38 protein-coding genes and 4 pseudogenes are annotated in these 49164 nt (G+C 70.0%); 22 read left to right on the top strand and 20 right to left on the bottom strand.

All coding sequences use genetic code 11. The features are described from left to right. Positions 1-223: 223 nt before the first annotated feature. The 4 genes and pseudogenes from AB0E07_RS37135 to AB0E07_RS37120 form a co-directional block, all read left to right on the top strand. Complete coding sequence (locus tag AB0E07_RS37135; protein ID WP_362262054.1) at positions 224-1327, top strand: protein kinase family protein; 1104 nt, start codon at positions 224-226, stop codon at positions 1325-1327. Positions 1328-1878: 551 nt separating this feature from the next. Continuing rightward, entirely contained in the window at positions 1879-2790 is a 912-nt protein-coding gene (locus AB0E07_RS37130; RefSeq protein ID WP_362262051.1) for a DUF6192 family protein, read from the top strand. Between the two features lie 2 nt (positions 2791-2792). Beyond that, positions 2793-3203, top strand: coding sequence for a RacP protein (locus AB0E07_RS37125; protein WP_362262048.1), 411 nt, complete (start codon positions 2793-2795; stop codon positions 3201-3203). Positions 3204-3278: 75 nt separating this feature from the next. Beyond that, positions 3279-4088: pseudogene (locus AB0E07_RS37120) on the top strand (IS5 family transposase); the annotation flags it as partial. A gap of 205 nt (positions 4089-4293) precedes the next feature. Here the strand turns inward: AB0E07_RS37120 and AB0E07_RS37115 are convergent. From AB0E07_RS37115 to AB0E07_RS37085, 7 genes are all read right to left on the bottom strand, one after another. Next, complete coding sequence (locus tag AB0E07_RS37115) at positions 4294-5463, bottom strand: PP2C family protein-serine/threonine phosphatase (protein ID WP_362262045.1); 1170 nt, start codon at positions 5461-5463, stop codon at positions 4294-4296. Between the two features lie 181 nt (positions 5464-5644). After that, on the bottom strand, positions 5645-6919 hold the full coding sequence (locus tag AB0E07_RS37110) for a TIGR02679 family protein (protein ID WP_362262042.1): 1275 nt from the start codon (positions 6917-6919) through the stop codon (positions 5645-5647). Further along, a complete protein-coding gene (locus AB0E07_RS37105) occupies positions 6916-11163 on the bottom strand; it encodes a TIGR02680 family protein (protein ID WP_362262040.1) in 4248 nt (1415 codons plus the stop codon). The genes AB0E07_RS37110 and AB0E07_RS37105 overlap by 4 nt, the downstream gene beginning before the upstream one ends. Continuing rightward, positions 11160-12485, bottom strand: coding sequence for a TIGR02678 family protein (locus tag AB0E07_RS37100; RefSeq protein WP_362262037.1), 1326 nt, complete (start codon positions 12483-12485; stop codon positions 11160-11162). The genes AB0E07_RS37105 and AB0E07_RS37100 overlap by 4 nt, the downstream gene beginning before the upstream one ends. Then, positions 12482-14122: a TIGR02677 family protein gene (locus AB0E07_RS37095; protein ID WP_362262034.1), complete on the bottom strand. Its 1641-nt coding sequence runs from the start codon at positions 14120-14122 to the stop codon at positions 12482-12484. Before AB0E07_RS37095 ends, AB0E07_RS37100 begins: the two co-directional genes overlap by 4 nt. A 154-nt stretch (positions 14123-14276) precedes the next feature. Continuing rightward, positions 14277-15074 carry a thioesterase family protein gene (locus AB0E07_RS37090; protein ID WP_362262031.1) on the bottom strand — a complete coding sequence of 266 codons (798 nt, stop codon included), beginning with the start codon at positions 15072-15074 and terminating at the stop codon, positions 14277-14279. Positions 15075-15212: 138 nt separating this feature from the next. Beyond that, positions 15213-15791: a TetR family transcriptional regulator gene (locus AB0E07_RS37085; RefSeq protein ID WP_362262028.1), complete on the bottom strand. Its 579-nt coding sequence runs from the start codon at positions 15789-15791 to the stop codon at positions 15213-15215. Between the two features lie 350 nt (positions 15792-16141). Between AB0E07_RS37085 and AB0E07_RS37080 the strand changes: the two genes are divergently transcribed. From AB0E07_RS37080 to AB0E07_RS37050, 7 genes are all read left to right on the top strand, one after another. Beyond that, positions 16142-17602, top strand: a complete 1461-nt coding sequence (locus tag AB0E07_RS37080; protein ID WP_362262025.1) for an MFS transporter — start codon at positions 16142-16144, stop codon at positions 17600-17602. A gap of 194 nt (positions 17603-17796) precedes the next feature. Then, positions 17797-18759 (top strand): polyphosphate kinase 2, encoded by a 963-nt coding sequence (ppk2, locus tag AB0E07_RS37075; RefSeq protein WP_362262022.1) that lies wholly within the window; start codon positions 17797-17799, stop codon positions 18757-18759. Positions 18760-19325: 566 nt separating this feature from the next. Beyond that, positions 19326-20582: a hypothetical protein gene (locus AB0E07_RS37070; protein ID WP_362262019.1), complete on the top strand. Its 1257-nt coding sequence runs from the start codon at positions 19326-19328 to the stop codon at positions 20580-20582. A 266-nt stretch (positions 20583-20848) separates the two neighbouring features. Next, positions 20849-21142, top strand: coding sequence for a hypothetical protein (locus AB0E07_RS37065; RefSeq protein ID WP_362262017.1), 294 nt, complete (start codon positions 20849-20851; stop codon positions 21140-21142). A 52-nt stretch (positions 21143-21194) separates the two neighbouring features. After that, a complete protein-coding gene (locus AB0E07_RS37060; protein WP_362262057.1) occupies positions 21195-21968 on the top strand; it encodes a DUF4158 domain-containing protein in 774 nt (257 codons plus the stop codon). Positions 21969-21982: 14 nt separating this feature from the next. Then, positions 21983-22669, top strand: coding sequence for a hypothetical protein (locus AB0E07_RS37055; protein WP_362262015.1), 687 nt, complete (start codon positions 21983-21985; stop codon positions 22667-22669). Positions 22670-22827: 158 nt separating this feature from the next. Continuing rightward, complete coding sequence (locus AB0E07_RS37050) at positions 22828-23340, top strand: hypothetical protein (RefSeq protein WP_362262012.1); 513 nt, start codon at positions 22828-22830, stop codon at positions 23338-23340. 188 nt (positions 23341-23528) lie between these two features. On the opposite strand, the gene AB0E07_RS37045 is transcribed toward AB0E07_RS37050, so the two are convergent. Further along, the gene (locus tag AB0E07_RS37045; protein ID WP_362262010.1) at positions 23529-24059 is read right to left on the bottom strand and encodes a hypothetical protein; all 531 of its coding nucleotides are present in this window, start codon (positions 24057-24059) and stop codon (positions 23529-23531) included. 230 nt (positions 24060-24289) lie between these two features. After that, positions 24290-24823 carry a hypothetical protein gene (locus tag AB0E07_RS37040; protein WP_362262007.1) on the bottom strand — a complete coding sequence of 178 codons (534 nt, stop codon included), beginning with the start codon at positions 24821-24823 and terminating at the stop codon, positions 24290-24292. Between the two features lie 171 nt (positions 24824-24994). On the opposite strand from AB0E07_RS37040, the gene AB0E07_RS37035 reads away from it, so the two are divergent. Further along, the gene (locus tag AB0E07_RS37035; protein ID WP_362262005.1) at positions 24995-25204 is read left to right on the top strand and encodes a Tn3 family transposase; all 210 of its coding nucleotides are present in this window, start codon (positions 24995-24997) and stop codon (positions 25202-25204) included. A 242-nt stretch (positions 25205-25446) separates the two neighbouring features. Here the strand turns inward: AB0E07_RS37035 and tgmC are convergent, their stop codons facing one another. From tgmC to tgmA, 3 genes are read right to left on the bottom strand one after another with little or no spacing between them, the layout of a single operon-like run. After that, a complete protein-coding gene (tgmC, locus tag AB0E07_RS37030) occupies positions 25447-26640 on the bottom strand; it encodes an ATP-grasp peptide maturase system methyltransferase (protein WP_362262003.1) in 1194 nt (397 codons plus the stop codon). Next, entirely contained in the window at positions 26640-27617 is a 978-nt protein-coding gene (gene tgmB, locus AB0E07_RS37025; protein ID WP_362262000.1) for an ATP-grasp ribosomal peptide maturase, read from the bottom strand. Before tgmB ends, tgmC begins: the two co-directional genes overlap by 1 nt. Positions 27618-27621: 4 nt before the next feature. Continuing rightward, positions 27622-27888, bottom strand: coding sequence for a putative ATP-grasp-modified RiPP (tgmA, locus tag AB0E07_RS37020; protein WP_362261997.1), 267 nt, complete (start codon positions 27886-27888; stop codon positions 27622-27624). Between the two features lie 157 nt (positions 27889-28045). On the opposite strand from tgmA, the gene AB0E07_RS37015 reads away from it, so the two are divergent. From AB0E07_RS37015 to AB0E07_RS37005, 3 genes and pseudogenes are all read left to right on the top strand, one after another. Further along, positions 28046-29410: a Tat pathway signal protein gene (locus AB0E07_RS37015; RefSeq protein WP_362261995.1), complete on the top strand. Its 1365-nt coding sequence runs from the start codon at positions 28046-28048 to the stop codon at positions 29408-29410. A 13-nt stretch (positions 29411-29423) separates the two neighbouring features. Next, complete coding sequence (locus tag AB0E07_RS37010) at positions 29424-29714, top strand: DUF6087 family protein (protein WP_362261992.1); 291 nt, start codon at positions 29424-29426, stop codon at positions 29712-29714. 80 nt (positions 29715-29794) lie between these two features. Next, positions 29795-30069, top strand: a pseudogene (locus AB0E07_RS37005) (PadR family transcriptional regulator). Between the two features lie 10 nt (positions 30070-30079). Here AB0E07_RS37005 and AB0E07_RS37000 read toward each other — a convergent pair. Both AB0E07_RS37000 and AB0E07_RS36995 read right to left on the bottom strand, forming a co-directional pair. Further along, positions 30080-30322, bottom strand: a complete 243-nt coding sequence (locus tag AB0E07_RS37000; protein ID WP_362262060.1) for a hypothetical protein — start codon at positions 30320-30322, stop codon at positions 30080-30082. A 24-nt stretch (positions 30323-30346) separates the two neighbouring features. Beyond that, positions 30347-30424, bottom strand: a pseudogene (locus tag AB0E07_RS36995) (hypothetical protein); the annotation flags it as partial. On the opposite strand from AB0E07_RS36995, the gene AB0E07_RS36990 reads away from it, so the two are divergent. Then, complete coding sequence (locus AB0E07_RS36990) at positions 30419-31147, top strand: recombinase family protein (RefSeq protein WP_362261990.1); 729 nt, start codon at positions 30419-30421, stop codon at positions 31145-31147. The pseudogene AB0E07_RS36995 and the gene AB0E07_RS36990 sit on opposite strands and share 6 nt — an antisense overlap. A 174-nt stretch (positions 31148-31321) precedes the next feature. On the opposite strand, the gene AB0E07_RS36985 is transcribed toward AB0E07_RS36990, so the two are convergent. Next, positions 31322-32191, bottom strand: a complete 870-nt coding sequence (locus AB0E07_RS36985) for an alpha/beta hydrolase (RefSeq protein WP_362261987.1) — start codon at positions 32189-32191, stop codon at positions 31322-31324. Between the two features lie 284 nt (positions 32192-32475). On the opposite strand from AB0E07_RS36985, the gene AB0E07_RS36980 reads away from it, so the two are divergent. Next, entirely contained in the window at positions 32476-33708 is a 1233-nt protein-coding gene (locus tag AB0E07_RS36980) for an alpha/beta fold hydrolase (protein ID WP_362261984.1), read from the top strand. A gap of 290 nt (positions 33709-33998) precedes the next feature. Further along, positions 33999-34460 (top strand): hypothetical protein, encoded by a 462-nt coding sequence (locus tag AB0E07_RS36975; protein ID WP_362261981.1) that lies wholly within the window; start codon positions 33999-34001, stop codon positions 34458-34460. A 137-nt stretch (positions 34461-34597) separates the two neighbouring features. On the opposite strand, the gene AB0E07_RS36970 is transcribed toward AB0E07_RS36975, so the two are convergent. The 5 genes from AB0E07_RS36970 to AB0E07_RS36950 all read right to left on the bottom strand — a co-directional run bounded on the left by AB0E07_RS36970 (position 34598) and on the right by AB0E07_RS36950 (position 40946). Continuing rightward, positions 34598-35011 (bottom strand): hypothetical protein, encoded by a 414-nt coding sequence (locus AB0E07_RS36970; RefSeq protein ID WP_362261978.1) that lies wholly within the window; start codon positions 35009-35011, stop codon positions 34598-34600. A gap of 79 nt (positions 35012-35090) precedes the next feature. Next, positions 35091-35477: a hypothetical protein gene (locus tag AB0E07_RS36965; protein ID WP_362261975.1), complete on the bottom strand. Its 387-nt coding sequence runs from the start codon at positions 35475-35477 to the stop codon at positions 35091-35093. Positions 35478-35880: 403 nt separating this feature from the next. Next, on the bottom strand, positions 35881-37104 hold the full coding sequence (locus AB0E07_RS36960; protein ID WP_362261972.1) for an alpha/beta fold hydrolase: 1224 nt from the start codon (positions 37102-37104) through the stop codon (positions 35881-35883). Between the two features lie 22 nt (positions 37105-37126). Continuing rightward, positions 37127-38725, bottom strand: coding sequence for an AMP-binding protein (locus AB0E07_RS36955; protein ID WP_362261969.1), 1599 nt, complete (start codon positions 38723-38725; stop codon positions 37127-37129). 1162 nt (positions 38726-39887) lie between these two features. Beyond that, complete coding sequence (locus AB0E07_RS36950) at positions 39888-40946, bottom strand: helix-turn-helix domain-containing protein (protein ID WP_362261966.1); 1059 nt, start codon at positions 40944-40946, stop codon at positions 39888-39890. Positions 40947-41167: 221 nt separating this feature from the next. Here AB0E07_RS36950 and AB0E07_RS36945 point away from each other — a divergent pair, with 221 nt between their 5' ends. From AB0E07_RS36945 to AB0E07_RS36930, 4 genes and pseudogenes are all read left to right on the top strand, one after another. Continuing rightward, positions 41168-41572 (top strand): hypothetical protein, encoded by a 405-nt coding sequence (locus tag AB0E07_RS36945; RefSeq protein WP_362261963.1) that lies wholly within the window; start codon positions 41168-41170, stop codon positions 41570-41572. Positions 41573-41645: 73 nt separating this feature from the next. After that, complete coding sequence (locus tag AB0E07_RS36940) at positions 41646-43712, top strand: flotillin family protein (RefSeq protein ID WP_362261960.1); 2067 nt, start codon at positions 41646-41648, stop codon at positions 43710-43712. Between the two features lie 76 nt (positions 43713-43788). Further along, a complete protein-coding gene (locus AB0E07_RS36935) occupies positions 43789-48654 on the top strand; it encodes a DNA repair ATPase (protein WP_362261957.1) in 4866 nt (1621 codons plus the stop codon). A gap of 346 nt (positions 48655-49000) precedes the next feature. After that, positions 49001-49164, top strand: a pseudogene (locus AB0E07_RS36930) (D-alanine glycine permease); the annotation flags it as partial.

Raw genomic sequence — 49164 nt, 5'->3', positions numbered from 1 at the left:
ATCGGCGGCCCGCCACCCGCTACGACGTGGGCAAGACCGTGAAACGACCCGAGAGCATCATCGAACGAAACCGACTCAGACCATAAAGAACAAGCTCAGTGCCTGTTCCTGAGCCGGTCATGACAGTGCTGTAACTGGAACTGCTTGTCATCGACGTTCACGTACAGTGCTTGGACGGACGGTGGGCACTCGCGTACGTGACGGAAACGAGGTCGGCATTCCGATGCACGCAGCGGTCGAAGGCCCTGGCATGTCGGACCAGGCGCGTCTGGCCGTCCACAGCGCTGTCTCCACGTCCCTCGCCCTGCGAAGTGATCGCCAGCTGGGCGAGCTTGTGGACGCTGCCGTGCCACTTGGCTCCGGCATCGGCGGAAGGTCCGCGCTGCTGGAGGTCGGCGGGAAGCCGGTCTTCGTGAAGCGGGTGCCGCTCACGGACACGGAGCTCCTTCCGCGACACGCGCGCTCCACCGCCAACCTGTTCGGGCTTCCCACCTTCTGTCAGTACGGCGTCGGGCCGGGCCCTCTCGGGCCCAGCTTCGGGGCGTGGCGGGAGCTCGCCGTCCACACCATGACGACGAACTGGGTTCTCACGAGGCAGTACCAGGGGTTTCCGTTGCTGTACCACTGGCGGGTGCTGCCAGAATCGTCCCCGCTTTCCGGGGAACTGCCTGACGTGGAGCCGGCTGTGCAGTACTGGGGAGGCGGTCCGGAAGTTCGCCGCCGTATCGAGGCCCTGCAGCAGTCCTCTGCGAGCCTGGTGCTCTTCCTGGAGTACATCCCTCAGACGCTCCATGACTGGTTCCTCGACCAGGTACGGGCTGGCGATGAGTCCGTCGGCAGTGCGTGCTCCCTGGTGGAAGGCGAGCTGGAGGCCGGCACTTCCTTCATGAGCGCTCGCGGGCTGCTGCACTTCGATGCCCACTTTCACAACATCCTGACCGACGGCCGACGCCTGTACTTCACCGACTACGGCCTCTCCCTCTCCTCCCAGTTCGATCTGTCACCGTCCGAGACCGGCTTCTTCGAGCGGCACAGGGCCTACGATCGCTGCTACACGCGCAGTTGGCTGGTGAACTGGCTGATCACGCATCTCTACGGACACACGTACAAGCGGGAGGAACGCTGCGCACTCATCCGGGCATGCGCGGAAGGAGAGGATCTGCTGGGTGGGCCGCAAGCGGCCAGGGCGATCCTCTCCCGCCATGCACCGCTCGCCGTAGTCATGACGGACTTCTACGGCAAGGTCCAGGATGAGAGCAGGCAGACCCCGTACCCGTCGGAGGCGCTCCGCCAGGCCCTCGATGCGGACGGGCCACGTCGCAGCTGAGCAGGAACTCAGCGCTGGGGCTCCCGGAGGCTGTTCTCGCTTCGTACGGTGGCTGCATGGACAGCAACGGGGCGCCCCGGCTGAAGCTGACCGTGATCACGGATGACGCTTGCGGGCCGCGGTTGTGCCGGGGGTGCGGTGGTCCGCTGATGCCGTCGGCAAAGGCGACGGCGGTGTTCTGCGAGGACGCCTGCCGTTCGCGGCACTGGCGGCGGATGCGGCGGGCGAGGGCTCGGACCGAGGCGGTGACGGCCGGCGTGACGGCCTCGTGTCCGCAGTGCGGGGCAGTGTGGACGGTCGGTGTCGACCGCCCGGTCTCCGCGGTCTACTGCTCTCCCGCCTGCCGCAAATGGGCCTGGCACACGCGGCGCGCGCAGTCCGGCGGGGTGTGAGCCTGCGCGTTCGGCGCCGGTGGGGCTGCTTCGGGCGCCGGGGCTGTACGCCCTTCTCTGCCGGGCAAGGCGGTCGGATGGTGCGAAGTGACGCGTTTCCGGGGTGAGTTGACGGCATGCGAGGGTGTTGTCCCCGGGGCTCGTGGGGGTGGTGTCCGGATGACCGGGATGGTCGGCAGTGTGACCCGGCAGCGCTACGACGAGCTGGTCAGGCTGGGGCGGGACTGGGTCGAGACGATGAGCGGCGTCCAGTGGCAGCTCGGGGACGCCGGCCTGGAGATCGAGCCGATGCGCTCCTACGGAGGCGCGAACCCGTCGGGGAGCGAGGAGTTCTTCACGGTCAGCGAGGCGATACGGATGTTCGCCGAGGACGTCGGCCTGGCCTATTCGACGGTCCGGGACTACCGGTGGGTGGCCTCACGCTGGCCGAAGGAACACCGCCGGCTGGGCGTCTCCCACACCATCCACAAGATCCTCGCCTCCATCCCGGACGAGCAGGAACGGTTCGAGGCGGTCAACAACCCCCCGCCCAACCCACACGGCGGACCAGCGCGCTGGACGCACGACAGCGCGAAACGGATCGTCGGCTGGAAGGTCGACACCCCCGAGAGCGTCCAGGAGAAGGTGGACGCGATCCACGACCTGGCCGCCGACGACCAGGTCGCCGCGCGGGTGGCCACCGACTTCCTGCGCCGCCCCGCGGTCGCCTCGAAAGCGATGGCCGACGACACCGCCAGGCACGCAGTGAACGAGGCGCAGTTCGACCAGTTCCGCCAGCAGGTCCAGTACGGGCAGGAGGAAGCCGCCCCGCAGCTGGACCAGCTGCGCCGCATGGAACACAACACCCAGTTCATGGATTTGGTCGCGGCCTGCACGCAGTTCACCGTCACCGCCGGAAGGATCGTGCCCAACCTGCGCGGCGAGCCCTACGACGACGCCGAACGCGAGACGATCCTGCGGGGCCTTGCACGGGTGCGGGCGTCGGCGGACTGGATCGAGAACGCGGTCACCCGTGGCGAGGTCGACCTGGACGAGCAGCTCCAGAAGCTGCTGAAGGGCTCGGGCGAGTAGCGATGGGGCGGGGCGTTCCCGCTCACGTCCACGCCGAAGCCGTCCTGTCCGCCCTGCTGGAGGCCCGTCCCGCCGGTCTGACGATCGTCCAGCTGATGGCGGCCACCGAGCGCACCCGGGCGCAGGTCCACACCGGACTCGCTCACCTGCGCCAGGTCGCCGCCGCGAAGGGGCTCCCACCGGTGACCTGGGACAAGACGTGGGGCTACCGGATGCTGGAGGACGCGCCGGAAGTCTGGATCGGCTACGAGCGAGCGTTCTTCGAATCGGTCCACCACCGGGTGGAGCACTTCATCGCCGGAATCCTCCTGCCGCACCAGAAGAAGAAGCCCGACGACCCCTACATCCGCACGGTCATGGCGCAGATGGGCGCGATCGAGTCCACCCTGCACCTCCTCGCCAACCTGGAGTGAACCCCCGAGGAAGGCGACGGGCCGCGACCGCCCCACCGTTGGCTCCCCTTCAGGTAGCGGCCCGGCACTCCTGTCATGCCGCTGCCCCGCTACCACTACCCCTCTGACACCAGCGACCTCGAATGGGCCCTCCTGGAACGGCTCCTGCCCACCCCCGCCTGCCGGACCCTCAAGGGCGGGGCCCCGGAGAAGTGGCCCCGCCGCCACGTGGTCGACGCCATCCGCTACATCACCGACAACGGGGCGAAATGGCGCGCTCTGCCTGCCGACTTCGGCATCCCGTGGCGCACGGTGTTCGGATACTTCGCCCGCTGGGCGAAGGCCGGCGTCCTGCGGCACGTCCTCGATCAGCTGCGCCGGCGGTTGCGGCTTCGGCGACGGCGGTGTCCCTGGCCGGTCCGGGTGATCGTGGACTCCCAATCCGTCAAGGGCGCGGAGACCGTGTCGAAAGCGACACGAGGATACGACGCGAACAAACACATCAACGGGAGGAAGCGGCATCTCCTGGTTGATCAGGACGGCCTGCTCGTCGACCTGCTCGTCACACCGGCAGATGTCCAGGACCGGGACGCGGCCCGTGTCTTGCTGACCCGCCTCCACGCCGAGCACCCCGAGATCGTGCTGGTCTGGGCGGACAACGGCTACGGCGGAGACGAGTTCGCTACCTGGGCGCAGAACACCCTCGGCATCACCGTCAAAGTCGTCTCCCGGCCCAAGGACGCCAAGGGCTTCGTCCTGTTGCCCAAGCGCTGGGTGGTGGAACGGTCGAATTCGTGGACGCTGCGGGCCCGCCGCAACGCGCGGGACTACGAACGTCTCATGTCCCACGCCGAAGCACACGTCCAGTGGGCCTTCATCACCCTCATGACCCGCCGACTCACCCGACGAAACCGCCGGACCGAGGCGGTCCCAACTCCCCTCGCGGCAGCCGCCTGACGATCCCTCCGGCTGCCGTTCGGTTCGGCGTCCATCGACGCTCAACCGAACGGCTAACCCGATCACCACCCAGCTCCATGACACCTTGACCTGCGGAAAGAGGATGTGACACAGGCACTCAGGAGCAGGTCGTCACCGCGCGGGCGGGGCTTCGTCAGTCGGGCTGGCCGCGATTGCTGTGCCAGTCCAGTATCAGGACGGTGGCGTCGTCCTTGAGATTGCCGTGGCAGGCGTCGAGCACCGCGGCGGTCAGGGTCCGGACGGCTTCTCGCGGGTGCAGCGCGCGGGTGTCGTGGATGACGGAGGCCAGGTCGACGGATGCGGCTCCGCGTTCCAGCATTCCGTCGGTCAGCAGGACCAGCCGGTCTCCCGGTCTCAGCAGCAGTTCCTGGAGGCGGTAGGCCGTGGGAGCCGCCACACCGAAGGGCAGGTTGACGGCGAGTTCCACTTCCGCGACGGCGTTGTCGCGCAGCAGCAGGGGCCGGGGGTGTCCGGCGTTGACCAGGTCGCACAGCCCCGTTTCGAGGTCGACGCAGAGCAGCTGTCCGGTGGCCAGGCCGCGGCTGTGGCTCAGCAGGGCCTCGTGGGCGTGGCGCGCCTGTTCCAGGGCGTCACAGCCACCACGGCGCGCCTGCCGCAGCGCGCCGACCAGCAAGGTGGCCAACAGCGCGGAGTTCGTGTCGTGGCCCATCGCATCGGTGATCGACAGGTGCAGAGTGTCGCGGTCGAGGGTGTAGTCGTAGGTGTCGCCGCCGATGTCGTCAGCCGGGACCAGTCCGCCGGCCAGGGTGAACTGGGCCGCCTCGCAGCAGGAGGACGAGGGGAGCAGTTGGTGCTGGATCTCCGCCGCCAGGCTGGTCGGGGTGGTACGGCGTCCCTGGTGGTACAGATCGGTGAAGCGGCGGTCCGTCACGATGATGTAGGCCAGCGCGTGCGCCGCGTGGCGGACCTGACGCAGCACGGTGTCGTCTGCGGACTGGAGGCTCACCTCCAGGACGCCGACGCAGTCGCCGCGATTGGTGACGGGCGTGATGACGCGTCGTCCGCCTCGGCCATCGGGTTCCGCATGCTGGCGCTGGCTCCGCAGAACGCTGTCGTAGACGCTGCCCTGGAGCTCGATCGGCTCGCCCGGGTCGGCGGCCTTGTCGCCGGTCGCGGCGAGGCGTATGAGGCGCTGGCCGATGAGGTCGACGAACAGGAACGACACCGCCTCGGCACCGAACCGCTTCTGCAGGTCCTGCGCCACCACCTCGACGGACTCACCGGGCGGGGCCGCTTCCGCGGCGGCCAGCAACTCGCCCAGTTCCAGGTCTTCACCCTTCACGGCAACCTCCTGTCGGCTGCCGCACCTTCTTCCCCGAGTTCGTGCAACCTCACATATTCCGCATATTTGGCCTGGCCAGGGGAGTGGTTGAGGGACGGGCCCCGGTGCCGTGGGCCGTTCAGCATGATCCAGCGCGGAACCCCGGGTGTTCCCGCCCGGAGTGAGGCGTTCGGCGACGCCCCTACGTTTGACGTGCCAGGTCGTCCACCAGGAGGTCCAGCGTTGTCTCCTCGTGGAGGGCTACGCCCAGGGCTGTCATGGCAGGGGCGAGGTCCGGGTCCCAGTCCGCGCTGACCGGCGGTCCGTCGAGGGCCAGTTGAGGGATCCCCTCGGCCTGGCTGCGCGCGGCCAGGTGCTCGTAGTCCGCGGCTCCCATGCGCCATGGCGAGGCGTCGTAGCGGCGGATGACCCTGTTGGCCAGAGCGATTCCCGGCCAGTCGAAGTCGCCGTGGTAGGTGAAGCGGCAGTCTGTGGCGGCGAGGGCGTCGAGAAGTGTGAAGACCACGGTGGCGGCGCTGCCGGACGTGCACACGAGGGGCTGGACACAGGCCGCGTCCGCCGCGGCTTCCACCACGCGCGGATTCTCACAGATGTGGATGAGCGTTCGCGCGGGGAGACGCAGCCGCAGGGAGTGCAGGTCGCGCGGCGTGAGGTGCGTTTCGGCGTGATGCTTGGCCCGCTCCCGCAGAGCACGCTCCTGCCAGCCCTCGCCAACGGGGCGCAGTGCGTAGGCCAGCACCGTGCTGGAGACCTCGTCCGGTGTGACGGACACCAGCCGCCACAGTGCGCGTCGACCGGCCGCGTCGTCGGGGAACTCGGTGCCGTGGGCGAGGGCGACGCCGCGTTGGACGAGGCGGGCGAGCCAGGTGCCGTCGTCCAGGCCGTGCGCGGAGCCGGTCGTCATGGCGGCCAGTTCTCCTCGGCCGAGAGCGTTGCCGCTGCGGTGCGGACCGAGGAGAGAGCTGAGGACCTGGACCGCCTGCTGGAGTGTCCAGATGGCCGTGTCGGGCGTCACTCCTCGCGGAACTCCGGTTCGGCGCAGTAGGTCGTACCACTGCCGGGGCCATTCCTGGTCGGCGAGCGGGGAGGCGTCCAGTGACGAAGCGAGGGACGACCACACCTGTTCTCGCCGCGCCGCCGCGTCCGCGCGGACGGCACGGCGGTCGGTGAGTGGCCGGCCGAGTTCCTCCAGGGTGTCCCTGAGGCCGAGTCCGGCAGCTGAGGCGCGCAGTCGTGCGTCGAGTACGTCGAGCCTCACGGTCACGGCGGTGCCGGTGAGTGGTCTGCCCAGCAGGAGGGAGAGGTCGTTGCGTTCCTCGGTGCTGAGCGAGGCCAGCCGGAGCGAACCGGTGGCCTGTACACCGTTGCTCTCCAGGCGTGTACGCACGCCCTTCCACAGCCGCATGAGTCCGGGGCCCGTCAGCCATTCGCGCGTGGTGGAGGGCAGTCTGCTCACACGGACACCAGACGCCGGTGCCGGCCGTTCCAGGTGTAGTGCAGGGTGGCCACCCCTCGCACATGGGGGTCACGGAGACACTCGTAGATGTGCAGCGACGGCACCTCGGGCCAGTTGCCCATGAGCCGTTCGCTGGTGAGGACGAAGTCGAGATCGAGGTCGACGAGGATGCGGCCCAGCCGTCCATGGGTGGGTTCGTCGACCTTCGCGAAGGCGTCGTCCAGGAGGATCAGCCGCGGTGCGTGCGGTGCCGACTCGGCGAGGCCGGTGAAGTGGGCGGCAGCGGCGGCGAAGAGCACGAGGTAGGAGAGGACCCGTTGTTCGCCCTGGCTGAGACCGGTCCGGCCGGTCAGTTTCCTACGGCGGCCCGGGGCAGCGTCCTCGACCACGAAGGTGTGGAATCGGAACCAGTCGCGGTAGTCCAGCGCGGTCCGTAGATGGGCGGCGTAACCGGCTGAGGGATCGGCGCGGCGGGCGTCCTCGATCCGGCGTTGCAGGACTTCGCGGAGCTGCTCGGTCTCCTCGCGGGTTCGCAGGCTCGACGGACTGCGCAGCAGGTCCACGGCTGCCCGGACGTCCGCGTCGACGTCCTCGTCCAGCTTCCACAGCAGCGTGACACCGAGTCCGTGGGAGGTGCGCACGGTCTGCAGGGTGTCGTTGAGTGCCGTGACCAGGTTCGCCGCGGTGATGACCTGCACCGAGAGGTGATCGCCGAGTTCGCCGGTCAGGAACCGCTGGAACACCTCGCGTTCGCGTTCGGTGAGCCGTCCCCGGGCCTCCGCGGCCTGGACTGCGATGCGCTCGCCCACGGCCGCCACGTCGTGGGAGCCGTGGTCGTCGAGCAGTCGGCAGACCTTGATTCCGTCGCGTTCCTCCAGCTGGGCGTCGAATCCGCCGGCCAGTTGGTCGCGTAGCTCGGTGTGCCGGTTGAGCAGGGTGCTGTCCGACACCTCGTCCTTGGGACGGCCGAGTGCCTGCTCCACGGCCTCGGCGAGGGACCGCAGCGCGCGCAGACGGCTGCGGACGTCCTCGCTGGGATCGTCCGACAGGTACCCGGGCAGCGCGGACCGGTCGAGGCCGGCGCCGAGTACCACCTCGGGACGGCCGAGAGCACCGCGCAGAGCGCTGCCGGTGTCGATGACCACCGTCTCCTGTTCGGCGAGGGTCCCGCGCAGGCGCTTCTCGTCCTCTTCCGCGCGTACGCGCTGGTCGTGGAGGTCGTCGCGGGCGCTCTGCGCCGCCGGCAGGGCGCGGAGGGCGTTCGCGATGCGTTGTCTGGTGTCCCGCTCGCGGGTGAGGATCTCCTCCTCGGAGGACCCGATGGCCTGCTCGCGAGTCCGCAGGTCCTGCTGAGCGGTGCGCAGTCCGGTGAGGTGGACCTGGTAGCTCGCCTCTGCGGCCCGGCGATTCTCCCGGGCTCGTTCGTACCGTTCGGCATCCGCTTGATGCGCTCCGAGACGCTCGCCCGTGCCGTCGACCGCCCGGCGCAGATGCCCGACGCCGCTGAGCAGGGCAGCCAGTGCGGTGCGTACGCGGTCCAGGGCATCAGGGTCGCCCGGCAGGTCGTGGGCGGTTGCGGTGGCGTCCGCCTTCGCGCGCGCCGCTACCGCGAGAGCGCGGGCTTCCTCGGCCTGCCGGGCTGCCCGGGTCGCCTTGGCGGTCAGGTCACGCAGGGCCTTGTCCGCTGTTTCGTTCCTGCTCCAGGCGTTGGCGAGGTCCCGCGCCCGGGGGAAGTCCCGTTCGGCGAGGGTGAGGGCCCGACGCAGGGCGTCTGCTGCGGCGAGTTCTTCGCGGCCTTCGGCCAGCCGCTGTTCCGTGTGTGTGATGTGCTGCGCCAGTTCGGCGAGGGCGCGCCGCCGGGTCTCGGCGCGTACGGCGGCCCCCACGTACTCGGTGTCGCCCTTGTCGTGACGCCCGCTGAGCACGCCCAGTCGCCAACTGCCGTCGTAGTGGACCGCGGCATGAGCGGATGTTTCCGGTACGGGGGCGAGTGCGATGGTGGCGAGGAGATGGCTCACCTGCCCGGACGTGACCCCGCACCCCGGTTCAGGGGCCGGGCGCAGGGCCGAGGCGAGCGGTGGTCCGTCATCGTCGGACAGCGCGGGACCGGGCCGGAGGAGGGTGTCCCGGGTGCCGGGGTCGAGAAGGACGCCGTCCGCGCTGACCCACGCGTCCAGGATTCCGCTCGCCTCCAGCGCCCCTTCAAGACCGGCCCGGTCCGCCGGTGTCAGGCCGTCCGCGAAGTCCACGAGCCGGTAGAAGGGGGCTCCGCTGCCCGGTGTCCTCTCGGCGACGCGATGGGGCGGGGCGGGCGGCTCAGGGTCGGTACGTCGTTCCCAGTCCCGCTGCTGCTCTGTGAGACGGTCGAGTTCCTCGCCGAGTCGGCCGACGCTCAGCGCGAGTGCGTCCCGGCGTTCGGTGAGTTCCTCGCCGTACGGTTCGAGTGCGGCCTGCGCGGTTCGCCACGCCTGGCTGTCGATGTCGGGTGGCAGCGTGCGGTCGGCGAACGGCGCGTCGGTGGACGTCTCGTGGCCGACCGTGGCGCGAACGGCGTCCAGCGGCGGGCAGGCGGGCCCCAGCACGGTCCGCGTGCGCGCTGTCCACTCGGTGACACGGCCCGCGTAGACGCCGCTCGCTTCGGCGACGGTCCGGCGGCTGGCGTCGAGCCGTGCGGCGGCCTCCTCGGCCTCGCCCTCCAGCCGTTCCCTCTCGGTATCGGCCTGGGCCGCCGCGGTGCGGGCCTCGTGCGCCCGTGAGATGAGGCGGTTCACTTCGTGGATCATCCGTGCCCGGTTCTTCGCGACCGCCTCGGCGTTCTCCAGCTGGTGGTGCCAGGAGCGCAGTCCTTCCCGCGTGGTGACGGTGTCGGCGCGGGCCGCCGACCGGTGCTGTACGGTGTGTCGCTCCCCGTCCGGCGTCATCAACTCCGCCTCGGTGGACTGGGACAGGACGGTACGTGACAGGGCCACCGCCTCGCCGAGGTGACCGGTGGGCAGTCCGGCCCGCTCCGCCTGCGTCAGCGACTCCCGGTGTTCGGTGCCCAGTTCGGCCAGTCGGCCGCCGAGGTGTTCGACCCCTTCGGCCAGCCGTTCCGCCGCGCTCTCCTCCGTGTCGTGTGCGGCGCGCAAGGAGGTGAAGGCGGCCTCGGCGGCGGTGTGCAGGGCCTCCACTGTGCCGCGGCGTTCCGACAGTTCGTGCAGGCTGCGGTAGGCGTGGCTGGCGTGCAGGGCGGCCAGGTCGGTGCGGGCGGTCTGTTCCTCCTCGCGCAGGGTCTCCAGTCGGCCCTGCGACTCCTCCTCCTGTGTCCGCAGGTCGCTCGTCCGCTGTGCGGCGTCTCCGGCCGCCCGGCGCCTTTGCGTGAGGACACCCAGCTCGTGGCTGACTCGCTGTGCGCAGGTGCGCAGGACTCCGGCCAGGTAACCGCGGTAACTGGCCAGGAACGTGCGCAGCGCCGTGTCGGTGCGTTCCAGGCGGCCGAGTTCGTCCCGTACGGCGTCGAGGTCGTGGAGGTTGCGTGCCACCTTCTCGACCACGTCCTCGTCGAGTCCCGGCAGGGTCTCGCTGAGCAGGGAGGCCAGGCCCCCGTGCTCGATGCGGTCTCCCACAGTGGGGCGCCGAAGCCGGTGGAGGAGCTGGGTGAGGTTGCGGTAACGCGTCGCGTCGGTGATGCCGAACAGGTCCCGGGCCACCCGGGAGCGGTGCATGACCGCACGCTCGGTCGTGTTGTCGGAGCCGACGATGTCCTTGAGCCGGTCGACCGGCAAGGGCGTTCCGCCTTCGGCCAGGCGCAGGTCCGCACCGACCCGCAACGGGGTGACGAAGAACGTCGGCAGCGCCCTCTGCGTCGACTTCGAGGCACGGATGGCGGCACCGAGCGTCAGGAACCGGTGACCGCCGTTCTCGGCCGTGCTCTGGAACTCGACCCACAGATACCCGAGGCGGTTGGTCTGCTCGAACCCGTCCAGCATCAGCCAGGGGAGAGTGGTGCGGCCGGTGCCGGTCGCGTCCAGCGCCCGTGAGTCACCGTCCAGGAGATACGGGAGGAGCATCTCCAGGGCCTTGGACTTGCCCGCGCCGTTCTTGCCGCGCAGCAGCAGCCGTCCGTCACCGAACGAGAACTCCTGGGCGTCGTACTGCCAGACGTTCTGGATGCCGGCCCGGTGCAGCCGGAAACGGGTGCCGCCGGTGGTCGTCGCGGGGCCGGAACGCGGCAGCGGAACGAGGCCATGGGCGTCGCTGGTCATAGGGGCAGTTCCTCCTGCACAGCGTTTTCCTGACGGGTTTTCGCAGCAGGGCGCAGGGTCACGAGGGTGGCGTAGCGCGCCGCCGCTGCCAGCAGCACCCAGCCCTCGCCGCCGGGCCGTGCGCCGCGGACATCGGTCACCGTGCGCCCGTCCGGTGCCTCCTCGACGTACCCCTCCGGCAGCCCCGCGCCCTCGGCGCGCAGCCGGCCGGCGCGGGCCATCAGCCGCATGCGGACCAGTAGGTCCAGCACGGCCTCCCTCAAGGCGGGCGGGTCGTCGAGGTAGCCGCGCTGCCAGTTGCTGCGCTGCCCGTACTCGGCGATGAGCCCGGCGAGGATCTCATCCACCAGGCCGTCCGGGACGGCCACCCCGATGACGAGCGTCCCGCCGGTCGCCGGATGCCCCGGTTCGTGCGGCCGAAGCCGCTCCACGAGCCGTGCCACCAGCAGCAGCGCGGCCTGGGCGACGGTTCCGGTGCCCGGCAGATGCAGATCCGTCAGCTCCTCCTCGGGGTCCACCAGCGCCACGCCCTCGGCGCGGATCTCCATCTCCAGACCCAGGAGTTCGGAGAATGCCTGGGCTTCCCGGCGCTGCCGGGTGCGCAGCCAGTCGCGCTCGGCGTCGGTCAGCTCGTCGAGGTGGACGACAGGTGTCTCGACCAGCATCCGGCGTACATAGGTGCGCGGTCCGCCGAATCCCGGGTCGGCTGCCCGCCGTACCAGGTCGGCGCCGTCCCGGGACTGCGCGAGCGGGCCGGCGACGACCACGCGGGCCAGCTCACGGTCCACTGTGATCAGGGCTTCTCCGCCGGCCTCCTGCGCGATCGCGGCCACCTGTCCGTCGGTCTCGATGAGGACGCCCCACTCGACGAGCCGGCGCAGAGCCGCCACCAGGGTCCGCTTCCCGGCTGCCCGGCCCGGCTCCTCCAGCTCGATCCCCGCGTCGGCGGCAGCGGCCCTGATGTCGGCGACCAGGTGTGACAGCAGCACCTGCTCCGGCGCGGTCACCAGCACGGACAGTGCCAGTGCGAGACAGGCGTATGTGTGCGGGGCGAACGGCGTGCCGGTGGAGCGCTCCAGCCGGTGACCCGATCCCGGCCCGAGCCCCGCCTTGAACAGCCTGGCGAAGGAGCTGTCGACCAGCAGGCGGTAGCCGAGCACCTGCTGGAACCGTTTGCCCAGCCAGTCCGCGTGCCTGCGGATCAGCGGGAAGACGTCGGCGTGCGGGCCGTCCGATGCGACCAGGGGGTGGGCGAGCAGAAGGCGGGCTGCCGTGCGACGCTCGGCGGCCAAAGCCACGTCGTGCGTGGAGGGAAGGGTCACGACACGCTCACCTCCGCTTCGCCGTCGTCCGCGCCTTCGCCGTCGTCTGCGGCTGCGATACGGCGGATGTCCAGCTCCAGGTCGTCCAGCAGCAGGTCACCGTCGGCCGAGTACAGCACCGTCCGCGCGCCCGCCGTCCGGCGGACGGTGAGCCGGATGCCCAGTTCGGCGTCCTCGCTGTGCGCCGAGTCGAGGCCGAATCCCGCGGACCCCTCACCGCCCGCATCGGCGACTCTCCTGAGCTGCGCGTTTCCGAGTGCCGTGGCCAGCAGTTCCAAGAGCAGCCCGAGCGCTGCCGAGGTGAGCCGCACATCGGCGAACCGGCCCGACGCGCTGCGCAGTTCGTCCCCCGCCGCTGTCCTGGCCGCCGTCTGCCGCCGGGCGTCCTCCCGCAGCCGCTCCTTCTGCGCGGAGTGGTCCTCCACCGAGGAGGCTCGGCCCCGCTGGGCGCGGCTGCCTCTCTCGCGCAGGGCCACCGGCACCTCGACCACCGGACCGGTCCACCAGCTCGTGTAGGCGGGCACCACCTCGTCCGTGGCCGGGGGTATGCCCAGATGGCGGGCGCCGTACAGACCGAAGGCGGCGACGGCCATGTCGTGCGCGTCCTGCGGCGCGGCCTCCTCGAACCAGCGGGCCAGCCGCAGCAGATCGTTGCGCCGGGACATCTCCCCGGTGGCCGACCGCAGCATCCGCTTGGCGTTGGCGAGCAGCGACTGCAGCGCGCGCAGCGTGGCGTCCCGCAGCTGATCGACCTGACTGCCCTGGCCGTCGGTGTCACTGAACCAGCCGCGCAGGCCCTCCCAGTCCGCGAGTTCGCGGCCCCTGCTGCGCTGCACCCGTACGTCCACACGGGCCTCGCCCCGCGCCGAGAGCTCCGTGAGCCCCTGGGCGTGGGCGTCCAGCCGGTCCAGCAGGGCCGGAATGTGCGGCCACAGGGTGTCCAGCGCCTCCGAGATCCGAGGGGCGCGGAATGTCACGTCATCGGTGATCGCCTCGACGTAGTCCAGGAGCAGCTCCTTGAAGCCCTGGTACTCGGTGCTGTCGAGGTCGTAGCGGGAGAGCACCTGGCCGAGATAGGCGTAGAAGTCGCGTATGGAGTCCGCGAACTCGGTGAACTGCACGAACAGGGTGCTGATCCGTTCCAGTCCGTCCTGCGGTTCCATGCCGCCCGGCGCGGTCACGAGGCCGGCCAGCTCCCGCAGCCCGCGCTCGACCAGGGCCAGCAGTTCGTTGCTCACCTCTCGGGCGGCATCGGCCTCGGCCAGGACGCCGTCGGCATCCCGCTGGATGCGCTCGCCCACTTTCGACAACTGGTAGCGGGAGCGCGAGCGCTGGTACTCGCTGATGCTGGATGCCCTGACGGTGTGGCTGCTGCGCAGCAGGTTTCCCCACTGCACCAGCTTTTCCAGCCGGACCGTGAGTGTGTCGGCGTCGAGCCCCGCGCCGGAACCGCTGCTCTGGCGCAGCTTCGTCATGATGTCCGGGACGGCAAGGTCCGCCAGCAGCGTTCCGCAGAAGACCCGCATGATCGCTACGTGCTCCAGCCGCTCGGGCGCGCTGAGGTACGAGTACGCCTCCAGCCGCCGCCGCGCCTCCTCGTCGGCGCCCTGACCTGCATCGGCTGCTGATACCCCCATGCCGGTGAGGTTACGTGGCGCAGCCGGGCGCCGCCGGTGAGTGGCCGAAAATGCCACGGACGTGTGCCGGACCTGCCGTGGCCGGTACGACGGCCGCGCGGCCCGGACGCCGCGGTGCCTGGCCGAGGCTCTCAGCAACGGTTCGGTGCCGGTGTCAGGGGGTCGGTCGGCGGGGCTGGACGAGGAGGGGCTGGGTGGCGGTCCCGAGTGTCCCGGACAGGTCGCACAGGTCCGCGACCGTGGTCCCGATCCCGTCTCCGGACAGCGACGTGCGGGCGTCCAGCAGGACCCAGTCGCCGACCGGGTGCCGGTGCAGCGTCAGCTGCAGTGCCGTGGGAACGAACAGGAAGTGGTCGAGGTCGAGTTCGCTGGAGATGCCGTTCGCTGAGTCGGCCACGACCGCCAGCCGCTGCAACGGGCTGGCCCGCTCGCCCTCGATCACCGCGGCACGGACCCGGGTCCACACCGCGGCGGGTCCCGGTTGGCCGCTGTGACCGTGAACCGGGCGCCACTCGATCGCCTCGGGATAGTGCCAGTCGGGCGGAAGGCCGGGAAACAGCCGGTCAGGGCCGAGTGGAGGCAGGGCGGGCAACGGGACCGCGCGGTGCTCCACCCGCTTGTCCGCGTCCGTGTTCGTCGCCATCGACCAGCAGCGTGCTTCCGCGACGGCCCGTCCGCCGATGGTCAGCGTGGCCGCATCGAGCCGGACCCGGCGGCCCGGACGGAGTGTGCGGATCTCGACGTGCCCGGCCGTACGCGGGATCGCGCCGAAGAAGTCGATCTGAGCCGCCGTGATCCGGGCGCGGCCCGCCAGTGTCCTCTCGACCTCCCCGAGCAGCAGGGCCGCCGGTGGCCCCCCGTGCTGCAACGACTGGTCCCAAGGGCTCTGAGTGACCCGGCTCGGCTCGAACACCGACTGGCCGACCTGGCGGTAGAAAGGCTCATCCGTCACGCCCGCGACGATACCGAGTCACGCGCACGCCGCCGATGGGCGCCCTCAAGCCCGGGATCACCGCACCCCCGGTGAGGCGTGCCGCCGGCTTGGGATGGAGCGCGGCCGGAGTCCGATGCCTGAGGGTGTCGGAGGTGCTTACGGGGTGTGGGTGGGTGACTTCAGGATCGTCTGGATGGCCGGGGCGTAGGCGGTGACGATGTCCTCGGGTGGCATGGCGGCGACGACGGGGATGCGCAGGAGGTAGCGCGTCAGGGCGAGGCCGAGGAGCTGGGTGGAGATCAGGCCGACCTTCTCGGGGTCGGTCTTGAGTGCCGGGGCGACCTGGGCGGCGAAGATCTCCCGCATGCGCTCGGCCGCCTGCTCGTGGGTGACTGCCGAGCGGAGAAGCAGCAGCAGTCCGTCGCCCGCGGCGTTGTGCTCCCAGAGGTGCAGGAAGTGCCGGACGAGGAGTTCGGCGCGTTCCTCGGGCGGGGTGGCGGACAGGTCGGGGAGGTCCAGGTCGATGTCCAGGGCGGCGTCGAGGAGCCGGGCCTTGCTGCCGTAGTAGCGCATGACCATGGAGTGATCGATTCCGGCGTCGGCTGCGACGGCCCGGATGGTCGTGCCTTCGAACCCGTGGGTGGCGAAGTGCTGTCGGGCGGCGGCCAGGATCGCCGCGCGCGTCTGGTCCGAGCGGCGGGTGGCGGGGGCTTCTGCGGACTCCGGTGCTGCCATGCCAACAACTGTAGGCCACCACGCGTTGACTTTCCAGAAAGAGGCGAGCATGCTGGTCACCAAGCGGTTGCCAACAAGTGTTGGCATTTGCTCGGCCGTGACAGTCGGCGCCCCCGACTGCCACGGATCACGACCCACAACGAAAGCCGCACGCTCGTCGTGCGGATCGACCCCCGGGCCACGGGAACGGCGTGAGATCCACCCGGATCACCCGCCCGCGGTGAGCCCAGTTCGGCCGGAAAGGACGCCTCGACATGAATCGGCGCCTCAACACTCAAAGCCAGAAAGCCGTACGCCACGGCGCCGTGCTGGCTGTCACCTGTCTCGCACTGGCGACAGTCGTGTCGGCCATGGCATCGCTGAACGTCGCCGTCCCCGGCATCGCCCGGGAAACGCACGCCAGCCAGACCCAGCTGTCATGGATCATCGACTCCTACAGCCTGGTGTTCGCAGCCCTGCTGCTGCTCGCCGCGACGCTCGGGGACCGGTTCGGGCGGCGCAAGGCACTTCTCGGCGGCCTGGGACTGTTCACCGTCATCTCCGCGGCCGCGACGTTCTCCTCCGATCCGGGTGTCCTGATCGTTCTGCGCGCGGCACTCGGTGTGGGCGCAGCCTTCGTCATGCCGGCCACCCTGTCGACGATCACCAGCACCTTCCCGAAGGAGCAGCGGACACGCGCGGTCAGTATCTGGTCCGCCGTCGCGGGAGCCAGCGCCGTACTGGGACTCCTCGCTTCCGGCGTCGTGCTGGAGGCGTGGTCCTGGCGCTCCGTGTTCTGGCTGAACGTGGTCATGGCCGTGCTCGCACTGATCGGGACCTACCTCTTCGTCCCGGAGTCGGCGGACCCGGACAAGCAGCGCGTCGACATCGTCGGCGCCACCCTCACGGTGCTGGGTCTGGGCGTCCTCGTCTACTCGATCATCGAGGCACCCGAGCACGGCTGGGGGAGCGCCCACACCCTGGCGGGGATCGGGATCGCGCTGGTGGTCCTGGCCGGGTTCGTGGCCTGGGAACTGCACCACCCCCGGCCCCTGCTGGACCCGCGACTGTTCCGCAACATGCCCTTCGCCGCCGGCTCCCTGTCGATCACGCTCCAGTTCTTCGCATTCTTCGGATTCATCTTCGTGATCATGCAGTACCTGCAACTGGTCCGCGGTGACAGCGCACTCGTCGCGGCGGTCAGCATCCTGCCCATGCCCGCCGCCATGATCCCCATGGCCCGCAACACCCCGCGCATCGCCGCCCGCGTCGGGATGCGCCGCCCCTGGATCGCCGGACTCATCGGCGTCGGCGTCGGCCTCGCGATCCTCGCCCAGGTCGACGCGGACAGCTCCTACTGGCTCATCCTGACGGGGCTCGTGCCCCTGGGCGCCGGCATGGGCCTGGCCATGACACCCGCCACGACCGCCATCACCGATGCCCTGCCCTCCCGGCTCCAGAACGTCGGCTCCGCAGTCAACGACCTCTCCCGCGAACTCGGAGGAGCCCTCGGCATCGCAGTCCTCGGCAGCGCCCTGAACGCCGGCTACCGCAACAACCTCGACCTCGAAGGACTCCCCGGCCCGGTCGCCGAAGCAGCCCACTCCTCCCTGGCAGCCGCGAACGTCGTCGGTGCCAAGACCGGCAACACCGCCCTCATCGAGCAGGCCCGGGACGCCTTCGCCTCCGGACTCCAACTCGCCCTGATCACAGGAGCCGCAGCCGCACTCCTCGCAGCGATCGCCGTCGCCGTCCTCCTGCGCCGCGCGCCGCGCAAGGAAACCGAGACCCCCGCACCAGACCCCGAGACCAAGGTGTCGCAAACCGCCTGAAAAACCACAGGCCCTCGCCGCGTACGGCCCGCCCCAGGCGGGCCGTACGCAACCGTACGCTCAAACGGCACCGATGGACTGCCCTCACCCGGCACTGACGCCACCGTCGCCCTCTGCGACGCGAAGGACCGTACGAGGACGGCGCTCGCCAAATCCCTCCCCATGATTCGATGCAGGTCGGGTATCTGCGCGCCATGAGTGCACCGGAATCGCCCGAAGCCGAGGACCTGCTCTCGGGTCTGAGCGTGGACGACAGCCGGCCGGAGCAGCCAGTCCTGCTGGATGCCTCCGGCGCGCCGATCCGTACCTGGCAGGAGAACTATCCCTACGACCGCAAGATCCGGCGACGGGAGTACGAGCGGGCAAAGCGGGTTCTGCAGATCGAGCTCCTCAAACTGCAGCGCTGGGTCCAGGCCACGGGAACGCGGCTGGTCGTGATCTGCGAGGGCCGGGACGCGGCCGGCAAGGGCGGCACGATCCAGCGGTTCACCGAGCGACTCAATCCCCGCGGGGCGCGGATCGTCGCTCTGGACAAGCCCACGGAGCGGGAGGCGGGGTCCTGGTACTTCCAGCGGTACGTCGCCCACCTACCCGCCCCGGGTGAGATCGTCTTCTTCGACCGGTCCTGGTACAACAGGGCCGGTGTGGAGAAGGTGATGGGATTCTGCACGCCGGAACAGTACGAACAGTTCCTCCACCAGTGCCCGGCATTCGAAATGATGCTGGTGGAGGACGGGATCCTGCTGGTGAAGTTCTGGTTCTCCGTCTCCCGCGCCGAGCAGCGCACCCGATTCGCGATCCGGCAGGTAGATCCGGTGCGGCAGTGGAAGCTGTCGCCCACGGACCTGGCTTCCCTGGACCTGTGGGACGCGTACACCACGGCGAAGGTCGAGATGTTCCGTGCCACCGACACAGAACGTGCGCCGTGGACGGTGGTCAAGAGCAACGACAAACGGCGCGGCCGACTGGAGGCGATGCGCAGCCTGCTGTGGCGCATCGACTACGACCGCAAGGACGAGGACGCGGTGGGCCGACCCGATCCTCTGATCGTGGGCGCCGCCGACACCCTCCTCGAACCCGGAGAGGAGGCTTCCCGCCTCTCACCCACCCCCCTTGCCGGACCGCCCGAGGGCCCCGGCCTGCACCCCGAGCAGTAGCGGGGGGCGCACAGGGTCCGTCCACCCCTGGCCACGGTCCGAACTGCGTTTCCCGCAAGGAGAGTTACCAGTGGGACGCTTCGAGGCCGGCAGGAGCGAAGTGCAACCCCAGCGCGGCCGAGCGCAGTTCTGGCTCGACGGGTCCGTCGTGCCGGCAGACCTCATCGGGGAGAGCGACCACCGGGCCCTCAACAACGGCTTCGTGCCTGCCGAACCGCCGTCGTACGGGGACCGCCGGTTGGTGGCGGGTTCTCCTTCGCCATCCTTGGTGGTGCCGGCGCCGCCACCTCGGCCGGGGCATCTGTGAACTGGCGTGAGGCGGCGGCGGTGCCCGGCCGTCGTGCCGGGTCTCCTGCCAAATCTCTGTGAAGACCGTTACGGACGCGCTGGGCCGGCACCGGTGATTTCACCGGTCCGCGCCGCCGGAAGCACCGCTTGAATCGAGATGGCCCGGCATGCACGCCGTCTCCGGCGTCGGTAGCACGGGCCGCACCCGTATCCGTGTGTTTGGCACAACGACGCGCCGCCACCGCTGCGGGCGGACTGCGCGGCCAGAAGGGATCAGCATGCCGTCGCCCCTCAACCGTCTGCGCCTGCTCGGTGCGGCCACCGCCGGCCTCATCGCCATCGGGGTCACCGGCGCACTTCCGGGCCCCGCCTCCGCCGCCGCTCAGGTGTACAGCGAAGACTTCTCGGCCGGGCTGGGGACGTTCACCTCCACCGGCTCCGTCAGCGCCGTCGCGGGGGTGGCGCGGCTGAGCGGTTCGCTGCTCACCGACCCGTCCCTCACGTCCGCTCCCATCGCCCTGTCCGGCTACAGCGGCATCTCCCTGTCGTACAGCCGCGCGGCGTCCGGGCTCGACCTCGGCGAGGCCTTTACGGTCGCCTACTCCGTCGACGGCGGCGCGTTCACCACCCTCGAAACCGCACGAACCGCCTCGGGCAGGGCATCGTTCCAGCTGCCGGCATCGGTCGACGGCCGCACCATCAGGATGCGCTTCTCGCTGGATGCCAGCAGCGCTCTGGAGACGCTGACCGTCGACGACGTCCTCGTCCAGGCGACGGGCGGTGGGGGCGGCGGACCGACCGATCCGCCGGGCGGAACGCTGCCTCCGGTGACCGATGTGACGGCGCCGGGGCCGTACGCGGTGACCATGGACACGACCGCCGGTCCCGGCAACGACGGGTGGCTCGTGTATCCGGCGAACGCAGGCCAGGACGGCGTGAACCACCCCGTGCTCGTCTGGGGTCCGGGCGCGGGTTCCGACCCGGCCGCCTACGAGGACATGCTGCGCCAGTGGGCCTCGCACGGGTTCGTCGTCTACAGCGAGGTCTCCTCCAGCAGCGGCGACTACATGGTTGACGCCCTGGACTGGATAGAGGACCAGAACGCGAGCCCGAGCAGTCCCCTGTACCAGGACATCGACACCTCTGAGGTGGCCTTCGGCGGCCATTCCCGCGGTTCGATCGGCACCTTCGACGTGGCGGACGAACCGCGGCTGGAGACCACGATCCACGTGGCAGGCGGCTCCTTCGACGGCAACGGGCCCGACAACCTCCGCAATCCCGCCCTCTACATCGGCGGAGACGACGACTTCGCGACCTCCAACGTCGAACGTGACTACACCAACACCGACGTCCCGGTGTGGTTCAACATCCTGAACGGCACCGACCACATCGCCGCCACGCGCAACGGCCAGCACATCATCACCGCCTGGCTGCGCTGGCACCTCGCGGACGAGGAGTTCCGCGGGACGCAGGACTTCCTGCGCTCCGGTTGTACCTTCTGCGGTCTCGGCGAGACGCGGTACAAGAACTGGTGAAATAGCGCCGAGAGTTGACGGAGGGTGGGCGGATGCGGACAGTGCCTAGCCTCCGTCGCGCTGCACCCTTCTGCCGGTGGCGTGGCGTGGCGTGGCGTAGGTCGGTCGAGGCCGGTTGGTAGTCGTGCAAGGGCACCAGGCGGCGCACGGCACGTACAGGGCGCCGGCTGTCCAGGACAACCGGCGCCAGGTCGTCGGACGTTGCCTCCTGCGAGAAGTCCCGCCGGGACTGATGGAGCGTAGCGATAGCGGGTACACGGCGACGCATGGCACCGAAGAAGGATCACTTGCAGCTCTGGCGGGCGGTACGACAGATGCGCCGCGTCCGAACCTTCTACGCGCTGGGCGTACTTCTCTGGGCGGCGACCGCCGCCTGGGGAGGATGGCAGAACCCGGGCGGCCGGCAGATGTGGGTACCCGTGCTCATGCTGCTGGTCTTCGCCGGCCTGCTGTGTGCGACGTCCTTGTGGCTGCGGCAGCACAGGACCGAGGACGCCGACCGGCCCGCCCATCACGCGGCTCCACGAAGGCCGGCCGTCCGTCGCCACGCGAGCGCCTGAACGCACCCCACCTCGTCGCCCTCGTCCGCGCCGGAGCCCGCTGTGAAGGGGTATCGCCGGGATTGAGCTGCATCTGTTCTTCTCGCCGACTCGCGATGAGCTTCAGTGGGCGGCGGACGCTACGGATGGTGATGAGCATCTGCTGGCCCTGCTGTTGATGCTGAAGTCGTACCAGCGCTTGGGCTGCTTCCCCGCTCTGGAGGACGTGCCGGAGCAGGTGGTGGAGTTTGTGCGGCGCCAGGTGGAGCTGCCGGAGGGCACGTTGCCGCTGTACCGGGCGGAGCGCACGGCCAAGCACCACCGAGGTCTCGTACGCAAGAGGGCCGGCGTGAAGTACGACCAGGGTGAGGCCCGGCGGATCGTCGAGTGGCCGATCCCCAAGGAGGCCGCGGCGAAGAACCGGCCCGCGGATCTCATTAACAACGCGCTGGAGAAGGTCGTGGAGGCCGGGCTGGAACTGCCCGGGTTCTCCATCTTGGACAAGATGGCCTCGAAGATCCGCACCGAGGTGAACGCCTCGATCCGCGAGGGCATCTACGACCGCATGAGCACCGCCCAACGGGCCGGACTGCTGCGGCTTCTGGAGGAACGCGACTCGGACGGCACGACGCTGTTCAGCCGGTTGAAGAAGCCCGCCAAGGGGCCGACCTGGTCGCGCTTCAAGAACCTGGCCAAGCGCCTGGACTGGCCGGACGAACTCGGCGACACCTCGGTGTGGATGGAGTCGGTCGCCACGGGGAAGATCACCGACTTTGCCGGGGAGGCGGACGCCTCGAAACTGCGGGACTACGCCCCCATCAAACAGATCGCGCTGATCGCGTCCTGACGCACAAGGCGTGGATGCGGGTCCGCGACGACCTGGCGACGATGTTCACCAAGCGCGTGGCCACGAAGATCAAGAGGGCCAAGGAGGAACTGGAGGCGATCCGGCTCGCCGAGCGGGAGATCGTCGAGGCCCTGATCAGGAACTACCGCACGGTGCTCAAGAACATCGACGACGGTGGCCCCGCCCATCAGGCGGTTCAGAAGGCCGCGGCCATGACCGCCGAAGTCCGTGAGGCTCTGGAGGGCCTGGACGACGAGGCGCCGGTGGACGAGGTCGCCCAGCGGCTGGGCGGCAAGCTCTCGCCGGCGGTCCTGGCGATGGCCAAGGCCCTGCTGGTGCAGGCCGGCGGGCTCGGCGCCGTCATCGAGGCGGTCGAGGATCTCGGCGGGTTCGACCGGCAGTACGAGCAGATCGAGAAGCTCTCCGCCCACCATGGCAACTTCTGGGAGGTGCTGCTGTACGGGCAGATCGGCCGGGACCGCGCGGTGATGTTCGACCTGGCCGAGAAGCTGGAGTTCACCGAGACGTCCGAGGACCGGCGGGTCTTGGACGCGCTCGCGCACGCGATGCGGCACCAGGGCGCCCGTGGCGAGTACATCACCGCCTTCGACGAGGAGGGCAGCACCTCCTGCAGATCGTCCCGTCCAAGACGGACACTGAGCGGCTGCTGCTGGTCAGCCCCGAGCTCACCGATGTCCTGAGCTCGATCATCTGCCGAGCCCGGGAGGCCACTGGCGCCGTTCCCCTGGTCCGCTCCTACGACCGCCGCGAATGTGCGTGGCAGGAGTCGGCCCCGCTGCTGTTCCAACGAGGCATCCACGGTGAGGACTGCGCGTTCACCGATGAAACCGTTCGCACCATGCTCGACGAGGCCCTCACCGACACGGGCCTGACCGACGTTAAGGGTGCCCCGCTTCGCTACACACCGTACGACTTCCGCCGGCTGTTCATCACCGATGCCATCCTCAACGGGCTGTCGCCGCACGTCGCCCAGGTGATCGCTGGCCACCAGGACGTCAATGTGACTCTCGGTTACAAGGCCGTCTACCCCGAAGAGGCGATCCAGGCGCACATGGCCTTCCTCGCCCGCCGCCGGTCTCTACGTCCGAGCGAGGAATACGGTGTCCCCACCGGCGACGAATGGCAGGAGTTCCTCGGCCACTTCGAGCGGCGCAAAGTCTCCATCGGAGCATGCGGCCGCGCGTTCGGCACCCCCTGTATCCACGAACACGCCTGCGTCCGCTGCCCGATGCTCTCTGGCCCGACCCCGCCCAGCGTGACCGGCTCGTCGAGATCCGCGACAACCTCCTCGCCCGCATCGCCGAGGCCGAACGCGAAGGATGGCTCGGCGAGATGGAAGGGCTGCAGGTGAGCCTTGCCGGAGCAGAGGAGAAGCTCACCCAACTCGACCGGCGCCCATCCCCTGTCGTCGTCGACCTCGGCGTTCCCGTGATCACCGCTCCCAGCGTTCCCCGCCAGCACCGGCCGGAGGAGAGAACATAGCCCTCGGGCTCCATCAATATATGACCGAGTCAGCAAGTTCAGGCCCGGCACTTCCGCTTACCGCGACAGGACGAGGATCACCGCGATCGGGCCGTAGGCAGATGCGAGGGCGCAGAGGAGCCGTCTCCATTCAAAGGACCAGTGCCGCCGGACCTGCCCCTTACTGTTGCCACCCTGCGTCCCGGACGCTTTGAGTTGGGCTTCTCGAAGCAGATGAAAGGCCCGTTGATGCGTCCTGTAGCCGGTGAAGGAACCCAGCAGTGAACTGCCGAAGGCGACCGAGCCCATCTCGCGCCCGTCTCTCAAGACAATGGTCAGGCCATCATGCACATTCACCTCATCGACATCGGTCCAGGCAACTGTTGCGGTCACGAGAAAGTTCGTGAAGGACACGTGATTGTCAGTACTTCGGATGGCCGAGTCCCATCCAAGCGCCCAGAAGAAGATCGAAGCTCCGGCGACCACGAACGCCGCCGTCGGCTCCTCGTCCCACGGACCTGCGATCAAAACCGCACAAACGTAGGACGCAATCGCTGCGGCTACAGGAAACCACACGTACACTGGCCGCCGAAACACTCTGGTCTGCATCCCCAACCGCCCTCCGGCAGCCGATCCTTTCCGCTGGCGACGGCTGGGGTCAAGGCCGCCGGCGGCGGCCGAGGACCAGCAGCACCGTATTATCGCCACCCCCACAAGCACTGCAAACAAATGCGCCGACTGCCCCGTTGCTGCCGGGGCGTGCCGTCAGGCGTGACAGCCGATGTCGGCACGAGTGACAAGCGATCAGCCGCAACCTGGAATCTTCGGACCTGCACCAGCTACGGAAATCTGAACCCAAAATCCGCCCGGCGCAACTCCCCTGCCGCAAAGACGAAATATGCGGCTCCAGCAAAGAGCATGCCTGGGATCGCGAGCATGGATCGCTGATCGCTCTCGAGGATGGCCTCGTACTGGCTGTGCGAGACCTCAATCGTGCCGCGCGCGTGGGGAGTCGTGTCGAAAACGAAGTACCGGCCATCCTTGACCTCTGGGGCCTGCCAGTTCCCCGCACCCGCCGTGCTGAAAAGCATCAGCACGACGCCCGAGATGACCAGAGTCCCAAGAACTGCCTGCACCCTGCCGGGCAAACATCGAAAGGCGAGCCATATCGAATGCCGGTCTGCCCCACTCAGGAACATGCGCACCAAGGCAGCTATAAAGATCGGGAAGAGAAGCACCACGATCGCCACCATCGGCCACTTCGAGCCTGCCAGCGGCAAGGTCCCCGGCAGCCACGTGAGCGCGGCAAGCAGTAGCAGCACGGTACTCAACCCTGCCGCGATCCCCCCGTGCAACTTGAAACTCCACTCCATACCCCAGAGCCTGCCACGTGCGCCGCTCCAACTCATTGCCGTGACTCGGCAGAGATGACTGCTCCCCGATGCAGGGTTCCGCTTCGAGCCAGCAGATGAGCTGCCTTCGGACCTGAGGTCCGACATCGGCCCCCAGCAAGGTCGGAAAGAAGGACCAAGTTCAGAGAAGCGGTGATCTTCCACAACGCCCTGGACATCGCCGAGATCGTGCGGCGGCTGCTGGAAGAGGGCTGGACGATCGAGCCGGAGGACTTGGCCCACATCTCGCCGTACCTGACCGAGCACATCAACCGGTTCGGCGAGTACAGCACGCACGAGCTCGGCATCCAGCCCGACGCGTACGACCCGAAGCTGGACGTCGACTTCACCCAGCTCCGCTAGCAGGACCTGAGCGCCGCCGGTCTCGGCCAAGCCGCCTGAGCCGGCGTCGGGCAGGGCAGCACCATGAGGGTCATGGACGAGACGCGCGAGCTCACCGAGGAGGAGGTGAACGACCTGCTCGACGGCGACGAGCGCGACGCCGGAGGGGAGGACGACGAGTACGAGTGGGTGCGGTGAACGTGCCAGGCGCCCGGGCGGGGGCCGTCACCCCCCGCCCGGGCGCCTGGAGCGTACGGGCCGTCTCAGGGCCTGGGCAGGGGCAGGCCGCGCATCTGCGGGTGCCGCAGGTGCTGCCCGCCGGCGTAGACGTGCAGAGAGAAGGTCTCCGGCCCCGGCCGGTCAGCCCCGTCGTAGGCGTCCAGGACCCGCTCGATCTGCTCCCACAACTTCACCGGCCCGCCTTCCCGGACCTGCCAACCGCCGTCGTACGGGGCGAGGGTGGCGGCGGAGCCGGTGACAGCGTCGACCAGGTGCACCACCTCGCCCACGGTGACCATCTGCGCGTCGGGCACGGCGCTCTGGGCGAGGAACCGCAAGTGGAACGCTTCCTCGGTGGCGGCGCTGATCCGCTCCGGGCTGTGCGGCGTCGTACGGGCCTTCTCGGGAAGGCCCGCGGCCCAGTGCGCGGGGTTACCGAACACCGGCGCCGCGTGCGTACGCGCGGACATGAACGACACCGTGCCGCCGAGCAGATGGCCCTCAGCGGTCCCGTCGGCACCGACCGTGAGCAGGACGCGGGCGTATCCGTAGAGCCAGCCCGACAGGGTGAGCAGGATCTTCCCGCCCGGCCGTACTTGCGCGAGCAGGGCTGGAGGCACCGCACGGAACGAGCAGGCGGCCACGATCCGGTCGAAGGACGCCTCGGGCCAGTACCCATACAGCCCGTCCGCGACCGCCAGGGTCGGTGTGTGGCCCAGGCCATACAGGGCGTCGGCGGCCTGGGCTAGGCGGTGGGGGTCGACCTCGATCGACGTGACGTCGGCGGAGCCGAGCCGTTCGCACGCGAGCGCGGTCGAGTAGCCGGTCCCTGTGCCGATCTCCAGCACCGTGTGTCCCTCGGAGACCTCGGCGTCCGCCCACATCCGTACGACCAAAGACGGCAGCGTGGACGACGAGGTCGGCGCCCCGCCGTGCCGCACGGCCGGGTTCTTCCAGTCCGGTTCCTCGCCGTCAAACTGGGTGATGAGCGTGGTGTCGGAGTACGCCGCGGCCAGCCACCGGCCGTAGTCGAGTTCGGCGGTCACCGGCTCCCACACCGTCAGGCCGTGGGCGTCGCGCTCGTCGGTGGGCAGGTAGAAGCCGGGCACGAACCGGTGCCTGGGGACCGCCTCGACCGCCTCCCGCCAGGCCGGATCGGCGAGCACGCCGTCCTCGGCGAGGGCCTTCGCCATCGTCTCGCGCAGGCGGACGGAGTCGGTCTCAAGGCCGGCGGGCATCACGTGGCCGCCTCCTTCCGGTTGAGGATGTCGGCGAACGCGGTCGTGATGGCCGGCGCGTCCGGGAGCCAGCCCCACTGGCCGTTCGGGTTGCACTCGATCGCCGTCCAGTGCTCCGGGGCGTGGCCGTCGCCGGTCAGGGCGAAGTCGAAGCAGCCGAAGACCAGGCCGAACGAGGACAGATAGCGGTGCAGGGCGGCCTCGATGGGGGCCGGGACGGTGATCGGGGCGTGGATCAGCTCGTCCCAGTTGCCCCGGCGCCAGTCCAAGGCGCCGTCCGGGGCGGCGATCTGCTGGGCGAACACCTTCTTCCCGACCACGGTCACTCGCACGTCGCCGGTCTTTTCGACCTCGGCCTGGAACAGGTGGGCGGTCACCGCGAGCGAGTCGTCGAGGGACTCCGAATCGATGCGCTGGGCCCAGATCGCTCCGGTGTGCCCGTCCTCGGAGCGGGGCAGGCCGCGGAACGTCTTGTAGATGACGCGCTCGTGGTCGGCGGTGAACTTCCGTGCCGCCTCGACGTCGTTGGTGACCAGAGTCGGCGGGATGTGAAGCCCGAGCTCGGTGAAGCGCTGGAGCTGTGCGGGCTTGAAGTCGGCGGCGGTCACCGCGGCCGGGTGGTTGACGTACAGCGCGCCGTGCAGGTGGTTCAGGACGCCGCCGAGCCCGTGCCTCGCCTCAGCGGCGGCGAACTCGCGCTGCTGCTGGGGCAGGTGCCCGTACCGCGCGGCGTACGGGGTGGGGCGGCGGTAGTACACCGCCGCCACCTCCCCGATCTCCACCTCCCGGCTCGCCGTACGCAGCCGCCCGCCCCACGCTGGGGCGTCCGCGCCGATGCGGAACCCGAAGGTCAGGGCGGGCCCGATGTCGGCGGGGTCGACGCGTACGACGGGTACCTCACGCTCGTTCAGCGCGGCGATGACCCAGTCCGCGGTGACGTCTTCCAGCGCGGTGACGACCAGGACGGTGGAGGCCATCAGCTCAGTCCGACTCGTAGTCGGTGGTGTGGTCGTCCTGGGTCTGCGGCTGCGGGTTCTGCCCGTCCCCGCCCCCGGACACGGACGCGGTGCCGGTCGTCCTGGACGTGCCGTGCTTGCCCATCTCCACGACCTGGCTGGCCGTGTCGGTGTAGCGGGCGGTCTGCGTGGACGCATCCAGCGTCACCGCCGCGTACGACGGCGGGCCGACCGGAAGCCGGTCAGTGACCAGCCGCATCGCCCACGGAGCCTCGGGTACAAGCGTCACCATTGCGAAGTCCCTTCCCCTGTACGTCACACGGCAGCCGGGTGGCTGTCGCCTGCACAGAATCCGCCCGGTGTGCGGCCCCTGGCCAGTATCGTAGATCTCGCGAACCGTGGCGGAAATGCCACGCTCCGTATAACCCGGCGGGGAGGGCGAGACGGCGATGGCCAACAGATCAGGCAACCCGCACCTGGCGCTGTGGATCGCGGCGACTGGCCTGTCCCAGGGCGAGATCGCCCGCCGCGTCACCGCCCTGGCGAACGTCCGAGGTCACCGGCAGGTCGCTCCGGACGCGACCCGCATCCGCCGGTGGATCGACGGGGAGGGGCCTCGCCCGCCGGTGCCCGCTCTCCTTGCAGAAGTGGTCTCCGAGGCGGCCGGGCAGCCGCTCACTCCCGGTGATCTCGGCCTGACGGGTACCGGTGTGGTGCTGGATAGCATCCAGCTCCCGCTGCTGACCGAAGCAGCCGCCCAGGCCCTGGCCGGATGGACGCAGATGGACTTCATAAACCGCCGCGACACCCTCAAGCTCGCCCTCGGCGCCCCGCTGATCCTCGCCGCCGAACGGATGCTCGGCGGCACAGCCCGCGCGCTGAACCACGACCGCAAGGGCTTCGACGCCGACACCGTCACCGCCCTCGAAGAGGTCACCGCCTTCTTCACCAGGGCCGACGCCTCCAAGGGCGGCGGCCTGTACCGCTCGGCGATCGTCGCCCAGCTCGACGAGGTCGCCCGCCGTATCCAGGACGGCGTCCCACCGAAGCTGAAGACGAGGGTGTTCGCGGCCACCGCCGACCTGGCGGCGCTCGCGGGATGGGTCAGCCATGACGCTGGCCGCTACGGCATCGCCCAACGCCTGTGGAGCTATGGCACGTACGCCGCCGGCGAGGCCGGGCAGCGCGACCGCGGAGTGGAGATCGTCACCCGCATGTCCCATCAGATGATCTACCTCGGGCACCCGACCGACGCCCTCGCCCTGCTCGGCCTCGCAGCCAAGAAGGCCGCGCTGCCCGCGACGAAGGCACTGGTCGCCTCACAGACCGGGCGGGTCCACGCCGCCCTCGGCGACGAGCGAGCAGCTGAGACGCACCTGGGCGCCGCCGACGAGCTCCTTGCCGACGGCCTCGGCGACGTACCGGAGTGGGTGGCGTACTTCGACGCGGCCGAGCACGCCGGGGCCCGCGCGGTCTCCGCCCGCGACCTCACCGGTCTCGACCGGGGCGGGCGGGCCGCGAGCGTCCACTTCGAGGACGCGCTGAAGCTGAGGAAGCCCGGCTTCGACCGCGTCCGCGTCATGGACCGCGTCGGCCTGGCCGCCGCCCTGCTCGATGAGGGCGAGGCCGAGCAGGGAGCCGCCGCGGCTCTCCAGGCGCTCGACGACGCCACCCGAGTCGACTCCACCCTCGTCGTGTCCCGGCTCAACACGCTGCTGGACGCCGCCCGCCCGTACAAGACCGCCGTCGTCGACGAGGTACACACGAGGGCGAAGGAACTCGCCGCCGCCCGCCCGACCACGATCGCGGCCTGAGAACATCGAGCGCATGGGCAAGCACCGCCGAGAAGGACCCCCGAACCAGCCGTCCCGCGCCGTACCGCGCGTGAACGCCGATGACCCGCTCGCGCCGTACGAGAAACGGCGTCGGCCGCCGATGGACATCTACCGACGCCACCGGCCGGTGCACGGCGGCGCCGGACACCTGCGGCCCGACGAGCCGCGGGTCCTGGAGGCGTGGGACGACTTCACCTACCAGGTGGTCGGCACCGCACCGAACCTCGCAGAAGCCCAGAACTGGGTTGCGAAGCTGGCTCTCGACGACGACCCTGCCGCGTGACACCGCTGGTCAAGCTCTCTGGGTGGGGCGCTTGGGCAACGTGTGCGCGAGCGCGTCGCCTGCCTGCCGCTGGGTGAGCGGTGCGGCTGCACATCCTGCATCACGCGGCCGAGGAGGAGATCCACGGCGCGTGGATGACCGAGGAACTGGCCTCCCACGGCTACCGGATCAGTCCCGGCACCCTGTACCCGACGCTGCACCGGCGGACGGCCTGCTGACCTCCGAGCAGCGGGTGGTCGACGGCCGTACCCGGCGCGTCTATAAGGCGACCGAGGCCGGAAAGAAGGCCCTGGCGGAGGACCGGCAGGCGCTGAAGGAGCTGGCTCGCGAGGTCCTGGGCGACGAAGCCCCGTAAGGCCGGCGGGTCAGCGGGCCGCCGCGCCGGCCGCAGCGGCCGGCGCGTGGGCGGTGCGGGCCAGGCGGGCGTCCAGCGAGAGGGCGCCTGCGCCGACGAGCAGCAGGAAGAGGCTGGCGCACAGCTGGGCGAGGTCGGTACGGGATTCGTGGGCGAGGTCCCACCAGCCGGACTTGCCCGCGAACAGCGGGGCGTCGCCCCACAGGATCGGCAGCTTGGTGATCAGCAGCGCGCCGAGCATGTTCACAATCATGGGGATGACGGCGGGCCGGGTAAGCAGCCCTGCCAGGATCAGCAGGTCGCAGGCGATCTCGAGGAAGCCGTCGAGGGGTGTGAGGAAGCCGGGGGCGTGGATGTCGGCCGCCTCGAACCGGCCGGTGCCCTGCGCGTCGGGGCGGAGGAACTTCAGGAGCAGCTCCGCGCCGAGCTCGAAGTCCGCGCCGCCGCCGACCGGGGCCCCGGCCGCGTGTGGGAGATGGGCCCGGCCATCGACGCCGCCGTGCCCGAGGCCACCACGAAGCCCGCGAGAGTGGGGTACGCCCGTTGCAGTACCGCCCAGCAAGAGCTCCAGAGCCAGCTCGAGGCCCTGGCGGAAGCCGGGTGCGACCCGGTCTTCTCCGAGAAGATCAGCACCCGCGTCAAGGTCCGGCCCGAGTTCGTCAAGGCTGTGCACTTCGCCCGCACCATCGCGAAGGCCGTCCCCCGCCAACGGGTGATCTTCACTGTCCATGAGATGAAGCGTCTGGGCTGCGGCGCCGCCGAGCTCCTGGCCGTCGCCGAGGTCCTGCGCCACCACGACATCCAGCTCGAACTCCTCACCGGCCCCCTCCAAGGGGTCTACGACCCGTCCGGGCACGGCGCCGCCCTCTTCGCGTTCTTCGCCGGCATGGCCGAGCCCGAGCGCGAATACATCCGGGAGAAGTCCCTCGAAGGCCAGGCGTCCGACCGCGAGCGCGGCCGGCACGGCGGACGCCCCAAGGTCGTCGACGACGACATGGCCGCATACGCCCGCAGTCTGCGGGCCAACGGTGTGCCCGTCCCCGAGATCGCCCGCAAGCTCGTCATCACCTCGGGCTAGAACCAGGGCAAGCGCCCCTCGGTCGCCACCGTCTACCGCATCCTTGCCGAGGCGGAAGGGGAGAGCTGAACAGCCATCAGGGCTTCAAGATCAACTCATTGCCCCTTTGCCCCGTATCTCGGCGATACCCCTTGAACGCGGGCAGGTCACCGAACGCCCCGACCCGCGCGCAGCCTAGTGCGGATCCTCCGCGAGGAAGGCGCTGATCTGTGAGGAGATCTTCGGGTAGTCGCTGCCGAACCAGATGAAGTGCGAGTCTGCCTCGCTGGCCAGCAACCGGGCCCGTGGGATTTCGCCGGCCAATGCTCTTGCGTGGGCGAACGGCACGGCGCCGTCCTTGGCCGTGCCGACCACCAGCGTGGGCTGGGAGACGTCCGCGGCGTCTGCGGTCCCCTGAGCGAGGAACCGCAGGTCGTTCGTGAAGCCCGCGCCCGACCGCATACGAGCGAGCAGCTCCAGGACCGTCTGCCTCGTATCGCTGTCGAGGGCGCTGACGACCGCGCGAGCAGGCCGTGTGCTCAAGTCGCGCATCAGGGACCAAAGGGCGACGCCTGGTAGGGCGCGCGTCAGGGCGTGCATCAGCGCCCAGGTCACGGCCTCGATCCGGGGGTGGAACAGGAGCCCGCCCAACAGCCTGCTTCGCCGGTCGGGCCAAGGCAGCGGTCCGACCGCGCTTTCCAGGATCACTCGTCGCACAAGATCCGGATGACGGGTGGCCACCGCGGCCGCTGCCGGGCCTCCGGCCGAGATGCCGACCACGGCTTCAAGGCGGTCGATGTCAAGCTCACCGCACAATTCCGTGACGGCGTCAGCGAACGCGGCCGGTGAGGGTCCGGTCGTCAAGGGTGTCCGGCCGTAGCCCGGCCGGGACGGGGCCAGCACTCGGAAACCCGCCTCCCCGAACACCTCCTCACCGAGGGGCAGTCCGGCGCGCATGTGGCCGCCATGCAGGACGAGAACGACCGGCCCGTCGCCTTCCGAGAGCCAATATTCCATCAACCCGCTGTCCAGCCGCGCGACAGCCGTCGGCCGCTCCGTCTCCACACTGACCTCCGCCGAGAAAGGGACAGAACGCATTGTCCCCGGTTCCGTAGATGTTCGCGTGCTGCGCTTCCCGCAGGCACAGGCACAGGCACAGGCACAGGCGCAGGAGCCATGACTAGAGCAGCGGGGCACAGCCGGCTCGGCTGTAACGTCGCCGCGATCCCGGGATGGCACGGCGAGTTCAGCTGACACACCACTCTTGCCACCTCCTCGTCGTGTGTGTTGCGGAGTGTGGGCGAATCGCTCACATGTGCGCTGGCAGACGGGAGTTGTACGCTGCCCGGGTGGATGGGGACACGTACCGCTTCGGGGAATACGCGCTGGACACGACTCGGCACCAGCTCTATCGGACAGGTGAGTCGGTTCACGTCGAGCCGCGCGCGCTGGAGTTGCTGCGTCATCTGGTCGTGCATAGGGATCGGGTGGTACCGAAGGGCGAGTTGCTCGACGAGGTGTGGGGTGATCGCTTCGTCAGTGAGGCCGCGCTCACCACGGCGTTGAGGACCGCCCGCCTCGCTGTGGGGGACACCGGCAGCGAGCAGCGGGTGATTCGCACAGTCCACCGGCGGGGTTACCAGTTCGTGGCCGCGCTGACAGCGATGGGTGCGGAGGCGCCCGTCCGCACGGGACACCGATCAGGCGAGACGCCGCCGGCCGTCGACGGACCGCGTGATGCCGACAGCCAGACCATCCGGTTCTGCCGTGCCGGTGACGGCACCCGTATCGCCTACGCGTCGATCGGTGAAGGCCCGCCTCTGCTGAAGGCGGCCAACTGGATGACCCACCTCGACCTTGAGCGGACCACCCCGGTGTGGGCGCACTGGCTCGGCGGGCTGGCCCGCAATCGCAGGCTGATCCGCTACGACGAGCGGGGTTGCGGTCTGTCGGACTGGGCGGTGCCCGGGTTCACCTTCGACGACTGGGTCGACGATCTCCACACCGTCGTCGAAGCCGCAGGACTCGATCGCTTCCCTCTGCTCGGGGTGTCGCAGGGCGGTGCGGTGGCGGTCGCCTACGCCGTACGTCATCCGGAGCGGGTCAGCCGACTGGTCCTCGCCGGGGCCTACTCCCGGGGGCGGCAGGTCCGGGCCCGGGACGAGACGGAGCGTGCCGAGGCGGCCCTTGACCTGGATGTGGCCCGGGTGGGATGGATTCACCAGGACCCCAGATTCCTGAAGGTCTTCGCCTCCCAGTTCCTGCCCGAGGGGACGCCGGAGGACTGGGACGAGTTCACCGCGTTCCAGCGGCAGACGACCTCTCCGTCCAACGGGGTGCGATTCCTTGAGGAGTTCGCCCAGATCGACGTCTCCGACATCGCCCACCGGGTGGCCTGTCCGACGCTGATCCTGCACTCCCGTGACGACGAGCGGGTGCCGGTCTCGCAGGCCAATGAGCTGGCCGCGCTCATTCCCGACAGCCGGCTGGTCCTGCTCCAGAGCCGCAATCACCTGCTCACCGCCGTGGAACCGGCTTGGGGCGAATTCCTGTCGCACATCGACGCGTTCCTGGCCGAGTGAACCCGCGTGTCTCCGACGTTGGGCCGGGCGAGGATGGCCCTCCGCCGTCCGGGCCACCGGCCGCGGTGCTCATGTCGCTCGTCAAGTCGGCTCGCCCACCGAGGAGTCGGCCCTCAGCTCGTCCTCAGTCAGCCCTCAGGCATGTCTCAGACCTCCGCCAAGTCTTGCCCGCCGCTGGACCCGATGCTTGAGAGGTGCCGGGCCACCGAGGAACCGCCCCCTGAGGGCAGCTCCTCAGGGGGCGGCAGGCACCTCAGATACGGGACACATGCGAGAGACAAGGACCGAAGATGCGAATCGACAACACCAGGACGTCCGTGGGCCGGACGCGCCGGGGGCTGGCGCTGCTGATCGCGACGGGGGCCGGGCTGGGCTCCCTGCTGCTGGGAACCGTTCCCGCTCAGGCCAACGACACCACCAAGACCGTCTCCGCGGACGGCCAGTCGATCACGTTCGCCACCAGCGACAGCAGCCGGGGCGTCAGCGGCAGTGTCACCTTCGACGTGAAGGCGGACGGCAACTGGTCCATCGTGGGGACCGGGCGCAACTCGCACCTCCTGGTCCGCACGTTCCACTGGACCTGCGACCTCACCTGGGGCCCGGCGCAGGTCTCCCACTCGACCGGTGACAAGGCCGTGCCCGGCAAGAAGACCCGCACCATCAGCTCGGCGGCGTACGACCCCAACATCCAGGCGGACTTCGCCGAAATCGCCGCCAGCGGCAGGGCCGACTGCGACATCGTCATCGGCTAGCCGCACACCGTTCGTGTCAGGCCGGCCCACCCGGCCTGACACGACCACCGGCGTCCGTGAGGTCATCAGCCGACCCACGGACGCCGTGTCAGGGGAACGGGGAGAGATGCCTGTTCTCCTGTGAGCAGGCGGCGTTGTCAGGGGACGAGGAGCCAGAAGCCCTGGTCGGCGTACTGGCCGTCGATGCCGACCGTGACGGTGAGGGTGTCGTCGCGGTCCCCGCACTGGGGGGTCCTGGTGTAGGACGGGTAGGCGTCGGTGCCGAAGGGGACACCGGCGACGGGCACGGTCTGCGGCGTGATGTTGTGGACCGTCAGTTTCGGGTCGACGAACCGGACGCAGTAGATGCCGGTACCGCCCTTGGTCACCTCGGAGATACCGGTGCCGCGGTCGACGTCGCCGTTGTACTTGATCAGACCGGATGCCTGGGCGTGGGGTGCCCTGACAGGGGTGCCGATGCCGGTCGCGAGGGCGACGCCGCCGGTGACGGCCGCTGCGGTGACGACGGATGCGGCGATGATGGTGACGCGTGCCTTCTTGGTCTTGAACACGGTTGCTGCCTCTCGGGAGCCCGATCGGGTCGTGCCGCTCGGGTGGGGAGAATGAGACGGGTGCGGGACCGTCCGGCGGTCAGTGGACGGTGACGGTGAAGCCGGCGTCGATGGCTGCTCCGTTGAGGTTGCGCACGTAGACGAGGATGGTGTCGGCGGCGTTGCCGCAGGCCGCGGTGGGCGTCTCGTAGGCGTGGGTGCTGCCGCCGGCCGGGCCGCCGCTGACGTGGACGAAGCTGTCGGCGAGGTCGACGGCGTCCGGGCCGACCTTCACGCAGTAGCCGCCGGTCTGGAATTTGCTGCTGGACAGCACGTTCTTCTGCTTCAGCAGTGTGCCGTCGGCGGCGACCTTGGCGGCGGCCTGGGTATGGGGAGCGAAGGACGGCTCGGGCGCCGCGTGGGCGGGGGCCGCGAGGGCGAGGGCGACTGCGACGGCTCCGACGCAGGGCAGGGCGAAACGGCGCATGGGACTCTCTCGTTCACTTGGGGGACGTAATGCGACGAGAAGCTGATAAGCATGATCATCAGCTCATGGGCCATGAGATCGGTGTGAAAGGTGCGTCGCAACTGTCACCGAGGACTTCTAGGCCAGCTGGGGGCGGCGCCCATTCGGGCGAGACGCTGGTCGGGAGGGTGAGCGCAGCCCAGGTGGTCAAGGGCTCGGAGTGCTGGACGAGCCGTTCGCGGTCCCTCGCGTGGCGGCGTGCCTGCGTCATCCGTGCGAGCGACCTCTCAACGGCGCGGCGGCGGGGACGGACGGTGAGGCCGGAGGTGTTTTCGAGGCGTGCGACCGCAATGACGGCGAGGTCGCGGTGTCATTCGGCCCGGGGCCCTGCATGGGCGCCGCGGAGGGCGCCCCGCACGCCGTCCTACTCGGAGAGGAAGGTGCGGAGGTGGGTGAGGAAGGCGGGCCAGGCGGCGTCGTCGGCGGTGAGCAGGTGGTTGCGGCCTTCGAGCAGGATCAGCCGGCTGTCCGGGATGAGAGTGGCCAGTTCCAGGGCCTGCGCGACGGGAACACGCGCGTCGTCGCGGGAATGGACGATCAGGGTGGGGCAGGACACCTGGTCGGCGATGCCGGACACGTCGATGCGGGAGAACTCCTCGATGAACCGCAGACCGTTGGCGGCTGAGGTCGTCTCCCGCTGATAGGCGGCGAAGGCATCCCATTGCGCGGGAGTGGCGTCGGCGAGGAACTGCGAGGCGAAGTAGCGCAGGAAGCTGCTGTCCTGCGAACGCCATCCGGCGCGGGCGATGTTCAGGTCGACCTCGGCGGCATCGCGCTCGTCGTCGCTGCCGGCGCGGATCTGCTGCCCCCGGGCGTAGGCGGAGGTGAGAATCAGATGGCTCACCCGCTCGGGATGGCGGGCGGCGTAGGCGACTGCCACCGCGCCGCCCTGCGAGACGCCGAGCAGGGGGAAACGGTCCAGGCCGGCGGCTTCGACCACCGCGTGGAGATCGGCGACCAGGTCGTCGATGGTGAAGCGCCCCATCTCCCACGAGGAGAGGCCGCAGCCCCGTTCGTCGTAGCGGACGAGCTGCCGACCGTGGGTGAGGCCCTCGAACCAGTGGGCCCACATCGGGTTCGTCCGGTCCAGGTGGAGATGGGTCAGCCAGTTGGCGGTCTTCACCAGGGGCGGGCCCTGACCGGCCAGGGCGTAGGCGATGCGGGTGCCGTCGGCGGACCGGCAGAAGCGGATGACCTCGTGGTCCGCCCCCATCTCCGCCGTGACGGCGGGAAGCGTGGGGCCGCCGGTCCGATCCGTGGGCCTGGTGGCAGCGGGTGTGGTGTGTCCGACGAATCGGTAGCCGTGCGGGGGCACGGAGCGGATCAGCTGCTGCCGTACCTCGCTGTCGCCGATCGCGATCCGGGCCATGCTCATCCAGGTCGCGAGCGCGGTCTCGGTGACCGCGTGTTCGTGCCCGATCCTGTCGCGCAGCTCCTCTTCGGTCACGACACGGCCGCGGTGCTCGACCAGATGGCACAGAAGTTCCAGGGCCTGGGGTTCGATGTCGACCCGGTGTCCGCCGTGGTCGAGTCGACGACGGTCCACGTCCAACACGTACTGCCCGAACCGAAAATCTGCGTCACCCACACGAAAACTCTACAACGTTCTCTCAATCCACCGGAGTTGGGTGCTGGCGCGCAGGCTTCCGTTCCCGCAGCCGCTGCCGGAGGATCTTGCCGGAGACCGCCTTCGGCACCTCCTCGATGAACTCGACCCGGCGGATCCGCTTGTACGGGGCGACCTGGCCCTCGACATGGGCCATGACCTCGGCGGCGGAGATCGGCACCCCGGTCATGGGTACGACGAACGCTTTGGGGATCTCGTTTCCCTCCTCGTCGTGGACGCCGATCACGGCCGCGTCGGCGATGCCGGGATGCTGCACCAGGATGGCCTCCAGTTCGGCCGGGGCCACCTGGTAGCCCTTGTACTTGATGAGTTCCTTGACCCGGTCGACGATGAACCAGTTCCCGTCTCCGTCGACGCGGCCGATGTCACCGGTGTGCAGCCAGCCGTCGGCGTCGACGGTCGCGTCGGTGTCCTGCGGGCGGCCGAAGTAGCCCTTCATGACCTGCGGTCCACGGATCCACACCTCGCCCGGTCCGCCGTCGGCCACGTCCTGCCCGGTGACGGGATCGACCAGGCGTGCCTGTGTGGAGGGGAGCAGATGCCCCACGCAGGCGACGGGCTCGTCCAGGTTGCCGTCGGCGTGGATGTGCGAGGCGGGGGACAGCTCGGTCATGCCGTACGCCTGCCCGACCTCCACCCCGAGCCGGTCGGCCACCGCTGACTGGACTCCTGCGTCGAGCGGCGCGGCCGCGCAGATGACGCGCCGCAGGTGCGACAGATCCAGGCCCCCGACCGCCGGGTGCTTGGCCAGCGCGAGCATCACCGGCGGCGCGACGTAGGCGTGAGTGATCCGGTCGCGCTCCAGGCTGGTCAGGAACGCGTCGAGATCGAACCGGGCGTGCACATAGACGGTCGCGCCGCGCGACAGCGCGCTGTTCACCAGGGCGGTCAGCCCGAAGATGTGGAAGAAGGGAAGGATCGCGACGACACGGTCGTCCTCGTCGATCCGATGCAGGCTGTTGAGTTGTTCGAGGTTGGTGCACAAGTTGCGGTGGGTCAGCATCACGCCCTTGGGAACGCCCGTCGTACCGCTCGAATAGGGCAGGACGGCGACGTCCGCGGCCGGATCGACGTCGAAGGCCGGGATGTCGCCGGCGCCGCGCAAGTCCAGCACGGAACGGTGGCCTTCGGCCCGGTCGCAGACCAGGATCTCGATGTCCCGGCCGGTCAGCCGCCTGACCACCGCGACCGCGGCCCGGGCCGTTTCGAGTAGCGCCGAGACACTCACCATCAGGCGCGCCTCGGAGTCGATCAGCTGCTTGGCGACCTCGGCCGGTGTGGCCAGCGGCGACAGCGTGGTCACCGTCCCGCCCGCGGTGGTGGTGGCGTAGAGAACCACGGGAAACAGGATCGTGTTGGGCGAATGCAGCGCCACCACACCACCCTTGCCGATGCCTTCTCCGGCAAGACCCGCGGCGAGCCCGCGGACCAGCCCGGCCAACTCGCCGTAGGTGAGGGTGCGCCCACTGGCCACGTCCACCATCGCGGGCTTGGCTCCACGCTCCGCGGCACCACCGAGCACCCACTCATGGATGGGGCGGTCGACGACGGCGACGTCCGGGTACTGGCTTGTGTAGATCATCATTGCTCCGTTTCTCGGTTCGTTCGGGCAGTCCCGATCCGAAGGGGGTTGCGGCGCCGCGTCGTCGGGTCGTGCGTGCGCCGGACGGAGCACAAGGCGGTCGAGGCTCGTGGAACGCGGACGCCCGCCCCGGATCGAGCCGGCGGCGCGCCGCCTGCTGAAGCCGGCGAAAGCCAGCGCACCTGCGTGCAAGGGGCTCCGTGGTTCAGCGCCGTTCCGGACGCGGCGACACCACTCGATCTTCGAGGCATGGCCGGACCACGGCTTGGGGGAGTTCTGAGGCTTTCCTGAGGAGCAACTGAGGGCGATCGTGGGCGGTCCGCGCCGACCGGTCGGCGCGGCGAGGACCGCGTGGCCAGCCGGTGTCAACGGACGGTTCGCCCTACGTCGGGTGTGTCTTCGGAGAACTCGGAGGTAAACCGGATCGGTTTGTCCTGCGGAGGAGCCGAGCCGGTGGCGAGCTCGGACCAGGCGGCTACTGCCAGGGCGACAGCGGTGGCGATGGCGAGCGCGCGGCCTGCGCGCAGCAGGCGGCCGCGGCCGTCCAAGTCCCGCCAGGCCACCTCGGTCCGGTAGGCGTCCGTGGGCTGCCAGGGATCGTCGGCCGGGTCTGTCGGCCGGAGGCCGCCGTGACGCGGAGGCCGTACGGACGGGTTGTGTGTCGTGCGGGACCGTTCGCGGGCGGATGCCGCTCTCGGGGTGGGCACTCGGATGGTGTACTCGGTGTCCGGGAAGAGGATTCTGAGCCAGACGGCCTCGGAAGCCGATGGTCGGCCGTCCGGCCGGGTGTCATCCTCGGGTCCGTCCGTGGTCACGGTCGGGTCGTCCCCTCGTGGTCCCTGACTCGTGGTGCTGGTGCCGAAGCGTGCGGCGGCGGGAATCGGGCCGCAGTCCCGGGGGAGCCCGCCGACGGTCAGATCCGCCCCGGTGTGCCCACGCGATGGTGCCGCATCACTCCCGGGCGCCGGGCGACCGATGACCGTTGGCGCGCCCCTTCCTGAATCATTGCACAGTGCAAAATGAGATGCCAGCCGTGCAGCCGGAGAACGGCACCGTAACCGATGCGCACGGCGCGACAGTTGAGGAGCGGCGGGTTCCGGATCCCGCACCTCGCTGTGCGAGGCAGACACCCGCAGCGTCCGGCCCGCCCGTGGCCGGCTGCTCACAGCTGCTCCTCCGGCCAGTTGATCAGCCGGGCGCCGATGACGGCGGTCTGCAGTTTGTACCGGTGGGTCGGGTCCGAGGGATCCGCCCCCGTGAGCTGGTGGATACGATCCAGCCGGTATGTCATGGCCCGCGCGCTCAGCGAGAGACGGCGGGCCGCCTCCGCGGAGACGCAGCCGGAGTCGAAGTAGGTCCGCAGGGTGTCCAGAAGGGGCTGGGCGCCGCCGCGGGCCGCGGTGAGGGGGCCGAGAGTCGCCAGTACGAGGTCGGCCATGGCCTGCCGGTCGCGGGCCAGCACCGGGTAGACGAGCAGGTCGGCGGCGTGGAGAACGGGATCGTCGAGCCCGAGTCGGTCGGCCATCTCCAGGGCCTTCAGGGCCTCTTCGTAGGACTGGACCACGCCGCCGGGGCCGGGCTGCGGGCGTCCGACGGCCACCTGGCCCCCGTCCGTGGCGGCGTGGGCCTGCTTGGCGAAGTACGGCAGAACCTCGTCCTCGCGGCCGGGGGCGACGCACAGCAGCCGGCCGTCCTTGGTGGTGAGCAGGACATTGCGATTGCCGAAACGCGCCATCAGCGCCTGCTCCACCTGCCGCGGTACCGCTCCGCCTTCCTCGTACGCGCGGGGTCCCCGCGCCACGGCGACGGCGTGCGCCTGCGACAGCCGCAGCCCGAAACGTTCGGCGCGCTCGGCCAACTGGCCCAGGTCGCTGCGCCCGTACAGAAGGTCGTCGATGAACTCCCGCCGTGCTGCCTCCTCCTGCCGCACGGCGAGGCGCTGCGCGTGTTCGAAGCCTTCGGCGAACGCGTCGATGGCCTGCTGCACAGCGGCAAGTGTGGAGTCGGCGGAACCAGGTGTGCTGGGCCAGACCGCGCGGGCCGCGGCAAGATGGGCGTTGACGAAGCCGCGCAGACCGTGGCCCGCCTCGGCGGCCTGTTCGCCCAGGGCCCGCCGGGAGTCGAGCTCCCCGCGCGTGAGCCGCCTGCCGGTGGCTGACACCTCGGTCAGGATGCGGGCATAACCGTCGAGATACCGCTCGCGATCGACCTGTTCGGACATGTCTTCCCCCGCATCCTGATGTGCCGCTGACGGATTCTTAACGGCCACCGGCATGCAGACCCTAACGAACACTGCCGGGAACCGGCAGTGTGGGGGAGCGGGGTGCTCGGACATCATGACCGGGGGAACGCACGGGGCGGATCCGGGCCCGGCCGGCAGCAGTCCGGCATCGGCCGGCACGACCTCGGCGTGCGTACACGGACGGGCGGAGGGGGCGACTGATGCGGATACTTCTGGAAGCCGCCATCGGTCTGCCGGGACTGCTGTTCACCGCCGCTCTGGCCGTCGTGCTGTGCTTCTGGCTGCTGGTCGTCCTCGGCGTTGCCGGGGTGGACGGCTTCGACCGGGACGCCGACCTCACGGCGTGGGGTATGGGCGGGGTGCCCGTGGCGGTGGCCGCGTCCCTGCTGACGGTGGTCGCCTGGGCGCTCGGTGTCGGCGTGACCGTCCTCCTCACGCGGCTGTCCGCCGACGGAGTGCTGTGGGGCCTGCTGCGTTCGCTGGCGTGGCCCGGCTCGCTGTTCGCCGCATGGAGGCTGACCTGCCTCTTCGTGCGGCCGCTGCACCGCCTGTTCCCGGACGAACCCGCCCCGGTGCGTCCTCGCACGCACGACCGCGCGGCCTGAGCCGCCCTCACTCGATGTCACCGGGGAGGTGTGCCTCCCTGTTCACCCTTCCCACGTCCGAAGGACGGTTCCCATGAATGCCGTTGGCGTGCTTGCCGCAGTGTGTCTGCTGATCGCCGTTTTCATCGTGCTTGTCCTGACCCGGCTCTTTCGCAAGGTGGAGCAGGGCAAGGCACTTATCGTCTCCAAGATGCGCAAGGTCGATGTGACCTTCACCGGTCAGGTGGTGCTGCCGGTGCTGCACAAGGCCGAGGTGATGGACATCTCGGTGAAGACCATCGAGATCACCCGGGCCGGCCGGGAAGGGCTGATCTGCCAGGACAACATCCGCGCGGACATCCGGATCTCGTTCTTCGTCAAGGTCAACAAGACGGCGGAGGACGTCGTCAAGGTGGCGCAGGCCGTCGGCACGGCACGGGCCAGCGACCGGGAGACTCTGCAGGAACTGTTCCACGCGAAGTTCTCCGAGGCGCTGAAGACGGTCGGCAAGCAGCTGGACTTCACCGACCTGTACACCAAGCGTGAGGAACTGCGGTACCGGATCATCGAGGTCATCGGCGTGGACCTCAACGGCTACCACCTGGAGGACGCCGCGATCGACTATCTGGAGCAGACGCCGCTGACCCAGTTGGATCCGGCGAACGTCCTCGACGCGCAGGGCATTCGCAAGATCACGGAGCTGACGGCGGTGGAGCATGTGCGCACCAACGAGGCACAGCGCACCGAGGAGAAGGAGATCACCCGGCAGAACGTCGACGCCCGGGAGGCCATTCTCGAGCTGGAGCGACGCCAGACCGACGCCGAGATCAAGCAGCGGCGGGAGATCGAGACCGTACGGGCCCGGGAGGAGGCCGAGACCGCGCGGGTGGTGGAGGAGGAGCGGCTGCGGGCGCAGTCCGCGTTCCTGCGCACGGAGGAGCAGCTCGGCGTGCAGCGGGAGAACCAGGCTCGCGAGGTCGCCGTCGCCGCGAAGAACCGTGAACGGGTGATCGCGGTGGAGGACGAGCGGATCGAGAAGGACCGTGTCCTGGAGGTGATCGCCCGGGAGCGGGAGACGCAGTTGACCCGGATCGCCGCCGAGAAGGAGGTCGAGGCGGAGAAGCGGGAGATCGCTGAGGTGATCCGGGAGCGGGTCGCGGTGGACCGTACGGTCGCCGAGCAGGAGGAGTCCATCAAGAGGCTGCGCGCGGTGGAGGAGGCGGAGCGGGAGCGGCAGGCCGTGATCATCGCGGCCGAGGCGGAGGCCCAGGAGAAGCTGGTCAAGGACATCAAGGCCGCCGAGGCCGCCGAGCAGTCGGCCACCCACCGGGCGGCCGAGCAGCTCACGCTCGCCGAAGCCCAGCTGAAGTCGGCCGACTTGGAGACCAAGGCCAAGTTGCGGCTGGCCGAGGGGATCCAGGCCGAGGCCGCCGCCGAGGGGCTCGCCGCGGTCCAGGTCCGTGACAAGGAAGCCGACGTCATCGAGAAGGCCGGCCGGGCGGAGGCAGGGGCGACCGAGGCCCGGCTGCGGGCCGAGGCGGAGGGCGCCCGGGCCAAGGCGCTCGCGGATGCGGAGGGCGCTCGGGCCAAGGCGCTCGCGGATGCGGAGGCGGTGGGGGAGAAGCTCAAGGCGGAGGCGGCCGGACTGACCGAGAAGGCGGCGGCGATGGCCGCGCTCGACGAGGCGTCCCGGGGCCACGAGGAGTACCGGCTGCGTCTGGAGGCGGAGAAGGAGGTCCGGCTGGCCGGTCTCGAGGTGCAGCGTCAGGTCGCCGAGGCCCAGGCCACGGTGCTGGCCACGGGCCTGGAGAACGCCGACATCGACATCGTCGGCGGGGAGTCCGTCTTCTTCGACCGGCTCGTCGGGGCGATCACGCTCGGCAAGGGTGTCGACGGGTTCGTCCAGAACTCCGACACGGCACAGGCTCTCGCGAGGCCCTGGCTGGACGGTACGGCGAGCTTCACCGACGACCTGGTCCGCGCCCTCGGATCGATCAGCACGGCCGACGTGCAGAACCTGACGGTGTCCGCCCTGCTGATGCGGCTGATGAACGGGGGCGGCCAGAACACAGGGCAGGTCCAGCAACTCATCGACCGTGCCACTGAGCTGGGGCTCGCCGACACCCCGCTCACCCACCTGAACGGCACGGCAAGGGCCTGACGGCCGGCGCTGCCGCGGCCGCGGCACATGGTGCGGCGGCCGCGGCCCGCCCGCGAGACGAAGGGATCGACCACTCATGACGACCGTCCTCCCGGCGGAGACCTACGACGCCGGAACGTACGAGGTGCTGCGGGACCGGCTGACCGCCCGGGCCGCCGAACTCGCCCGCCGCGCGGAGGCGCTCAACGCCCGCCGGGCGGAGGAGTTCGGGGCCACCCGGCTCGACCTCACCGGCACCGCACAGGTGCGCACCGAGCGGCCGTGCGTGCCGCGGGACGTCGTCGCGGTCGGGGAGTTCCTCCTGCTGGGATCCCACAGCGCCCGGTCCGACCGGCAGGTGGCCGACGTCCTCACGCTGTACGACCGCGACCTGAACGCGCTGCCCGAGAACGCCGTCCCAGGACTGCTCGACGACACCGGCTTCCAGCGGGAGTTCGCGCAGCTGCACCGGTACTACCGGCAGACCCGGCTGCTGGGGCTGCGCCGGGCGGACGACAGGCTCCTGGCCGTCTTCCAGACCGGGGACAAGAGCGACGACACCCGAGTGCTGCGCTGGACACTGACCGCGGACGGACGGGCGGCGTTTCTCGACGCCCGCGGCGAGCGCGATCATGTGCCGCCCCCGTCGCACGACTTCGACTGGACGGAGACCACCCGCGCCGACCACGTTGCGGGGGAGCGGCCCTCCATCCTGGTGCGGGGGGAGATCCTCATCTCGACCGTCGGTGGCCGGCTCACCGTAGGGGGCACCGACGACGAGGACCACTACAGCGAACCGGTCCGGGAGCCGCTGCAGTCGCTCGCCGACGCGGACGTCGCCCACGCGCGCGTCGGCGCCCTGACCCTGCTGCGGATCCGCCCCTACAACGAGGACGCTCACCGCTACCTGGTCTTCAACACCCTCACCAGGAGTGTGGTGAGGCTGGACGGGATCGGGCAGGCGTGCCGTCGGCTGCCCGAGGACCAGGGCGTCGTCTTTCCCGGCGGGTACTGCCTGGGCATGGGTACGCACAGGACGTTCGACGTCGACGCCACGGGACTGGAGTTCGAGCGCGAGGTGCGCTCACCGTACGGCGAGGACGTGCTGTACGCCTTCCACGACCGGGCCGAGGGCCGTACCCTGCTGCTCTCCTACAACACGATCCGCAAGGAGATCGCCGCCCCGCTGGTCTGCCGCGGGTGGGCGGCCTTCGACGACGGACTGCTGATGGTGCTGCGCGCCGAGGGGGACGAGCCGGCCCGGGTGCACCCGGTGCAGTTGTGGGCGTCCCCGTTCGTCTCGGACACCCACGCCGCCGCCCTGGCCGGCGAGGGGCCACTGGCCCGGGTCGGCAACGCCGACCTCGTTCGGGGTATCGCGGACTGTCTGTCCATCGCCCGCACGGTCGCCGAGACCGCGGCGACGACCGAGATGTACGAGGCGCTGGCCACCGCGTGCGTACGGGTGGCGGACACCCACCACTGGCTCGACGACCCCGGCCTCGGCGGCCTGCGGGCCCCGCTGGACGAGGTGCGGGACACCGCGGAGCAGGTCCTCGGGGAGTTCCGGACCGTCCGCGCCCTGACCCGGCAGGCGGCCGTCGCCCTCGACGAGGCCGCCGACCGCGTCGCGACGGCCGTGCGCCGGCTGCGCGGCGAGTCACCGCGCAGCGCGGCCGCCTGGGTGAGCGGTCTGACCGAACTGCGCCGGAGTCAGGGGCACTTGCTGGCCCTGAAGGAGACGCGGTACGCCGACACGGACCGCATCGACGCCCTCGCCGCCGAGGCGGACCAGGACCTCGCGGCGTTCGGGCAGCGGGCCGTGGCGTTCCTGGCCCGGGAGGATGCCTTCGCCGAGCAGAGCGAGGATGTGGAGCGGCTGGCCTCGGAGGCCGAGTCGATCGCGACCGTCGCCGAGGCGGAGCCGGTGGCCGCTCGCATCGAGGCGGCCGGAAAAGCCCTGCGCACCGTGACCGAGGTCGTGGCGGGCCTGGACATCGCCGACACCGTGGTGCGGACCTCCGTCCTGGAGCGCCTCGCCGACGTACTCGGCAGCGTCAACCGGGCCCGTGCCCTCCTTGACGCGCGCCGCCGGACCCTGCGTGAGGGAGAGGGCCGCAGCGAGTTCGCCGCGGAACTCGCGCTGCTGGGCCAGGCCGTCACCGGCGCCCTCGCGTCGGCTGACAGCCCCGCCGCCTGCGACGAGCAGCTGAGCGGGCTTCTGGTCCGGCTGGAGAACCTGGAGGCCCGCTTCTCGGAGTTCGACGACGTCCTCGCCGTCCTCGCCGACCGGCGCACGGAGGTCTACGAGGCGTTCGCCGCCCGCAAGCAGGCCCTGCTCGACGCGCGGGCCGGCCGCGCCGAACGGCTGGCCGCCTCCGCCGACCGTGTCCTGCGGACGATCGGCCGCCGCGCGGCCTCGCTCACGGACACCGACGCCGTCAGCTCCTATTTCGCCTCCGATCCGCTGGTGGTCAAGGTTCGGCGCACCGCGGACGAGTTGCGCGCCCTGGGCGACCCGGTCAGGGCCGAGGAACTGGACGGCCGGGTGCGGGCCTGCCGCCAGGAGGCGTCCCGCGCCCTGCGCGACCGTGGCGACCTGTACTCCGACGGCGGCCGAACCCTGCGTCTGGGCGCCCACCGCTTCGCCGTCGCCACCCAGCCCCTCGACCTCACCCTGGTCCCGCACGGCGACGGTCTTGCCTTCGCCCTGACCGGCACCGACTACCGCAGCCCGGTCACCGACCCCGAGATCGCCGCCGACCGCCCGTACTGGAACCGCCCGCTGCCGTCGGAGTCTCCCGAGGTCTACCGGGCCGAGTACCTTGCCGCGCGGCTGCTCCGGGAGCACGGCCCGGCAACCCTCGCGACGGCCGATGTGGCGACGCTGGTCCGGGACGCGGCGCAGGAGGCGTACGACGAGGGGTACGAGCGCGGTGTCCACGATCATGACGCGACCGTGATCCTTTCGGCGCTCCTGCCCCTGTTCGAGCGGGCGGGCGCTCTGCGGTACGAGCCCGCCGCCCGCACCGCCGCGCAGCTGTTCTGGGCGCACGGTGCGAGTGACGAGGCCCGGACGGCCTGGAGGCGTCGCGCGGCCTCCCTGGCCAGGGCTCGCGACACCTACGGTCCGACGCCGGCCATCGCCGACCTGGAGCGCGAACTGGCCGAGGCGATCGCCGGCTCGATCCCGCATGAGGCGGATCCCGGCGCGGCAGCCGCGTATCTCTTCGAGGAGCTGACGGCAGGCGTCGAAGGCTTCGTGATCTCCGCCGGCATCGGAGACCTGCTGGAGAAGTTCCGTCGCACGGCGGGCCATGCGGCGTACACCGAGGACCTGACCGCCCTCGATGACCTCGCCGCACGCCGGCAACTGGCAGCGGCCTGGCTGTCGGCCTTCGCTTCGGCCACCGGTACCGAACTCACCGCCGCGGACCTCGGCGAGGCGGTCGCCGCAGAAGTCTGCCCCCACCTCGACCGCTATGACGGGGGAATGCCGCCGACAGCCCTGGCCGAGGGACTTCTCGGGGCGCACCCGCGCATCACCGACGGGACGCTGACCGTTCGGGTCGACGACTTCCTCGCCCGTACGACTCGCTTCGCCGACCACGAGGCTCCCGCCCTGCGCGCGCACCAGCGTCGGCGGACCGCTCTGCTCGACAGGGAGCGGTCTCGTCTGCGGCTCGACGACCACAGGCCGCGCCCCTTGGCGGCCTTCGTGCGCGGCCGGCTCATCGACGAGGTCCACCTCCCTCTCATCGGCGACAGCCTCGCCCGCCAGCTCGGAACCGTCGGCGACAGCAAGCGCACCGACACCGGCGGTCTGCTGCTGCTCGTCTCGCCGCCCGGCTACGGCAAGACCACGCTCGTGGAGTACGTGGCGGACCGCCTGGGGCTGATGCTGGTGAAGGTGAGCGGACCCGCCCTCGGACACGACGTCACGTCCCTTGACCCCGACGAGGCTCCGAACACCACGGCACGCCAGGAGATCGAGAAGATCAACTTCGCGCTGGCGGCCGGCAACAACACCTTGCTCCACCTCGACGACATTCAGCACACCTCGCCGGAGCTGCTCCAGAGGTTCATCCCCCTGTGCGACTCCACGCGCCGTGTCGAGGGAGTGTGGGACGGACAGCCGCGCACCTATGACCTGCGCGGCAAGCGATTCGCCGTGTGTATGACCGGTAACCCCTATACCGAGTCCGGTGCGCTGTTCCACGTACCCGACATGCTGGCCAACCGCGCGGACGTCTGGAACCTGGGTGACGTCCTGACCGGCAAGGAGGACGCCTTCGCGTTGAGCTTTCTGGAGAACGCGCTCACCTCGCACCCCGTGCTCGCCCCGCTCGCCGGCCGCGACCGTGCGGACATCGACCAGTTCGTGCGACTCGCCGAGAACGACCCCACCGCCCGTGCGGATCGCCTCACGCACCCGTACACCGCCGCCGAGGTGGAGCAGATCGTTGCGGTCCTGCGTCATCTGCTCGCTGCGCGCGAGACCGTACTCGCGGTCAACGCCGCCTACATCGCCTCCGCGGGCCAGTCCGATGCCACCCGTGCCGAACCGCCGTTCCGCCTGCAGGGCTCCTACCGCACCATGAACAAGATCACCGCACGGATTCGCCCCGCGATGAACCGGGCGGAACTCGCCGCCGTCATCGACGACCATTTCGCGGCCGAGGCCCAGACACTCACCGGCGGGGCCGAGGCGAACCTGCTCAAGCTGGCCGAGCTGCGCGGCACGCTCACGCCGGAGCGGAGGCGACGGTGGAGTGAACTGAAGGCCGCCCATGTCCGCACCCGGGCGCACGGTGATCCGGAGGAGGGCCCTCTCGCCCGTGCCGTCGCGGTGCTCGGTCTGCTCGCCGAGCGGATGGCGGCCGTGGAGGCTGCGATCAGCAGGGTCCGGATCGTCGATCCGGACAGGCAACTCACAGACTCCGACAGGAGTGTCGGTCCTTAAGCTGCTGACCTGCGGAAATAGATGGCCGCTGAACGGATACGGGTGTCCGGATAACGGTCGGATCACGAGTGCTGGCCTTTTCCCGCGCTGCGGTGCGTGATGTGAGGTGCGTCACCCAGCGGGTCGTTCGGCTGTGTTAGGAATGCGCAACTCCGCAGGTCGGAAACCGCTATTCCCGGCCTTCGGACCGTCGGCAGCAGCCGACAGCACGACCGAGGTCATCACGCTCCGAGTCCGCGGAGGGTGATCCACGCGTCGCCGAACGGACAACGGCGTTCGCTCACAGCCCGCACGCCCACCGGCGCAGCTCCCCGCGCGCCGGTCCTGCGCCACTGAGGTATTCACCGTGTCACTCGACTCCTTCACCCAGTCCGTCGACGATGCCGTCAGCGGATTCTTCGAGCCCATAGCCAAGTGGCTCGTAGAGGTGGTCTTCTACTCCGTGCCCGTGGGGGGAACGGATCTTCCGCTGATCGTGGCCTGGCTCGTGGTCGCCGGTCTGGTCTTCAC

It is taken from the genome of Streptomyces sp. NPDC048002 (assembly GCF_040653275.1).
In the GTDB taxonomy this organism is placed as follows: Bacteria; Actinomycetota; Actinomycetes; order Streptomycetales; family Streptomycetaceae; genus Streptomyces.
Note: the sequence above shows the minus strand (reverse complement) of the source record. Positions and strands in the feature narration are given on the sequence as shown.

Excerpts from the sequence above, each read along its gene's own strand:
- ppk2 (WP_362262022.1), top strand. The coding sequence starts at position 17,797 with ATGAGTGCACCGGAATCGCCCGAAGCCGAGGACCTGCTCTCGGGTCTG.
- AB0E07_RS37010 (WP_362261992.1), top strand. The coding sequence starts at position 29,424 with ATGGGCAAGCACCGCCGAGAAGGACCCCCGAACCAGCCGTCCCGCGCC.
- AB0E07_RS37125 (WP_362262048.1), top strand. The coding sequence starts at position 2,793 with ATGGGGCGGGGCGTTCCCGCTCACGTCCACGCCGAAGCCGTCCTGTCC.
- AB0E07_RS36935 (WP_362261957.1), top strand. The coding sequence starts at position 43,789 with ATGACGACCGTCCTCCCGGCGGAGACCTACGACGCCGGAACGTACGAG.
- AB0E07_RS37085 (WP_362262028.1), bottom strand. The coding sequence starts at position 15,791 with ATGGCAGCACCGGAGTCCGCAGAAGCCCCCGCCACCCGCCGCTCGGAC.
- AB0E07_RS36940 (WP_362261960.1), top strand. The coding sequence starts at position 41,646 with ATGAATGCCGTTGGCGTGCTTGCCGCAGTGTGTCTGCTGATCGCCGTT.
- AB0E07_RS37070 (WP_362262019.1), top strand. The coding sequence starts at position 19,326 with ATGCCGTCGCCCCTCAACCGTCTGCGCCTGCTCGGTGCGGCCACCGCC.
- AB0E07_RS36945 (WP_362261963.1), top strand. The coding sequence starts at position 41,168 with ATGCGGATACTTCTGGAAGCCGCCATCGGTCTGCCGGGACTGCTGTTC.
- tgmC (WP_362262003.1), bottom strand. The coding sequence starts at position 26,640 with ATGCCCGCCGGCCTTGAGACCGACTCCGTCCGCCTGCGCGAGACGATG.
- AB0E07_RS36975 (WP_362261981.1), top strand. The coding sequence starts at position 33,999 with ATGCGAATCGACAACACCAGGACGTCCGTGGGCCGGACGCGCCGGGGG.
- AB0E07_RS37080 (WP_362262025.1), top strand. The coding sequence starts at position 16,142 with ATGGCATCGCTGAACGTCGCCGTCCCCGGCATCGCCCGGGAAACGCAC.
- AB0E07_RS37000 (WP_362262060.1), bottom strand. The coding sequence starts at position 30,322 with ATGATTGTGAACATGCTCGGCGCGCTGCTGATCACCAAGCTGCCGATC.
- AB0E07_RS37065 (WP_362262017.1), top strand. The coding sequence starts at position 20,849 with ATGGCACCGAAGAAGGATCACTTGCAGCTCTGGCGGGCGGTACGACAG.
- AB0E07_RS37055 (WP_362262015.1), top strand. The coding sequence starts at position 21,983 with ATGCGGGTCCGCGACGACCTGGCGACGATGTTCACCAAGCGCGTGGCC.
- AB0E07_RS37050 (WP_362262012.1), top strand. The coding sequence starts at position 22,828 with ATGCTCGACGAGGCCCTCACCGACACGGGCCTGACCGACGTTAAGGGT.
- tgmA (WP_362261997.1), bottom strand. The coding sequence starts at position 27,888 with ATGGTGACGCTTGTACCCGAGGCTCCGTGGGCGATGCGGCTGGTCACT.
- tgmB (WP_362262000.1), bottom strand. The coding sequence starts at position 27,617 with ATGGCCTCCACCGTCCTGGTCGTCACCGCGCTGGAAGACGTCACCGCG.
- AB0E07_RS37040 (WP_362262007.1), bottom strand. The coding sequence starts at position 24,823 with ATGGAGTGGAGTTTCAAGTTGCACGGGGGGATCGCGGCAGGGTTGAGT.
- AB0E07_RS37015 (WP_362261995.1), top strand. The coding sequence starts at position 28,046 with ATGGCCAACAGATCAGGCAACCCGCACCTGGCGCTGTGGATCGCGGCG.
- AB0E07_RS37130 (WP_362262051.1), top strand. The coding sequence starts at position 1,879 with ATGACCGGGATGGTCGGCAGTGTGACCCGGCAGCGCTACGACGAGCTG.
- AB0E07_RS37045 (WP_362262010.1), bottom strand. The coding sequence starts at position 24,059 with ATGCAGACCAGAGTGTTTCGGCGGCCAGTGTACGTGTGGTTTCCTGTA.
- AB0E07_RS37095 (WP_362262034.1), bottom strand. The coding sequence starts at position 14,122 with ATGGGGGTATCAGCAGCCGATGCAGGTCAGGGCGCCGACGAGGAGGCG.
- AB0E07_RS37135 (WP_362262054.1), top strand. The coding sequence starts at position 224 with ATGCACGCAGCGGTCGAAGGCCCTGGCATGTCGGACCAGGCGCGTCTG.
- AB0E07_RS36955 (WP_362261969.1), bottom strand. The coding sequence starts at position 38,725 with ATGATCTACACAAGCCAGTACCCGGACGTCGCCGTCGTCGACCGCCCC.
- AB0E07_RS36950 (WP_362261966.1), bottom strand. The coding sequence starts at position 40,946 with ATGTCCGAACAGGTCGATCGCGAGCGGTATCTCGACGGTTATGCCCGC.
- AB0E07_RS36965 (WP_362261975.1), bottom strand. The coding sequence starts at position 35,477 with ATGCGCCGTTTCGCCCTGCCCTGCGTCGGAGCCGTCGCAGTCGCCCTC.
- AB0E07_RS37105 (WP_362262040.1), bottom strand. The coding sequence starts at position 11,163 with ATGACCAGCGACGCCCATGGCCTCGTTCCGCTGCCGCGTTCCGGCCCC.